Here is a 55,246-nt window from a genome sequence, read left to right as displayed (position 1 = left end):
CTTCAGGAGTACACGATGGCCACCTCTGCCGCCGTCCAGGAAGCGCCCGCGACACGATTCGCCAAAGACCAGCTCAAGGCCATCATCGAGCGCATCGAGCGGCTGGAAGAAGAGAAGAAGACGATTTCGGACGACATCCGCGACGTCTACGCCGAAGGCAAGGGTAACGGCTTCGACGTCAAGGCGCTGCGCCAGATCGTCCGCCTGCGCAAGCAGGATCCCAATGAGCGGGCCGAAGCCGAGACGATCCTCGAAACCTACATGCAGGCGCTGGGGATGATTTGAGGCGGTAGCCTCGCAGCGCGCGTCATACTCACTGTGGTCCCGATGAAGGCCGGGACCAATCACCACACAATGCTTGCGATGAAAGCGCGCTGGAGTTCCAGCCTGCTCGATTGCGCACACCTGTGAGGAGGGATTTGAGCTTTACCGCAACGCGGCGGTGCGCAGCACGAACGACATCGTCTCGAGGCGCGCGGTCGACGAGCCGGTGAAGCGCTCGGTGACGAGGCCGAGCGTCGGATCGTCCGAGAAGGTCATGGCGACGATCGCCTGCGGCTTGACGAAATGCTGCCGCATCGAGGTGAGGTCGGCATCACCGAACACGGTCACCGACATCGACGTGCTCGCGCTCGGCGCCAGCATCATCACACGCAGCCAGAGCTCGTTGTTGCCTTTCGAGGCGGCGAGGCGGGCCGAGGTGGCGACCACGCCGCCAATTCCTCCGCCTTGACCGCTCTTGGCGACCACGGTGGTGACGTCGTTGAGGGCCATCGAATTGCGTGAAGGTGCCGCCGGGCGGGCGTTGCGCGGGATCGGCGCGCTGGCGGCGACGATGTTGGAACGGTCGACCGGCGAGGCGGCGGCCGGCGCATAGGCCATGGCCTTGTTGAAGGTGTCGGAGACGCTGGCAGTCGGCTGCGGGTCGGCCGAGGTGACGGCCTTGCGGGCGCTGAGGGCGGCGACCTGCGCCGGCGTGGCTTGCTGCGGGGCGGGTACGTTATCCCAGAAGCCGCGGGCATTGATGATGTCGGCGGGCGTCTGCGGTTTCGGCTCGGCCTTTTCCGCCACCGGCGCCGGCTTCGGCGCGGCGACGATCTTGGCGTCGGCGGAAGCGAGCTGCAGGGTCGAGGCGGCGGGCTTTGCGGGTTTCTCGGCGGATTTCTCTGCCGGCTTGGCCGCGGCGACGACCGTGGTCTTGACCGGCTTCTCGATCTTGGCGGGGGCGGGGGCTGCGGCCTCGTCATCCTCGTCGGTTCCTGCCGACTTGCCCTTGAACAAGGCGGCCAGGAAATTCGAGGACTTGCCGGCGACCTGCGTCTCTTCGCCATTGCCGCGGCGCTCGATGTCGGCCCGGGCGAGCTCATAGCCCTTCATTGGACCGCTGGTGGATTGGTGCACGGTGCGGCCGTCCGGAAACACCTTGGACAGCTGGGCATAGGTCATGCGCGGCCAGTGCCGCACGCTGCCGGTGTCCAGATGAATGAAGGGCGAGCCGGAGGTCGGATAGAAGCCGACGCCGCCGCGCTGCTGGCGCAGGCCTGCATGGCGAATCTGCTCAAGTGCGATGCCCGGGATGTAGAAGTCGATCGCATGTCCCAGCATGTGCTGGCTGTGACGGGCCACGCCGGAGGACCGGCGGCGGAGCATGGCGTTGGTGGCAGGGGAGCGGTAGGAGGAGATGATGTTGATCGGCTGCTTGCCGTCGACGTCGCGGTAGACTTCCCAGAGGATGTCGAACAGCCGACGATCCATCTCGGTCTTTTCCTGGCTGCGCCAGTCGCGGAGGAAGTGGTTGAGCTGTTTCAGCGCCTCTTCGTCATAGCGCCCGTTGCGCTTGAAGGTGACGGTGAGGTCTTCGTCGGAATGGGTGTGGTGGAAGGAGAGCGTGCGGGTCTCGTTCAGCGCGGTGGCGTCGCGGACGGCTCCGGCCCCGGCGAGGAGCAGCACGGCCGCAAGTCCGGCGCGGTAGCCGGCGTTTTGCGAACGGAGCGGTTTGAATTGGCGCGCGAAGACAGCCAGCACTAGAAGCCCACCCAAGAGACGACCGGTCGAAAAACCCTTTCGCAACCCCGCGAAGCGAAAGAGCGTGAACGTAGTCTTAATGCGGGAGGGTTAACCAAGCGTTTACCATCCCGCCCCCAAGTCGGCTTTAACCTAACCCGCCAAGTGTGGCGAAAAAGTGCCTTCGGCCTACCGGACGGTGGAGAATGGTTAACGTAAACGGCCCCGCTCGGGGAGCGAGGCCGTTGATCTGTCTCAGCTTTTTGTCCAGCCCGGCGCGGGCTGTGATTAACGGGTAATCACCCGGCGCTGTTGCTGCTGTTGCTGGCGCCCGACCGGGGCTGGCGGGGTCGGCGGCCCGAACAGGCGCTCGAAAAAGGATGGTCCGGAGTAGCCGTCATTGAACGCGACGTTGGACGGCAGCGAGGAGCCGTTCGGCCGCCCATAGCTCGGCGACGCGCGGGCAACGACGTTCTCCAGATCCTTGCCGCGGCTGCCCTTCAGCAAAGCGAGCATGCCGGCGTCGCGGCCGTAGATGTCCTTGCGGATCTGCAGCTTGCCGGCGTCATCCACGAATGCGGTCTGGTAGGTGATGTTGACCGGGATCGGGGTCGGGAATTTCAGGTCGATCTCGGAATGGCCGTACATGCTGCGGATCTTTTCCGGCGTGTAGCTGGCATTCGGCATGGTGATGTTGAGCAGGGTCGCGGCGTATTGATCCGGGTTCTGCACGCGCATGCAGCCATGGCTGAAGGCGCGCTCTTCCTTGGCGAACAGGTGCTTGTCCGGCGTGTCGTGCTGATAGACCAGGAACTTGTTCGGGAAGTTGAAGCGGATACGGCCGAGCGCATTGGCCTCGCCCGGGGGCTGCGAGATGTGGATGGTTCCGTCGCGGTTACGTTCCAGCCGCAGGCCCATGCGCTGCAGCACCGTGGGGTCCTGCTGCAGGGCCGGCAAATATTCGTTGTAGATGATCGACGGCGGCACGTTCCAGGTCGGGTTGACCGTGATGAACTTCATCGTCTCGGTCAGCATCGGCGTGGCATGGTTGCCCGGCTTGCCGGTCACCACGCGGGTGGTCCAGACCTGCGAACCGCCCTGCATCACCTTCAGCGTGAAATCGGGGACGTTGAGGATCACATAGGCGTCCTTGAGCGAGGACGCACCGAGCTGCCGCGGCAGCCAGCGCCAGCGCTCCATGTTGACCAGCACGGTATCGATCAGCTTGTCGCGCTTCGGGCTGTTGATCGCCTTGACCGTCTTGTCGTCGAGCACGCCGGTCGGCTTGAGGTCGGCGCTTTCCTGGAACTTGCGCACCGCGGCGGCGACCTTGTCGTCGTATCTGGTGTCGTCGGGATTCTCGGCAATTCCGAGCTTGGCGCGCAGCTGCGGCACGCGCGGATCTTCCGGTGCCACGGCCGGCTGCTTCTTGGCGGCCGGCTTGTAGGCCAGCGCCGGGCCTTCCGCGATGGTGACGACGGGGCCGTCGCCCTGGCCGCGCAGCTCGGCAAGCTTCGCCTTCAGCTCCTTGTAGAGCTTGTGCGGCGGGTTGTAGCTCTCCAGCGCCGCGGAGGCGTCCTTGGCACCGGTCACATTCGCCAGCACTTCGGCCGGATCGGTCGGATGCTCGGGATAGAGGATGTCGTAGGAAACCTGCGAATAGTGCATGCGGCCGCTCTGCGCCTGGCGCGCATAGTCCAGCATGCTGGACGTGAGCTTGAGCTCGGCATCGGCCAGCGCCTCCGGCGAGGTCGCCGCAGTGAAATCCGGCACCGGATAGTCGGAAGCGTTGAGGCCTTCGGATGAAGCGTCCTTCAGCCGGGCGATCACACCCTTGGCGGTCGCGGTCAGGCCGCCGGCCGAGGTCCACACCGGCGCATAGTCGCGCGCGGAGTAGAACTTCTCGACCGCCAGGCGCTCGCCCTTGCGGTCGAAATAGCGCAGGTTTTTCGCCGCCAGCTGTTCGCGCAGCTTGTCAGCAACCGGCTGGTCTGCGGGCGGAACGGTGCTCACCTTGACGGGCTCAACAGCGGGCGCCGTTGCGGTTGCGGGCGCAGCGGGCGTCGGGGTGGCGGTATCGGTCTTCGGTGCCACAGCCGGAGCAGCAGGCGCGGTGGCCGTGGTCTGCGCGGGTGCTGCTTCCACGGGTTTGGGATCGGTGTTCGCGTTGACCCGCGGCAGCTCGATCTGCTTCGGCGCCACCGATGCGGTCGAATCGATCTTGAAGTCGTCGGCGGTCGGCGGCGGCACGTTGGCCGGCTGCGGGACGGGGATCGCTGCTTCGATCGCGAGTTCGGCGGCGGTCCGCGGCGTAGCGGACTGGGCCAGCGCCGATGTCGCCGACACCGTGAGGAAAGTCGCCGCGACGGCCATCAATGCGCGGTCAAACCCACCACGGCCCTTCGAACTATCACGCATCGTCACACCCCCTTGGGCGAAACTGTCCCGGCAGCGAGACAGATCGACTATCGTTTGCCTCTCTGGCCAGCGCGAAAGCGCGAGCCTCGATCCTTGCAGAAGTCGCCACGCCTGCACGCAACGAGTCAACGCAGACGATACATGCGCCGTTCTCAAGCATCTACCAGAGCCCGGAGCAACTCACGACAAACTGACCTCAAACGACCCCTTTTTGTTCAGGATTGCGCGCTTTTGCCACGCTATCAGCCGTTTGTCTGTCACCTGCAAGCCACGGTTCGAAGGTTCCGGGCGCCGGTGGCGGCCCGAAAAGTGCCGCCGCCGCAGCCCCATAATTCCGGATTGTCTCAGCTCGCCTCATCCGCATTGCCGGGCTCCTTCTCCGCGGCTTCGTCGAGCTTGCGATAGAGCGTGGAGCGGCCGATCTTCAGCCGCCGCGCCACTTCCGACATCTGTCCGCGATAATGCGAGATCGCAAAGCGGATGATCTCGTTCTCGAGCTCCTCGAGCGGCCGGACCTCGCCGGCGCTGGTCAATATGGCCAGCGTGCCTGCGGTCGGCAGCGGCGTCATCGGTATTTCATTACCTGAAATCATCGCGGGCGCGGTCGAGGGCGCAACCACCAGCGGCTCGGCATGCTGGCCCGGGACCGGCGTATGCGGGCCTTGCGGGAAATCGGTGAGACCCAGCTGGTCGCCCTCGCTCATGACGACGGCGCGGTACACAGCGTTCTCGAGCTGGCGGATATTGCCGGGCCAGTCGAGCTGCGAGAGATGGGCCATCGCCTCGCCGGTGATGGCGGATATCGGCCGGTTCTCCTCGGCGCAGAAGCGGGCGAGGAAATGCCGGAGCAGATGCGGAATGTCCTCGCGGCGCTGGCGCAGCGGCGGGATCGTCAGCGGCAGCACGTGCAGGCGATAGAACAGGTCTTCGCGGAATTGCCCTGACTTGACGAGGTCGAGCAGTTTCCGGTTGGTCGCCGAGATGATGCGCACGTCGACCTTCACGGGCTTGCGCCCGCCGACGGCTTCCACCGTGCCCTCCTGCAGCGCGCGCAACAGCTTGACTTGCGCAGCCAGCGGCAACTCGCCGACCTCGTCGAGGAACAGCGTGCCGCCATGCGCCTCGACAAACTTGCCCATGTGGCGCTCGGTGGCGCCGGTGAAGGCGCCCTTCTCATGACCGAACAGGATCGATTCCACGAGGTTGTCGGGGATCGCGCCGCAATTGACCGCGACGAACGGCTTTGCCTTGCGCTCGCCGCTGCCGTGAATGGCGCGGGCGAACAGCTCCTTGCCGACGCCGGATTCGCCCTCGATCAGCACGGGAATGGTGGAAGTCGCCGCCTTCTGCGCGGTGCGCAGCACGCCCGCCATCGCCTCGGAGCGGGTGACGATGTCGGAGAAGGTCAGCCGCCCCTCGCGGCTGTGGCGGATGCGCTGCAATTCGCCCTTCAGCGCCGAAGCGTTGAGCGCGTTGCGCAGCGACACCTGCAGCCGCTCGATGCCGACCGGCTTGACCACGAAATCCTGCGCGCCGGCGCGCATGGCAGAGACGACATTGTCGATGCCGCCATGGGCGGTCTGCACGATGACCGGCAGGTTCAACCCCGCATCGCGGATTTTCGCCAGCACGCCCATACCGTCGAGGCCGGGCATCACGAGGTCGAGCACCAGGCAGTCGATGCCCTGGCCGTCGGGACCGGTCAAAAATTCGACCGCGGCGTCGCCGGAGTCGACCACCGCGGCTTCATAGCCGCACTTCTGCACCATGTTTTCAACCAGGCGACGCTGTACGGCGTCATCGTCGGCAATCAAAATGGTGACAGCCATGGCACTCCCCGCACGTTACAACTATCTGTCCCGAATCGGGGCACTGTCGCCGATGCCGATTAATGCACTCTTAAGCCTTGCCATCCCGCCGCTTTCCAAGCCCGCGATTTCCGAACACAGGTTTCCCGCAAGATGACCTCGCGCTCTTCCGCCCTTCGCAAGTCCAGCGCCCGACGCAAATCGGCGCCGGCGAAATCGAAAGCCGCAACCAAGGCCGGCAAGCTCCCGGAATGGAATCTCGCCGACCTCTATTCCGGCATCGACGCGCCCGAAGTGACGCGGGACCTTGCGAAAATGGATGCCGATTGCGTCGCGTTTGAGACGGACTACAAGGGCAAGCTGGCAGAATTTACCGCAAGGGATGACGGCGGAAGCTGGCTGGCCGGGGCGGTCAAGCGCTATGAAGCCATTGACGATTTGGCCGGCCGGCTCGGTTCCTATGCAGGCCTCGTGCACGCCGGCGACAGCGTCGATCCCGCCATCTCGAAATTCTATGGCGACGTGTCCGAACGCCTGACCGCGGCTTCGACGCATCTGCTTTTCTTCGGGCTCGAGCTCAACCGCGTTGACGATGATGTGATCGAGCGGGCGATGCAGACCCCGGAGCTCGGGCACTACCGGCCGTGGATCGAGGATCTGCGCAAGGACAAGCCTTATCAGCTGGAGGATCGCGTCGAGCAGCTGTTCCACGAAAAGGCCCAGAGCGGCTATGCCGCCTGGAACCGGCTGTTCGACCAGACCATCTCGGCGCTGCGCTTCAAGGTCGGCGGCAAGGAGCTGGCGATCGAGCCGACGCTGAATTTCATGCAGGACCGCGCCGGCGAGAAGCGCAAGGCGGCGGCGAATGCGCTGGCAAAAACCTTCAAGGAGAACGAGCGCACCTTTGCGCTGATCACCAACACGCTCGCCAAGGACAAGGAAATCTCCGACCGCTGGCGCGGCTTCAAGGATGTCGCCGATTCCCGCCACCTGAACAATCGCGTCGAGCGCGAGGTGGTGGATGCGCTGGTCGCTTCCGTGCGCGCGGCCTATCCAAAGCTGTCGCACCGCTATTACAGGCTGAAGGCCGGCTGGTTCAAAAGGAAGAAGCTGCCTCATTGGGACCGCAACGCGCCGCTGCCGTTTGCCGCGACCGGCACCATCGACTGGCCGGAAGCGCAGAAGATGGTGCTGACGGCCTATCGCGGCTTCTCGCCCAGGATGGCCGACATCGCCGAGCGTTTCTTCACCGATCGCTGGATCGATGCGCCGGTACGGCCGGGCAAGGCGCCGGGCGCCTTCTCGCATCCCACCACGCCGTCGGCGCACCCCTACGTGCTGATGAACTACCAGGGCAAGCCGCGCGACGTGATGACGCTGGCGCATGAGCTCGGCCATGGCGTGCATCAGGTGCTGGCAGCAAGGAACGGCGCGCTGATGGCGCCGACGCCGCTGACGCTGGCGGAAACCGCAAGCGTGTTCGGGGAGATGCTGACCTTCAAGAAGCTGTTGTCGCAGACCAAGAGCCCGAAGCAGCGCCAGGCCCTGCTCGCCGGCAAGGTCGAGGACATGATCAACACCGTGGTGCGGCAGATCGCGTTCTACACCTTCGAGCGCGCGGTCCACACCGAGCGCAAGAACGGCGAGCTGACCGCGCAGCGCCTCGGCGAGATCTGGCTCAGCGTGCAGGGCGAGAGCCTTGGACCGGCGATCGAGATCAAGGCGGGCTACGAGAATTTCTGGATGTACATCCCGCACTTCATCCATTCGCCGTTCTACGTCTACGCCTATGCGTTCGGCGACTGCCTGGTGAACTCGCTCTATGCGGTCTACGAGCATGCGTCGGAAGGCTTTGCCGAGCGCTATCTCGATATGCTCGCCGCCGGCGGCACCAAGCACTATTCCGAGCTGCTGCGGCCGTTCGGGCTTGACGCAAAAGATCCCAGGTTCTGGGACGGCGGGCTTTCGGTGATTGCCGGAATGATCGACGAACTGGAAACCATGGGCTGACCGGGCACGTACCGGGTAAGCGGGGCGGGGGCGTCAAGCGTGGAGGAGTCCTCATGTCCGACTCGCCGACACGACGCATCGTACTTGGAGCTGGAGCGTTTGCGGCCGGCTCGCTGCTCGGAATTGCCAGCGCCGTCGCTCAGAAGCCGCTGGCGCCGACGCCCGCATGCCACGACGGCGACGAGCCGACGCCGGCGCAGACCGAGGGACCGTTCTTCAAGCCGTCCTCGCCCGAGCGGATCGAGCTTATTGAAGCCGGCATGGCCGGGCAGCCGATCGAACTGGTCGGCTTCGTGCTCTCCCGCAACTGCCAGCCGATCGCGGGTGCGCTGCTGGATTTCTGGCAGGCCGACGCGAAGGGCGACTATGACAATTCCGGCTTCCGCCTGCGCGGCCACCAGTTCACCGACGCTGAAGGGCGCTTCCGTTTGCGAACCGTCGTGCCCGGCGCCTATGTCGGCCGGACGCGGCACATCCATGTAAAGGTGCAGCCGCGCGGCGGCCGCGTGTTGACCACCCAGCTCTATTTTCCGGGCGAGGCAAAAAACCGTTCCGACGGCCTGTTCCGCAAGGAGCTCCTGGTGCGTACCGCCAAGAACGAGGGCTGGCTCGCCGGCCGTTTCGATTTCGTGGTCGCCTGACCCCTCAGCCGGAGCGGCTGGTGTTCCGCCCGAGCGTGCCGGGCCCGGCCACCGGCTCGTTGACATCGACAAAGCCGAGCATCGCGCCCAGCCGGCCGCTCGCCGGCTGGTCGAAGCCGACATCGCCGGCAAAGCCTTTCGGGTTGCGGAAGGTGCCGAACAGCATGTCCCAGACCGGCAGGTCGCCGTAATTGAAGGCGTGCACGTCGCGCTGGTGATGGATGCAATGCGCTTCCGGGCGCTGGATCAGATAGCCGAGCCACTCAGGCGTGCGCACGTTCATGTGCTGGAAGTAGCCGTAGAAGGCCGCGATATAGCCGGTCAGTGCGGCCGCCACCGGATCGAGGCCGAGGATCAACGTCGTCGTGATGGTCGCAAGCCCGAAGAACATGATGGTCTCGAGCGGGTGGAACAGTGCCGCGCCCGACATGTCGACGCGCTGCGGGCTGTGATGGATCTGGTGGAATAGCCGCCACATCAGCGGAAAGGTGTGGGCGCTGCGATGCCAGGCGTAATTCACCAGCGAGAGAACGCCCCAGCCAAGCGCGGCGCCGCCGATCACGCCGAGGCCATCCAGGTCGATCAGGCGATGCGCATGCAGCCAGGGTTCCGGGATCAGGAGCGGCGTCAGCGTCGCGAGCAGCCCCTGCACGGTGAGGAAAAGGAAGCCTTTCAGCCGCCACCAGGGAATCGGCGGAAATTGCCGCGCCGGAAACAGCGCTTCGACGGCGAGCATCACGATGTAAGTCACCGGCACCAACAGGCCGAACAGGTCGACGGCGGTCATGCGAATCCCCTAACCTTACGGTGTAAGTTAAGCTATCAAATACAGCCTTTCGGTGTAAGGTTGCAAGCGAATCGTGAGGTCCGATGATCACAAGGACGAAATCGAGGCGGGCTGCCGGGCGGAAGGTGGCCGGAGGGCGCGCCCGAAGCCGGGCAGGGCGGCCGCTGCCGCTGTCACGGGAGCGGATCGCCGCTGCCGCAATGGCGCTGGTCGATCGCGAGGGGTTGGAGGCGCTCTCCACCCGCCGGCTCGGCGAGGAGCTCGGCTGCGAGGCGATGAGCATCTACCATCACTTCCCGAACAAGGCGCATCTGATGGACGCACTGGTCGATCTCATGCTGGCGGACGCTCGAGTCGAACTGTCGCCGGAATGGGACTGGCTGGAACGGCTGCGCCGCTGCGCCCATGGCTTCCGCGCCATGGCGCTGAAGCACCCGAAATTCTTTCCGTACTTCGCCGTGCACCGGCTCAATACGCCCTCGGGCGTCGCCTTCATCGACGGCATCATCGGCATTCTGCGCGAGGCCGGATTCTCCGACCGCGACGCCGCGACCTATTTTCGCGAGATCGGCTACTACCTTACCGGCGCCGCGCTGGACGAGTCCGCCGGTTACGCCCAGGGGCCATCTGCCGCCGAGCCGGTGTCCAACGAAACCATCGTGGCCAGCTTCAAAAACCTCGCCGCGGCGGCCCCCTTCTTCCAGCCCGAACATTTCCAGGCGACGTTCGAGACCGGCCTCGAAATGCTGCTGGCGGGGATCCAGCGGGCGCATCGGGGGAGAGGGGTGGTTGCAGGTAAAACAACTGTTGAACGATAGTTGGGCGCCATGTTATACGTCCGTATAACGCAGCTGCCTTGATGGGATTCGGCCATGAAGATCGAGATCAAGAAAATCGGTAATTCGGACGGCCTACTGCTGCCTCGCGAGTTGATGCAGCGGCTCGACCTCAAGCGCGGTCAGCAACTGCATATCACTGAACTTCCCGGCGGCGGGTTTCAGGCGCTTCCCTACGATCCCGACTTCGAGCGGACGATGGAGATCGCCGACGAACTCATGGACAAATACCGCGACACGCTCGCGGCGCTCGCCAAATGACGGTTCGTTAGATGAGCGAGGCCGACGAGCCGCTTTGGATCACCTACGAGCAAGCCATCGCAATCCACAGCCGCCAGCTTCGCCGCTTCGGTGGGGCACCAGGCCTGCGCGATGAGGGTATGTTGCGCTCGGCGCTGGAGCGCCCGATCAACAAGTGGCAATACGAGCAAGCGTCGTTGCCGGAACTGGCTGCGGCCTATGCGTTCGGGCTGGCGAAAAACCATGCTTTCGTTGACGGAAACAAGCGCATTGCCTTCATGGCGATGATGACGTTTCTGCACAAGAACGGCGTGGCTTTCGGCCCGGACCCGGCGCATGCGACCCAGATAATTCTGTCGCTCGCCGCCGGTGAAGTCAGCGAAGAAAGCCTCACCCGCTGGATCAGGGACAATTGGCCGTCCCAATGAGCCGATAAGCCCCCGGCATATTGGCTGCGTGCCGTTGCCCTGCTGGCGGGTTTGCGGTAATGGCTCGCGAGATAAGACTTTTGACTGACTGGGGACCGAGATGGCAGACCATAGCGAAGTGGCCTACACCACCGCCGACGGCAACGACTACGAAGCGCATGAGCAGACCTACGAGGGTTTCATCATGCTGGTGAAGTACGGCACGGCCTCCGTCATCGCGATCGTCGCGCTGATGGCGATCTTCCTGACCTGATCCGTCAGCTCTGCGCCGCCTCCCTCGCGGCGCGGTAATTTTGCCCGCGTGCCGGCCACGAAACCGGTATCCATCCCACTGGAAATAGCGCTAGCCTGCGCGTTCGCGCCAGCGGAGGCCTCATGAAGATTGCCGTTGCCAGGGAAATCGATCCGTCGGAGCCGCGGGTTGCGGCATCCCCCGACACCGTCAAGAAGTTCAAGGCGCTCGGCGCGGAAGTCGCGGTCGAGCCCGGCGCAGGCGTCAAGTCGGGCCTGCCGGATTCCGAATTCACCGCGGTTGGCGCCACCGTCAGTGCAGACGCACTGAAGGATGCCGACATCATCATCAAGGTGAAGCGGCCGGAGGCTTCCGAACTGTCGCAGTACAAGCGCGGCGCGCTCGTCGTCGCCATCATGGATCCCTACGGCAACGACGCCGCGCTGAAGGCGATGGCGGATGCCGGTGTCGCAGCCTTTGCGATGGAATTGATGCCGCGCATCACCCGCGCGCAGGTGATGGACGTCTTGTCTTCGCAGGCCAACCTCGCCGGCTATCGCGCCGTCATCGAGGGCGCCGAAGCCTTTGGCCGCGCCTTCCCGATGATGATGACGGCGGCGGGCACCGTTCCCGCCGCCAAGGTGTTCGTGATGGGCGTCGGCGTCGCGGGGCTGCAGGCGATTGCGACCGCACGCCGTCTCGGCGCCATCGTCACCGCGACCGACGTGCGGCCCGCCACGAAAGAGCAGGTGGAATCGCTCGGCGCAAAATTCCTCGCCGTCGAGGACGAGGAGTTCAAGAACGCGCAGACCGCCGGCGGCTACGCCAAGGAGATGTCCAAGGAATATCAGGCCAAGCAGGCCGCGCTCACCGCCGAGCACATCAAGAAGCAGGACATCGTCATCACCACCGCGCTGATCCCGGGCCGGCCCGCCCCAAAGCTCGTTTCTGCCGACATGGTGAAGTCGATGAAGCCGGGCTCCGTGCTGGTCGATCTCGCGGTCGAGCGCGGGGGCAATGTCGAGGGCGCCAGGCCCGGCGAGGTCGTCGACATCGATGGCATCAAGATCGTCGGCTACACCAATGTCGCCGGTCGCGTCGCGGCCTCTGCCTCGGGCCTCTATGCCCGCAACCTGTTCTCGTTCATCGAGACCATGATCGACAAGGCCAACAAGGCGCTTGCCGTGAACTGGGATGATGAACTGGTGAAGGCGACCGCGCTGACCAAGGACGGCGCCGTCATCCACCCGAACTTCCAGCCGAAATAAGGAGAGCGCCATGGATCATATCGCGCAGGCCGTCGATCCCTTCGTGTTCCGGCTGTCGATTTTCGTGCTTGCCGTGTTCGTCGGCTATTTCGTGGTGTGGTCGGTGACCCCCGCGCTGCATACGCCGCTGATGAGCGTGACCAACGCGATCTCCTCGGTGATCGTGGTCGGCGCGCTGCTGGCGGTCGGTGTTCCCATGATCTCGAGCGGCAGCGGCTGGGCACGCGGTTTCGGCTTCGTCGCGCTGATCTTCGCCTGCATCAATATCTTCGGCGGCTTCCTTGTCACCCAGCGCATGCTGGCGATGTACAAGAAGAAAGTGAAGTGAGCGGCGTGCACCTCGGGGTGACGGAGACAAGGGGGGACCGGAGATGAACGCCAATCTGGCAGCAGTTCTGTATCTCGTGGCGGGTGTGCTGTTCATCCTGTCGTTGCGCGGGCTGTCGAGTCCCGCATCGTCGCGCCAGGGCAATCTGTTCGGCATGATCGGCATGGCGATCGCGGTCGCCACGACGCTGGCGAGCCACCCGCCGGCAGACTCCCTCGCCTGGATCCTGGTGGTGCTCGGCATCGCCATCGGCGCTGCGATCGGCGCGGTCATCGCGCGCCGCGTTCCGATGACCTCGATGCCGGAACTGGTCGCGGCCTTTCACTCCCTCGTCGGTATGGCCGCTGTGCTTGTCGCCGCCGGCGCGTTCTATGCGCCGGAGGCGTTTGATATCGGCAAGCCTGGCGCCATCCACGCCTCGAGCCTGATCGAGATGTCGCTTGGCGTCGCCATCGGCGCGCTGACCTTCACGGGTTCGGTGATTGCGTTCCTGAAGCTTTCGGCCCGCATGAGCGGCGCGCCGATCATCCTGCCGGGCCGCCACATCATCAACATCGCGCTGGCGCTGGCGCTGGTATTCTTCATTTTCGGTCTGGTCCGCTCCGGCAGCGCGCTCGACTTCTGGCTGATCACCATCATCGCTCTGGTGCTCGGCGTGCTCATGATCATCCCGATCGGCGGCGCCGACATGCCGGTCGTGATCTCGATGCTGAACTCCTATTCCGGCTGGGCGGCGGCCGGTATCGGCTTCACGCTGGGCAACTCGGCGCTGATCATCACCGGCGCGCTGGTCGGCTCCTCCGGCGCGATCCTGTCCTACATCATGTGCCACGCGATGAACCGTTCGTTCATCTCGGTCATCCTCGGCGGCTTTGGCGGCGAGACCGCGGCCGCAGCCGGCCCCGGCGGCGAGCAGAAGCCGGCAAAACTCGGTTCGGCCGACGACGCGGCCTTCATCATGAAGAATGCCTCCAAGGTCATCATCGTGCCCGGCTACGGCATGGCGGTGGCGCAGGCCCAGCACGCGCTGCGTGAAATGGCCGACATGCTGAAGAAGGAAGGCGTCGAGGTGAAGTACGCCATTCACCCGGTCGCCGGCCGCATGCCCGGCCACATGAACGTGCTGCTGGCGGAAGCCAACGTGCCCTATGACGAGGTGTTCGAGCTTGAGGACATCAACTCCGAATTCGCACAGGCCGACATCGCCTTCGTGATCGGCGCCAACGACGTCACCAACCCAGCGGCCGAAGAGGACAAGACCTCGCCGATCTACGGCATGCCGGTGCTGCAGGTCTGGAAGGCGGGCACGGTCATGTTCATCAAGCGCTCGCTGGCGTCGGGCTATGCCGGCATCGACAATCCGCTGTTCTACCGCGACAACACCATGATGCTGCTCGGCGACGCCAAGAAGGTCACCGAGAACGTGGTCAAGGCGATGTAGGGTGTGAGGCGACCGTGGCCCTGAACAAGGAGTGGCACCGGTCCCATCGCATGCCGCCGAAGGCGACACGGGAGCAACGCGTCAGGTGGCACGCTGCGCATGCCGCCGCGTGCGGTTGCCGTGCCATCCCTGAAAGCATCCGGGCGGACGTCGCGAGGCTCGTCAAACGCCCGAGCAAGCTCTAGCAGCGCCGCCATGACCCTCCTGAAATGGCTGCTGATCGTCGCCGCCCTCGGTTACGCCGGCGGCCTTGCCGCCATGTTCTTTCTGCAGCGCGCGATCCTGTTTCCTGTTCCCTCCACGGAGCGTATCGCGCCGGCCGCGGCAGGTTTCCCGCAGGTCGAGGAACATGTCCTGGCGACCGCTGACGGTGAAAAGATCATCGTCTGGCACATGCCGGCAAGACCCGGCCGTCCCGTCATCCTCTACTTCCATGGCAATGGCGATTATCTCGCCGGCTTCTTCGCCCGGTTCCGCGATTTCATCGCCGACGGCACCGGTATCGTTGCGCCGGCCTATCGCGGCTATTCGGGTTCGACCGGCAGGCCGAGCGAGGAGGGGCTGCTAGGGGATGCCGAGGCCGCCTACGCCTTTGCGGCCGCGCGGTATGCGGCGGACCGCATCGTGGTCTGGGGCTTTTCGCTCGGCAGCGGCCCTGCAGTGGCGCTGGCGGCAGGGCATCCGGTCGGCAGATTGATCCTGGAAGCCTCGTACAGCTCGATTACGGATGTCGCGGCCTCGGCCTTTCCGATCTTCCCGGTGCGCTGGCTGATGAAAGATCCGTTCCGCTCCGACCTGCGGATTGCGCGGATCAAGGTGCCGCTGCTGGCCATGCATGGCGCACGCGATGCCACCATTCCGATCGTGTTCGGCGAGCGGCTGTTCGCGCTAGCCAACGAGCCGAAGCAATTCGTCCGCTTTCCCGACGGCGACCACAACGATCTCGACTATTTTGGCGCATCCGCCGTGGCGCGACGATTCATCGAGGCCTCCGGTGGCTAGGCAATGCTAGACTCGCCTGGCAGGATGAAACAGGCAGGATTGTCTTGATGAGCGTACATGGGCCGATGCCGCCATCGGCATGGATTTTCCCGGCATTGGGCATGGCGCTGTTCGGCGCCGTAACGGCTAGCGGCTATGAATTTGGGCCTTCGGCCGGCGGCTGGCTGTTTGCCGCCCTGCTGCTCGTGGTGCTGTTCGGCACGGTGTTCGCAGCGGTCCATCACGCCGAAATGATCGCCGAGCGAATCGGTGAGCCGTTCGGTACGCTGCTGCTCACGCTCGCCGTGACGATCATCGAGGTCGCGCTGATCGCTACCATCATGCTCGGCGACAAGCCGGCGCCTGCGCTGGCGCGCGACACGGTCTTTGCCGTCGTCATGATCGTCTGCAACGGTCTCGTCGGGCTCTGCATCTTCATCGGCGGCGTGCGCTACCGCGAGCAGGACTTTCAGGTCTCCGGCTCCAACCTTTACCTCAGCGTGCTATTCGTGCTGGCGACGATCACGCTGATCATGCCGAACTACACGCTGACTGCGCCGGGACCGGTCTATTCCGCAGCGCAGCTCATCGTCGTCAGCATTTTCACCGTGCTGCTCTATGCGGTGTTCCTCTATACCCAGACCATTCGCCACCGCGACTACTTCGTCGGGAGAGCCGACGAGGCCGCCACGCATGGCGATGCCTTGTCGGACCGCATGCTGGCGATCAGCATCGCGCTCCTGCTGCTCGCGTTGATCGCGGTGGTGCTGCTGGCGAAGAAATTCTCCGTCGTCGTCGACGTCGTCACGGCGAAGATCGGCGCGCCGCCGGCCTTTGCGGGCGTGCTGGTCGCAGTGCTGATCCTGCTGCCGGAGAGCGTTGCGGCGGTGTCGGCGGCACGGCGCAACGACTTGCAGAAGAGCATCAATCTGGCACTCGGCTCCTCCATCGCCACCATCGGATTGACGGTTCCTGCGGTTGCGGTTGCCGCCTACGCGCTCGACAAGCAGCTCGTGCTGGGTCTTGGCAACCAGGAGATGGTGATCCTGCTGCTGACATTCATGCTGAGCATGCTCACCTTCGGCACCGGCCGTACCAACATCCTGTTCGGCATGGTCCATATGGTGGTGTTTGCCGTGTTCGTGTTCATGGTATTCGTGCCCTGAGGCAGCGCCGGAAAAAAGAGGTAGCCAAATGCTCAGCGCCAAATCGGACGTCCAGGTCGACACCGCCGAGGTGCGCGTCACCGAATGGCGGCTGGCGCCGGGCAGCGCCACCGGCCATCACATCCACGCGATGGACTATGTGATCGTGCCGGTCACCGCGGGCGAGATGACGATCGTGGCGCCCAATGGCGAGCGCTCCAAGGCGCAGCTTTCGGCCGGGAAATCCTACTTCCGCAAGGCCGGCGTCGAGCATGACGTGCTCAACGAGACGGCTTCCGAGATCGTTTTCCTGGAGGTGGAGCTGAAGCCCTGAGGCGGAACTGAGGGCAATTGCCACCGATCCGTCGCAGTTGATCCCTCAATGTGCCTCAAAGTTCCCGCAAATTGACCCGCGTCGGGAGTTGGCCGGGTCATGTTGAATTATCTGAAGAAATTTGCCGTGGAGATCGTGCCCTCGGTGGCTGCGACGGTCATCGGGGCCTACATCGTCAATCACTACATCAACGCCAAGCCCGCCTCCGAGCCACCCAAGGCGGCCGTCATGTCCACCGCCCAGCCCAAAGCCGATGCCGGCAAGCCTGACGCCGGCAAGGCCGAGGCCAAGGCCAATCCGGCGGCCGAGACCGCCGGCATTCCCGCATCCGGCGTCAAGGCCAAGGGCATCTCCGAGAAGGCGCTGCTGGAAAAGAACGCCGCCGCCGAAAAGGCCGTCGTGGTCGAAAAGCCTCAAGAAAAGTCTCCAGAGAAATCTCAGGAGAGGGCCGCCGACAAGCCGGTCGAAACCACGGCCAGCCTCCCCACCGAATCCAGGCGCCCGGCCTCGCCGCGTGTGGCCAAGTCGGCGCCGCCGGTGCCCTCCGTCATCGCCGCCGCGCCGGCCGACGCTGCTTCTGCCGTCGAGGATCGTCGCGATGCCAATGATCTTGCCCGCGCCGCGATCGAACGGCTGCGCAGCGACGGCGAGGCGCCGCAGCGTGCGCAACCGGCGCTGCGCGCGCCCGAAGTGGCTCACGTTCCCGAGGAGCCGCGTGTGATTATGGCGGCGCCGCCGTCAACGATGCGTCCGTTGCCGCCGCCGATCGTGGTCGCCACGCCTTCCGAGGCAGCCGATCCGGCTGCGCTCCGGGCCGACCCGTCCCGCCCGACCCCTCCGGCCGAAATTCCGCTGTCGCGGCCGCCGCTCGACCTGCGCGCCGAGGCAGTGGCCGACCAGCCGAAGCAGAAGACCAACGTCGCCGAAGACGTGCTGTCGGCGGCGAAGTCGATGTTCCACGCCGTCCTGCCGAAATGACGTAGCGTTTTCGGGTGAAAGCTCGCCCCGGACTTGATCCGGGGTGGGTACCGGTTCGCGTAAGCAAAACGCGTCAAGAACAAACAAGCTCTTAGCCGCCGACCCGCGCCAGCCCGCTGCGCGCCGCGTCGTCGCGCGGCCGGATTGCGAGCGCGCGACTATAGGATGCGGCCGCCTTGCTCTTGTCGCCGAGCCGTTCATAGGCGAGCCCCCGCATCGACCATGCATTTCCGTTGTTCGGCTCGGACTGTACGGCCTCGTCGAGATCGCTAGCCGCCTCCTTGACCTTGTCGAGCGCAAGGTAGCTGGTCGCCCGCGCCACCAGCGGATCGGCGCGCTGCGGGACCAGGCCGTGGACCGCGGCGAAATCCTCGATCGCTTCCGCATGCCGCTTCTCGCCCTGGTGGATCAGGCCGCGCCCGCTGAGTGCCTGCACGTTGTAGGGATCGAGCACGAGCGCCTTTTCGAACTGGGCCAGGGCTTCGTCGGTCTTGCCGGATCGGGCCAGCACCTGGCCCTGCGCGGCGTAGCCCTGTGCATCCCTGACGTTTTCCGCGCTGATTTCGGCGGTCGGCGTGGCCGGCGCCTTCGGCGTCGCTTCCTTGTCCGGGCCGAGCGAGAACGAGCCGAGGTCGAACGAACAGCCGCCGAGCGTGAGGCCCAGGAGAACAACGGCCACACGCGAGACGTTCAGGCAGACATCAGAACTCGAAATGGCCATTACGGCAGATTGCTCCCGCGTCCTGTGCCGCAAGGGTAACCTGCTGCGCCGTAAAGTACATCGGTCAAAAGGAAACGCGGGCCGCAAGGCCCGCGTTCTCGGAACTCAGATTGTTCAGAACGGATCAGCGCGGACCGCGCGGACCACCTGCGCCGCCACGGCCACCGCCGCCCGGACCGCGATCGCCGCCGGGACCGGCGCCGAAAGCCGGCTTCGGCTTCATCGGCAGCAGGCCTTCGCGCTGCAGCTTCTTGCGCGCCAGCTTGCGGGCGCGGCGCACGGCTTCCGCCTTTTCGCGGGCCTTCTTCTCGGAGGGCTTCTCGTAATGACCGCGGAGCTTCATCTCGCGGAAAATCCCCTCGCGCTGCATCTTCTTCTTGAGCGCCTTGAGGGCTTGATCGACGTTGTTATCGCGGACGAGAACCTGCACGCGGCATCCTCTTTTCGGTGTGAGCGGTCTGGAATTCTGGGAAGCGAAAGGCCGGCGAAAACGCGGACCTTCAGCCTGAGCGCGCGCATGTATCAGACAAATCCTGAATTGTCCACCTGTGCAGCCCCTTCCGGTGCAGCAAAATCGATCAATTCGGTCTGAAATCAGCCGTTTTTGGGCCGCTCCGGCATCACCTGCGTCACATGACCCATCTTGCGGCCGGGCCGGGGCGCTCCCTTGCCGTAGAGGTGCACGGTAGCGCCCGGGACCGTCAGCCAGCGCTCATAGTCATGGATGTCGTCGCCGATCAGGTTGGTCATGGTGACCGGGCCATGGCGGACCGGCTTGCCCAGCGGCCAGCCCGCAATCGCCCTTATGTGCTGCTCGAATTGCGAGATCGAGGCGCCATCCAGCGTCCAGTGGCCGGAATTATGCACCCGCGGCGCGATCTCGTTGACCAGCACCTGCGGTCCCTTTCCGTTGGCCACCACGAACATCTCGACGGCGAGCACGCCGACATAGTCGAGCGCGATGGCGATCTTTTCGGCAATGGCGCACGCCTGGCCTGCCAGCGCTTCCGGGATATCGGCCGGCGCGCGCGAGATCTTGAGAATGTGGTCGCGATGCTCGTTTTCGGTGACGTCGTAGCATTCGACGTTGCCGTCGGCGGAACGCGCCGCCACCACCGATATCTCGCGCTCGAACGGGATGAAGGCTTCCAGGATCGCGGACTTGGTGCCGAGTTCATGCCAGATGCGGTCGATGTCGTCGCCTTCGCGGATGATCGCCTGGCCCTTGCCGTCATAGCCAAAGCGGCGGGTCTTGATCACTGCGGGCAGGCCGATGCGCTCGATTGCGGAGCGCAGCGTTTCCGGCGAGGACACATCGGCATAATCGGCGGTGCCGATGCCGAGCCTGGCCACGAAGTCCTTCTCGATCAGGCGGTCTTGCGTGGTCTCGAGGATCTTGTAGGCGGGCAATACCGGCTTGTGCGCGGCAAGCACCATGGCGGTCGCGGCCGGCACGTTCTCGAACTCGTAGGTCACGACGTCTACGTCGGCGGCGAACATCTCCAGCCGCTCGACGTCGGCATATTCGGCGCACACGGCGTTGAGCACGACGTCGAAGGCGGGCGAATCCGGCTCCGGCGAGAACACCTGGCATTTCAGCCCGAGTCTGGCCGCCGCCATCGCCAGCATCCGGCCCAACTGGCCGCCGCCGAGAATTCCGATGGTATCGCCCGGCTTCAGCTTCGTCAGATTCGAAGCCGTCACGCCGATCCCTCCGGGCGTTCGGCGACGGAGTCCGTCTGCTGCTTGCGCCAGGCGGCAAGCCGGGCGGCGAGCGGAGGATCGTTCAGCGCCAGCACGCTGGCGGCAAGCAGGGCGGCGTTAATTGCGCCGGCCTTGCCGATGGCCAGCGTGCCTACGGGAATTCCGGCAGGCATCTGGACGATGGAGTAAAGCGAATCCTGACCCGACAGCGCCTTGGACTCCACGGGGACGCCGAACACCGGCAGTTCCGTCAGCGAGGCCGCCATGCCCGGCAAATGCGCTGCGCCGCCGGCGCCGGCGATGATGACCTTGAAGCCGGCGGCCTTGGCGCCCTTGGCGAAGGCGAACAGCCGTTCCGGGGTACGGTGGGCCGAGACGATGCGCTTGTCGGAGGGAACCCCGAGCGCGGCAAGCGTCTCGGCGGCATGGCGCATAGTCTCCCAGTCCGACTGGCTGCCCATGATGATGGCGACGGGGACGGTCATTGAGCCAATTCTTTTCAGGAATCCAAAAGCATAGGCCGATTATAGGGTCGGCCCGGGGTTGATCCAAGGCGGTGGCAAGAGGTTGGGAATGGACTATCCTGTCTTGGTGAATCCGAGCAAGCCTTCTTGAGAAGTTGCCCATGAAGAAGAAAGCCGGGGGCCGGGCCTCGAAGGCTGTAAAAGGCCGGAAATCCGGCGCGCCCGGGCGGAAGGCGGCCCTGTTGCGGGCCCGGGCCGCCCCCCGGCGGTCGGCAGCGCCCAGGGCGAGCGGGCTTGCGGATGCGAAATCGGCGGTACGGCGGCTGCGCCAGGAACTGGCGAAAGCGCGCGCCGAAATCGAACAGTTGAAGGCCACCGCCGAGACCGACTTCCTGCTCGACATCCTCAACCGGCGCGGTTTCGAACGCGAGCTTTCGCGCTCGATCGCCTTCATCAAGCGCTACTCCGCGAGCGGCGCGCTGCTCGTGCTCGACGTCGATCGGCTCAAGCCGATCAACGACGCGTTCGGCCATGCCGCGGGCGACCATGTGCTGAAGGCGATCGCGCAGACGCTGGCAAGCCAGGTGCGCGCCTCCGACGTCATCGGCCGGCTCGGCGGCGACGAGTTCGCCGTGCTGCTGTGGAATCTCAGCGAGACCGATGCGCGGGCAAAGGCGGCTCAACTGGAGCAGGCGATCGACGGCCTGCGTTTTTCATTCGGCGGCAGAAAGGTGCACGCCGGCGCATCGGCCGGTGTTGCAATTCTCGACACCCATTCGGAAATGCGCACCGCGCTCGAGCAGGCCGACAGCGCCATGTATGTACGCAAGGCGCAGCGGCGCCACGAGGCCGGCTGAGACTGCGCTACAGCCCGCCGAGGTCGTCCGGCACATTGCCGAACTTGCGCAGCAGATGCGCATCGCCGAATTCACCGATCATGGGATCGCCGGTGCGGCTGAAGGCGATCGCGCCGATGCTGCCGGGAATCCGCGACATCGTCTCGGCGCGGCGCAGCGCCGTCGTGGCGCTCTGGCATTCCTCGGCATTGCCCGCGATCATTTCGCCGCTCTCGTCGCGCATGAACGGCAATGCGACGTAGTAGGTGACACTGGCCATCGCTTCGCTCCTGGTTACCAATCAGGCGGCGCTGCTCCTCGCATGCGAGGAAAGGGTGGGGACGCATCCGGCAGCGACCGCCGCCTGCAGTTCGGCAAGTTCGCCTTCGAGATATTCGTTCGCCATGATCAGCGCCTTGATGGTCGAACGCAGGTTGCCGTCGCACATGGCAATGGCCTGGTCACAGGCCTGTTCGTAGCGGCGGTTCTCTGACAACGCGGTGGCGGACATGGCGGAACTCCGGGCTGGGGGTTGTTCCGAATGTTCTCTTTTTGTTCTATCGGAGTCAAGATCGAATTTTCGGGAACGATCCGACCGCGGCGGCGTTAGGTTGGTGCTTGTACAGACTTCCACCAACCCCCTTGGGCCCCGGTCCGCTCGCCAAGCTCGCCGGGGCCATTTGTTGGGCCGGCGCAGCTTCCCTGTGGAGAACGGGGACAAGCCGTCGCGCTACTGCGAAGCAGTCCCGGCTTCGGGCGTTGCCGGATACCGCGCTCAGGCGATGATGTCGGGGGTAATCTGGTCTTCGATGAAGGCGATGCGGTCGCGCAACAGCAGCTTGCGCTTCTTCAGCCGCTGCAGCCGCAACAGGTCGGGTGCAGGCGACTGATGCAGCGCATCGATCGCCGCGTCGAGGTCGCGGTGCTCCTGCTGCAGCCGGGCAAGTTCGGCCTGGAGTTCGCGCTCATCTTCGTCGGTCATGGTGTGTGTTAACTAGTGGGCACGATGAGGTTGTGAACGGTCCCGCGGCAGGCTTTGGCAAATATCGTCCTTGCCGCCGTGCGGCGCAAGCTGACGCAGTTCCATAGTCACGATTGGTTACAGATAATCCCGAAAATATGACGACCGCGCATTCCCGATTCCCATCGACAGATTCGCAGTCTGGTGTACACTTCTGTGTCCGGATCGAATCTGAGGTTTCCACCGAGGAGGAATGCGAATGGCAATACAGGCCCATCTCGTTGAACTGGAACGCAAACACAAGATTCTCGAAAGTGAACTGCACGAAGCGTTGCTCCATCTCTCCACAGATGACCTGGAAATCGTCGAGTTGAAGCGTCGAAAGTTGATGGTGAAGGACCAGATCGAGCGGTTGAGGCATACCGCGGAAGAGACAGTCCACTAACCGACGTCCTCGCGAATATTTCGGAAGACAAGCCCTCGCCTTCGGATGAGCTTCAGCTCATCCGCGCGGGGGTTTTTCATGCCGCTAGCTCTGCACGCCTGCCATTTCCGCCACATGGTCGGCGATGGCCAGCGATGACGTCAGGCCCGGCGATTCGATTCCGAACAGGTTGACCAGCCCGGCGACGCCATGCTCGGCCGGGCCCTGCATCAGAAAATCCTGCCGCGCCACGGCGGGCGGCACGATCTTCGGCCGGATCCCGGAATAGCTCGGCATCAGCGCGCCATCGGGCAGCGCAGGCCAGTATTTGCGGATCGCCGGATAGAAGCGCGCTGCACGCGCCGGGTCCACGGCGTAGTCGATGGTCTCGATCCATTCGACGTCGGGGCCGAACCGGGCCTGGCCGGCCATGTCGAGCGTGAGGTGCACGCCGAGGCCGCCCGGCTCCGGCACCGGATAGATCAGCCGCGAGAACGGCGCCCGCGCGTTGCAGCTGAAATAATTGCCCTTGGCGAGATAGGAGGAAGGGATCATTTCGATGGGCATGCCCGCGATGGCGCGCGCCACCGCCGGTGCGTTGAGCCCGGCGGCGTTGATCAGGAGATCGCAGGCAAGCGTCATCGGCGAGGCGCCGCCGGCTTCGAGTTCGATCCGTCCCGCGCTCGCCTTCGCGCGAAGCACCGGGGTGTGGAAGGCGAACGCTGCGCCGGCGTCCTCCGCCTCGCCGCGCAGCGAGAGCATGTAGGCGTGGCTGTCGATGATCCCCGTGGAAGGCGAGAGCAGGGCGGCCTCGCATTGCAACGCCGGCTCGAGCGCGCAAGCGGCTTCGCCGGCAAGCGTCTGCATGTCGGCGACGCCATTGGCGGCGGCGTGGTCGCGGATCGCCGCCAGCCTTGCCGTCTCTTCCGGCGTGGTCGCGACGATCAGCTTGCCGCAATTCTTGTAGGGGATGCCGTGCTCGTCGCAATAGCGGTAGAGCGCGTGCTTGCCGGCGACGCACATGCGCGCCATCCAGCTGCCGGCCGGATAGTAGATCCCGGCATGGATGACCTCGCTGTTGCGTGAGGAGGTCACCGTGCCGATGCCCTCGGCCTCTTCCAGCACCACCACTTCGCGGCCGGCCTTGGCCAGCCGCCTTGCCACCGCAAGGCCGATCACCCCGGCCCCGACAATGACGCACTCGACCCTGTCCATGTGAAGTTGAAATCCGGGAGAAATTGCCGTGTCGTTGGGCACTATCAGCAGCAGGTTTTTGTCGCTTTGTTAAGCATCTGTTGCCGCCAAGCCCTTGGTTTGTCTCGCAGCCGCACTGCGGGCGCTCCGGCATTAGTGGCGCATTAATCATGTCAGGGCAATTGCCGTAATTTGAGTCACATTTTGGAGTTGCAAGGGTACGCGTTTACCCGATCCAAACCCGCAAACACAGACACTCCGGCGCTGAAATGCGCGGGTGACTGATGGCTGGCAAGAATTGGCAGGCAGGCAGCAAGAACTCTCTTGCCACGGCCCTGGTGTGCCTTGCCGCCAGCGCCTGGCCGTGCGCGCACGCGCTGGCCGCGTCCGGCGGATTCCAGCCTTCGAGCTATGTCGGCTCGCTCGATCCCAACGTGATCTGGGAAGTCCTGATCGGCGGCATCGTGATCGCCTCCTTCGTCGGTGCGGTGGCGATCTGGGTGGTGTCGGCGCTGCGCCGCGTCCAGCGCTCGCAGCTACGGCGCAACTTCTTCATCAGTTCCGCGCTGAACCATCTCAACCAGGGCGTGGTGATGATCGACCCGCGCGGCCGGGTGATCTTCTGCAACGACCAGTACCTGAACCTGTACGGCCTGACCCGCGCCGACGTGCCGCGCGACATGACCGGTGCGCAACTCCTGGAGATGCGGCGTAGTCGCGGCGTGCTGCACAACTCCGATGAGGAATTCTACGGCCGTGCGGCCACGCCGGAAGGATTGATCACCGAGCTGCCCGACGGCCGCTCTGTGCTGGTGAAATACTTCACGCTGCCGAACGGCGGTTCGGTCGCGACCCATCTGGACTGCACCGAGCAGCGCAAGCTGTCGCGAAAGCTGTCCTCCACCACCCAGTTCCTGGAATCGGTGCTGGACAACGTGCCGGTCTGCGTCGCCGCCAAGAACATCGAAGACGGCCGCTACATCTTCGCCAACCGCGCCTTCGAGCGCTTCTCGCGCTTCTCGCGCGATCACATCGTCGGCAAGCGCGCCGAGGAGATTTTCAGCCCGGCCACTGCTGCGGCCATCGTCAAGGCCGACACGGCGGCGATTTCGGCGCCGGAGGGCTATCACCGCAACGAATTCCAGGTCGAGCGCGGCGCTCAGCGGCGCATTCTCGCTTCCAACCGCGTGATCGCGCGCAACGAAAAAGGCCAGCCGGAATTCCTGATCGCGCTGTTCGACGACGTCACCGACCGCCGTTCGCTGTCGCGCGAACTGGAGAACGCCAAGAAGTTCCTCGAGCTCGTGGTCGACAACATTCCGGTCGCGCTGATCGTCGAGCGCGTCAAGGACGGCAAATATCTGCTCGCCAACCGCAGCGCCGAGACCATTCTCAACCGCAGTCGCGAGGAGGCCACCGGCCTGACGGCCGCCGACATCTTCAATCCACGCGAGGCAAAGCTGATCGTCGCGCGCGACGAGGCGGCGATCAGGAAGCGCGGCCTGCTCGCCGAGGAGCACCCGATCTCGACCAAGGACGGCCTGCGGCTGTTCCTGACCCGGCGCATGACCGTGCTCGACGATGCCGGCGAGCCGCAATACCTGATCAAGACCCACGAGGACGTCACCGACCGCCGCCAGACCGAATCGCGGATGGCCCATATGGCCTATCACGACGGCCTCACCGACCTGCCGAACCGCGCCGCCTTCCTGCAGGCGCTGGCTCAGATGATCGAGGCCTGCGCCGGCACCGACGAGGAGTTCGCCGTGCTTTGCGTTGACCTCGACGGCCTGAAGGAAGTCAACGACGTGTTCGGCCATGCGACGGGCGACAAGGTCCTGATCGAGGTGGCGCGCCGTCTGCAGGAAACCGCGCGCGGCGGCGTGGTAGCGCGGCTCTCGGGCGACGAGTTCGGCCTGATCATCGACGGCAAGCAGCCGGAGGCGGGCCAGGCGCTGGCCGCCCGGCTCGGCGAAGCGCTGGCAAACGAATTCCAGATCGACGGCAAGGCTGTTCGCACCGGCGTCACCACCGGCATCTCGGTGTTCCCGCACAACGGTCCGGACGCCGCCGCGCTGCTCGCCAATGCAGGCGCTGCGCTGTTCCGCGCCAAGCAGAAGTCGCGCGGCACCGTGAACCTGTTCGAGCCCGAGATGGACCAGCAGATCCGCGACCGCCGCGTGCTGCACCAGGATCTCTCGGTCGCCATCAAGAACGGCGAATTATCGCTCCACTACCAGCCGCAGGCCGCGTCCGGCGACACGGTCGCCACCAGCAGGATCATCGGCTTCGAGGCGCTGGCGCGCTGGATGCATCCGCTGCGCGGCTTCGTCTCGCCCGCCGACTTCATCCCGATCGCGGAAGAGAGCGGCCTGATCGTCGAGATGGGCGAGTGGATCCTGCGCGAGGCCTGCCGGGAGGCTGCGTCCTGGCCGGTGCCGCTGCAGGTCGCCGTTAACCTGTCGCCGGCGCAGTTCATGCACGGCGATGTCGTCAATCTCGTGCATTCGATCCTGCTCGAAACCGGGCTGTCGCCGGGACGGCTGGAACTGGAAATCACCGAAGGCGTGCTGATCGAGGATTTCGACCGGGGCCTGGCGCTGCTGCGGCGTCTGAAGGCGCTGGGCGTGCGCATCTCCATGGACGATTTCGGCAGCGGATACTCGTCGCTGAGCTATCTGCAGGCTTTCCCGTTCGACAAGATCAAGATCGACCGCGCCTTCGTCATCAATCTCGGCAAGACCCCGCAATCGGCGAACATCGTGCGGGCGGTCATCGACCTCGGCCACGGCCTGGAGATGTCCATCGTCGCCGAGGGCGTGGAGACCGCCGAACAGCTCTCCTTCCTGGCCAAGGAGGGCTGCGACGCGGTCCAGGGCTATCTGCTGGGCAAGCCTGCGCCGATCGCCCAATACGCACCCCTCGTCGGCCGCGACAACACCATGGAGCCTGCGCGCAAGACCGGCTAGAGAAGAGGGACGGGCGTTCCATTTCTCAGCGTTGCGTATGGCGGACTTCGATCTTGCAATCCTCGGCGGCGGCCTCAACGGCGTCAGCGTGGCGCGCGACGCCGCCGGGCGGGGCCTTCGCGTACTCCTGCTGGAGCAGGGCGATCTCGGCGGCGGCGCATCCTCGGCCTCGCCGCGGCTGATCCATGGCGATCTTTCGGTGCTGGAACGGCGGGATTTCCGCCGGGTGCGCGCGGCGCTGGCCGAGCGCGACGTCTGGCTGCGCATCGCGCCGCATCTGGTGCGCCCGATGCGCTTTGCCATTCCCGCGCATGCCGACGAGCGGCCGCCCTGGGTGCTGCGGGCCTGGCTCTGGCTCTACGACCGGCTGGGGGCGCGGCGGCCGCTGCCGCCCTCGGAAACCATCGACGTCACCCATCACCCCGTCGGCGATGCCCTGAAGCGGCCGTTCGGCACCGCCTTTGAATATTCCGACTGCATCGTCGACGATTCCCGCCTCGTGGTGCTCTCGGCGGTCGATGCCGCCGAGCACGGCGCCGAGATCTGCACCGGCGCGCGCTGCGTCCGCGCCGACCGCACCGATGTCTGGCGGCTGGCGATCATCGACCGCGGTCACCGTCGTATCGCCACGGCAAGGGCGCTGGTCAACGCCACCGGCGCCTGGACCGCCTCGGTCGCCGACACCGTGCTGCGCGTGCCGGCCCCTCCGCTCGGCACCACCCAGATCAGCCAGATCGTGGTGAAGCGGCTGTTCGACAGCGAGAACGTCTATGTGTTCCAGAACCACGACCGCCGGCTGATCTTTGCCAGCCCCTATGAGCGCGACTTCACGCTGATCGGCACGGTCGGCCACGCCTTCAAGGGCGATCCGGCCGTGGTCTCGATGGCAGCCAGCGACGTCGCCTATCTCTGCGACGCCGCCAACCGCTATTTCCGGGAGCGGGTCGAGGCGGCCGACGTGGTGCGCACGGTCGCCGGCGCCAATTCCGTGATTGGACGCGGCGGGAGCGGCCTGCGCCGCGACGGCGTGCTGAATGTCGATGCGCGGCGCGGCAAGGCGCCGCTGGTGACGATTTTCGGCGGCGATATCACCACGGCGCGATTGCGTGCCGAACGCGCGGTGTCGCAGCTGTCGAGATTCTATCCGATGTCGCCGCGCTGGACCGCGACGACGCCGCTGCCGGGCGGCGATTTCGGCTGGGCGAAGTTCGAGGACGAGGTCGAGTCCGCGCGCGAGCAATGGCGCTTTCTCGGGGAGGTCGAGGCGCGCCGCCTGGTCTCGGCCTATGGCTCACGGCTGGTCACGATTTTGGGCGATGCCAAATCGAAAGAGGATCTCGGCCCCGCCTTCGGTCCGGACCTGACCGGCGCCGAAGTGCGCTACCTCATGACAAAGGAATGGGCGCGCTTCCCCGACGATGTGTTGTGGCGGCGCACGAAACTCGGCCTCACCATGCCGGCCGCTGACCGCGAGCGGCTCGCCGCGTTCATGGCTGGGACGGCGTAGCGGCCGCTTCGTCCCCGGCGTGCCCCCTTACATCCGTCGGCGTGGCGCCGAAATGGCGGCGGAAGGCGCGGTTGAAATAGGAAATGTCGTTGAAGCCGCAGGCATGCGCGAGCTGCGCAATGGTCAGATGCGCGTAGCGGGAATCGCGCAGCATGCGGCGCACCCGCGTCAGCCGCTCGCCGAGCACGAAGGATGTGAACGAGATTCCTTCCTGCTCGAACAGCTTCCGCACATAGCGCGACGAGATGCCGTGGCGGCCGGCGATCAGTTCCGAGGACAGTTCGCCGTTGCCGAGCATCGACATCACGTCGGATTTGAGCGCCTTCAGCCGCGCCGCCTTGGCGCCGCCGAGCGCGGCTTCGGCCCGCTCGCCGCGCGCGCCCAGCGCCAGCGCCACAAGGTCGAGAATATGGGCGGAGACGGAGCGGGCGACTTCCGGATGGTCCAGTTCGTCGGCGGCCAGTACGGCGTCGAGATACTTGATGAGCAGGCGCAGCGCCGGATCGTCGGCGGGGATCGGCCGGCCGAAGGCGGCTTCGAAATCCGGGGCCAGTTCCGCGATGGCGGGGCGCGACAGCGCCAGCGTGATGAAGCTGCCGTCGGTGGTCAGCGTGCTGACGGAGGGATCGGCCCCCGACAGCACGCTGGCGCTGCCGACGCCGCCGATCAACTCCTGGCCGAATTGCGTGGCCGAAGCCTCGCCCGATCGCAATATGCTGACTGCGATGATGTCGCTGTTGTCCTTGAGCAGTTCGCGCGTCACGCGGTAATGCGCGGGCGAGCGTGCGCCGGATGCGATGGCGACATTGGGCAGCAGATTGAAGGTAACATCGGCGTGAAACGGCGCATCCCCAAGCTGCTCGATGTCGACGTGCGCGATGCCGCGCCCATACACCTCGCGCCACATGGCAAGGCGCTTCTGGTCCGGAAACATGTCCGTCGAGATATTCACACGTCGCGGCGCTTCATCCTGCATCGGTCCCCCCGATCGGCCATCAACTCCAGCCGATAGTCGCGCCCAGTCCGGAACGCGTTCACATCGCGGACACGAATTTTTTGGGGATTTGGGCCGGCTGAACCGGCCTGCGGCGCCCGGCAGCGGTTTCGGGCCTGTTGAGCCGCCGTCGATCCGTCGCTAGCTTGCAGCCACGACGGGGCCGGCGGGGAACATGGCTGAGGAACGACCTGACAATGAGGCGGCGGCAGGGCCTGCCAAACCGGAATCGCCGGTGATCGAGGCTGAAAAGCCGGAGGCATTGCCTGCAGAGCCGTCGCAACCGGAGCCGGCGGCCGCGCCCGCGAGGCCAGAGCCCGCTGCGGCCGTGCCGGCGCGGATCGAGCCGCAGCCCGAGCCCGAGATGCCGCTCCTGCGCATCGAAGGGGTGACCAGGAAATTCGGCAATTTCCGTGCGGTCGATCGCGTCACGCTCGATATCCGCGCCGGCGAGTTCTTTGCGCTGCTCGGTCCCTCCGGCTGCGGCAAGACGACGCTTCTGCGCATGCTTGCCGGCTTCGAGACGCCGGACGAGGGCCGCATCCTGCTCGATGGAAGGGACATCGCTCCGGTGCTGCCGCATGAGCGGCCCGTCAACATGATGTTCCAGAACTATGCGCTGTTTCCGCATCTGTCGGTCAAGGACAACATCGCCTTCGGGCTGAAGCGCGCCGGCATGGCGAAGGCCGACATCAGGACCCGCGTCGCCGAGATGGTGGCGCTGGTCAAGCTCGAGGGGCTCGAGAAGCGCAAGCCGGACCAGCTTTCCGGCGGGCAGCGGCAGCGCGTGGCGCTGGCGCGCTCGCTGGCGCGGCGGCCGCAGGTGCTGCTGCTCGACGAGCCGCTGGCGGCGCTCGACAAGAAGCTGCGCGAGAGCACGCAGCAAGAATTGATGGAGCTGCAGCGCCGGCTCGGCATGACCTTCATCGTCGTCACCCACGACCAGGAAGAGGCGATGACCATGGCGAGCCGCATCGGCGTGATGGACGCCGGCCGGCTCGACCAGGTGGCGACCCCGCGCGATCTCTACGAGACGCCGGCCTCGCGCTGGATCGCCGAGTTCGTCGGCGACATCAACCTGTTCGAGGGGCAGGTCGGCGCCGCCGAGGCCGGCCGCCTTGCCATCGCGACGCGCGATGCCGGCACGCTCTACGTGGCGGAGCCGCGCTCGCCGCTTGCGAAGTCCGTGGTCAGCGTCGCGATCCGGCCCGAAAAGGTCAAGCTGTCGCGCCGCGCGCCCGCGGCGGAGGGCACCAGCGCGCATGCCTTCAACCGGCTGGAGGGCGTCATCACCGACGTCAGCTACCTCGGCGGCCACACCACCTACAGGGTGAAGCTCGACTCCGGCGCCATCGTGCGCTCGTCGATGGCCAACACCACGCGGATCGTCGATGCCTATGCGGCAAGCCAGCGCGTGGTGGCGTGGTTCATGCCCGACGACTGCCTGGTGCTGGAACAATGAGCGCGCGCCGGATATTTGCGCGTCCCGCGAGCTTTGCGGCGATCGCGCCCTATTTGTGGATGGTGCTGTTCTTCCTCGTGCCGTTCGGCTTCGTGCTGAAGATCGCGCTGTCGCAGACCGCGATCGCGCAGCCGCCCTATGTGCCGCTGTTCGACCTGTGGGGCGGCCGCGAAGCGACCGTGGCGGCGTTCGATCAGCTCTCGATCGAGAACTTCAAACTGCTGATCTCGGACAATCTCTACATCCTGTCCTATCTGCGCAGCCTGACGGTCGCGCTGGTTTCGACCGCCATCCTGCTCCTGATCGGGTATCCCGTCGCCTATGGCATGGCGCGGCTGCCGCAGCGCTGGCAGGCGATCGCGATGATGCTGGTGATCGTGCCGTTCTGGACCTCGTTCCTGATCCGCATCTATGCCTGGATCAACATCCTGCAGCATGACGGGTTGCTCAACACCGTGCTGCTCAAGCTGCACCTGATCTCGGCGCCGCTGGTGTGGCTCTCCACCGACACCGCGATGTATATCGGCATCGTCTATTCCTATCTGCCGTTCATGATCCTGCCGCTGTTTGCGACGCTGGCGAAGCAGGATCCGGCGCTGCTGGAAGCCGCCGCCGATCTCGGCGCCTCGCCGTGGCAGGCGTTCTGGCAGGTCACGTTCCCGCTGTCGCTGCCCGGTGTGGGTGCAGGCGCGCTGCTGTGCTTCATCCCTGTTGTCGGCGAGTTCGTCATCCCCGATCTGCTCGCAGGCTCCAATGCCCTGATGATCGGCCAGACGCTGTGGCTGGAGTTCTTCACCAACAAGGACTGGCCCGTCGCCTCGGCTGTCGCGGTGGTGCTGCTGGTGCTGCTGGTCGCCCCGCTGCTGCTGTATGAGCGGTTGCAGCACCGCCAGCTGGAGGCGCGCTGATGGCCTCCCGCAGGATCAACCGCCTCACGCCGTTCAACGTCACCGCGCTCGCGCTGGGACTGGCGTTCCTCTACCTGCCGATCGTGATCCTCGTGATCTATTCCTTCAATGCCTCGCGGCTCGTCACCGTGTGGGGCGGCTGGTCGCTGCGATGGTACTACGAGTTCTTCAACGACCGCGCGATGATGGATGCGGCGTGGATGAGCCTGCGGGTGGCCGCGGTATCGGCAACGATTGCAACCATCCTCGGCACGCTCGCCGCCGTGGCGCTGACCCGCGGCGAACGCTTCAAGGGGCGCATGCTGTTCTCCGGCATGCTCTATGCGCCGCTGGTGATGCCGGAAGTGATCTCCGGCCTGTCGCTGCTGCTGCTGTTCGTCGCGCTGGATGCCGGTCGCGGCTTCTGGACCGTGACCATCGCCCACACCACGCTCACCATGTGCTTCGTCACCGTGGTGGTGCAGTCGAGATTGGGGGCGATCGACCGCAGCCTGGAGGAGGCGGCGATGGATCTCGGCTGCGATCCCGTGCGCGCCTTCCTGTCCGTCACCCTGCCGCTGATCATCCCCTCGATCGCCGCGGGCTGGATGCTCGCCTTCACACTTTCGCTCGACGACGTCGTGATCGCGAGCTTCACCACCGGTCCCGGCTCGGCGACGCTGCCGATCCGCATCTATTCCGAGGTGCGGCTCGGCGTGAAGCCGGAGATCAACGCCATCTGTACCATGGTGATCGCGCTGATCGCCGTCGTCATCACGGTGGCGTCGTTTGCCTCGAAACTGTCGCGCGCGCAGGGCGAAAACGCCGTGCCGCTGTGAGCGGAGCCGGCTAGTTCGGCTTGGTTGCCTCGGCTGCGGCCGGGGCGGGCGCGGCATCCGGCGCGGGGCGGCGCAGGCCGCCGCCGGTGAAGCGCTCGATCACCGACTTGACGGCGTCGCGCGTCTTCTTGTCCTTGACCGCGTCGAGCAGCGGCTCGGTCGCGGGCGAGCGGCGGATCAGGCTTTCCGGATCGGGGAAGATCAGGGGATCGTCCCACGGCCCCTGCACGACGAAGGGCAGCTCGAAGCCGGGGCTGCCGCTGGTCGAGGAGATCAGGCTGGCGACGCCCTTGAGATCGTATTCGCGCGCCGGCACCGACGCCGTTCCCGTCAGGGTCAGGCGCGAGGTCGGGCTCTCGACGCGGACGTCCTCGGCGGTCGCGATGCCGTCGGCGAATTTCACCGAGACGTTGATGTTGTCGTAGGGCGTCGAGCCCTGCCGGAAATTGCCGGCGCCGGACAGCGGCCGGCGCTCCAGCCGCTTCAGGAGCTGCTCGACATTGAAGCCCGAGATCGCGCCGTCATGGCCGGTGAGCGTCGCCGTGCCGTCGAGCGAGGAGGCGAGCCCGAACGGGCTCGAGCCGGAGGCGACCAGCGAGACGTTGAGGTTGCCGCGGCCGGAGAGCTTGTTGACGCCGAACAGTTCGGCGGCGGCGGCCTGCAGGTCGACATCGGTGAGCTGGAATTGGGCGCGAACGTCGGCGACCGTGTCGGAACGCGCGATGCCCAGCGAGCCCCTGGCGACGCCGCCATACATCTGCGCCTCGCCGACGCTGAGCGCCAGCGCGCCATTGCGCAAATTCGCGCCGAACGCCGTGCGGCCGAGCTTGGTCGGGCCTACCGTCACCCTGGCGGCCGACAGGCGCATATCGAGATCGGTCGCCGACAGCGCGTTGAGGTCGAACAATTGCCGGTTCCAGTCGCGCGCGCCGGAAGCGAGCAGGCGGACGGTGGAGATGTAGGGCGTGAAGTCGAGGTTGCCCGCGGCAAGCGTCGCCTGGATGGTCTGGCGGCCGTTAATGGCGAAGGTCATGACGCCCTCGGCGACATTGCCGTCGAGTTCGACATTGACATTGGTGAGCGCCACCGAACCGCCAACGACATTGGCGCGCGCCTTCAGCGCGAAGCGGCCGAAGCCGCCGCCGGCCGGCGGCTGCTGCCCGGTCCAGCGCAGCGCGTTGCGCAGCGACAGCGAGTCGACCGTCATCGTGCCTTCCATCATCAGGCTGGTGCGGTTGGCGACCGTGCCGTCGAAGGCGAGCTTCAGCGGCGCCGAGGCGAGGCGCGCCTTCAGCCCCGATCGCTCGCCCGACAGCAGGGCGACGAAATCGCTGGCGCTGACCGAGCCGTCGATGCGTTCGCCGCGCCAGTCGAACTGCCCGGTCGCGGCAAAGGAGCGCGAGATCGATGGCCAGGCCAGCGAGAGATCGATGTCGGCGAGCTTTTCGGCGACGTGGTTGGTCGCGTCCTCGTAGTTCAGCACGCCGTCCTGGATGCGGATCTCCGAGAAGGAGACCTGGTTCTCCGCGCCCGGTTTCATCGTCGTGACGATCCGGTCGACGAACGGCGTCCAGTTGCTCTCGCCATTGCCGTCGCGCACCACGCGGATGACGGGGCGCAGCAACATCAGGTCGGCGATTTCGAACCGCCGCAGCAACAGCGGCAGCAGCTGCAGATTGGCGGTCAGCACGTCGACATTCAGCGCGGGGTCGGCGGTCCGCCCGCCCTTCAGGCCGACGTCATGGAAGGACACGTAGCTTGCGGGAAACACCGAAATGTCGATCGTTCCCTTGACGACGAGATCGAGCCCCGTGACGGCGCGGATTTGCGCCTCGACCGCCTGCCGCAGCGCGTCGCGGTTGAGGAACCACGACATCGCCATCAGGCACAGCACGGCCACGCCGAAGAATGCCGCAACCGGCATCCCCAGGCGCTTCATTCCTTGGGCCATCGTCAATGCCATGATCCAGCTAGGTGTCTTGATGGTGTTTGAGGAAACAGGAGGCGGCATGCCACATGGAGCCGGGCCTCCCCGCCCGAGCCAACCCCCGCAACTTGATGGGTTTTCTTGTCTCTTTCAAGGCCGTACTGACGCGGAAACGGGCATATGCCCGTCATTGACGCGCTGCGAAGAATTCGCCTAATAAAAGCCCGAACAAGCAGGCCGAGCGCATGATCTGCAAAAGGGGCCCCGGTTTTCCCGGGTGATCATGCGCCACCTAGAAGACTCTGCGCCTCCCTCCATCAGGTAATTCGCATGAACAAGGTCTATCCCGACGCCAAATCGGCTCTCGACGGCATTCTCAAGGACGGCATGATGATCATGTCCGGCGGTTTCGGCCTGTGCGGCATCCCCGAAACCCTGTCGGACGCGATCCGCGATTCCGGGGTCAAGGGCCTCACCTTCATCTCGAACAATGCCGGCGTTGACGGTATCGGGTTGAGCCGGCTGCTCGAGACGCGTCAGATCAGGAAGATGATTTCGTCCTATGTCGGCGAGAACAAGCTGTTCGCGCAGCAATACCTCGCCGGCGAACTCGAGCTCGAATTCAATCCGCAGGGAACCCTGGCCGAGCGCATTCGCGCCGGCGGCGCCGGCATCCCGGCCTTCTACACCAAGACCGGCGTCGGCACGCTGATCGCCGAAGGCAAGGAAGTGAAGGAATTCGACGGTGAGAAATACGTGATGGAGCGCGGCCTGTTTGCCGACCTTGCCATCGTGCATGCCTGGAAGGGCGACACCGCCGGGAACCTGATCTACCGCAAGACTGCTCGCAACTTCAATCCGATGATGGCGACGGCCGCGAAGATCACCGTGGCCGAAGTCGAGCATCTCGTGCCGGCCGGCGAGCTCAACCCGGACCACATCCATACCCCCGGCATCTTCGTCAAACGCATCGTCGAAGTCGGCACCGCGAAGAAGCACATCGAATTCCGCAACACCCGTCCGCGCCCCGCCGCGTAATCAGGAGAACTGCAAATGGCCTGGACCCGTGAACAGATGGCTGCGCGCGCCGCAAAGGAATTGCGCGACGGCTATTACGTCAACCTCGGCATCGGCATTCCGACGCTGGTCTCGAACTACATCCCCAACGGCATCGACGTGAACCTGCAGAGCGAGAACGGCATGCTTGGCATGGGCCCGTTCCCCTATGAGGACGAGGTCGACGCCGATCTCATCAACGCCGGCAAGCAGACGGTGAGCGAGCTGCCTTCCACCAGCTATTTCTCCTCGGCGGATTCTTTTGCCATGGTGCGCGGCGGCCATATCGACCTGTCGATCCTTGGCGCGATGCAGGTGGCGCAGAACGGCGACCTCGCCAACTGGATGATCCCCGGCAAGATGGTCAAGGGCATGGGCGGCGCCATGGACCTCGTCGCCGGCGTCAAGCGCGTCGTCGTCGTGATGGAGCACTCCGCCAAGGACGGCCCGAAACTCCTGAAGAAATGCAATTTGCCGCTCACCGGCGAGCGGGTGGTTGACATGGTCGTCACCGATCTCGCGGTGTTCACCATCGACAAGCACGGCAAGGACGGCATGGCGCTGATCGAGCTTGCCGACGGCGTCACCCTCGACGAGGTCAAGGCCAACACCGAGGCCGAATTCCGCGTCGCGTTGAAGAACGCGTAAGGTTCGCGATGGGGCGGTCGTTGCCGACGATCCGCCCCGCGCTGCCCGGCGACGCCGCTTTCATCGCCCGCAACATCCTGTCCTCGCAGCGCGGCCCGCTGCCGCGCGGCTGGTTCGACATCGCGCTCGGCTGGGACGAGCCGCGATGCCTGGCCTTCGTCGAACGGATCGCCACCGCGCAAACGCAGTCGTGGTGGCACGTCTCTCGGTTCATCATTGCCGAAGTCGAAGGCGAGGCGGCTGCCTCGTTGTGCGCCTTGCCGGCAGCTGGGACGGGACCTGGCGCGCGGGCGGCGATCGAGGAGATTGCCGGCGTAGCGGAGGCGCCCGCCATCTTCCGCCGCGGCGCCTACACGCGAAACTGCTGGGTACAGGGCGGCGAGGGCGAGTGGCTGATCGAGCATGTCGCCACGCTGCCGCAATATCGCGGGCGCGGGCTGGTGCAGGCATTGATCGCTCACGCACTGGCGGCCGGCAAGGCCGCCGAAATCCGGCAGGCCTCGATTTCGTTCTTGATCGGCAATGAGGCAGCCGAACGATCTTACGCCAGGGCCGGCTTTGCCTTCGCCGAAGAGAAGTGCGATCCGGCCTTCGAGGCCATCGCGGGCGCGCCGGGCTTCCGCCGCTTCACGCGCGCGATCTAGCCGCCGATCTCACGCCGGCCCGCTCGGCATGTCCGAGAAACGCGTCAGCCACGCCACCGGGCCGATGCTGGCGGCGACGATCAGAAGGGCGGCGAGTGCGCCATCCTCGAAACTGCCGCGGCTGGCGTACTGGTAGATCGAGGTGGCCAGCGTTTCCACGTTCAGCGGCCGCAGCAGCAGCGTCGCCGGCAATTCCTTCAGGCAATCCACGAACACCACGATGACGGCGCCGAGCATCGCGGGGCGCAGCAGCGGCAGATGGATCAGCCGCATCGTGGTGCCCTGGCTGGCGCCGGCAGCGCGCGCGCTGTCGTCATAGTCGCGCGGAATCCGCTCGAACCCCGCCTTGAGGAAGCCGGTCGGCACCGCGAGGAAGCGGATCACATAGGCGATGACCACGGCGGCACCCGAGCCGATGATGATCAGTCCCGGCAGCGAACGTCCGAACCATCCGGCGAGCGTATTCAGCGCGTTGTCGATGGTGAGCAGCGGCGCGAGCAGGCCGAGCGCCAGCACCAGCCCCGGCAGGGTGTAGCCGGTTTGCGCGATGTTCATCGCCGCAAAGCGCAGGGCGGTCGGCCGCCAGCGCCAGGCGAGAATGGTCGCAAAGCCGAGCAGCAGCGCGGCCAGCGTGGCAAGCGATGCGAACGCGACCGAGTTGAAGGCATCGCGCCACAAGGCCGTGTCGAAATTGGCGAGCAGCCCGCGCTTGAAGCTCTGATGCGCGAGATAGGACAGCGGCACGAGAAATCCGAGGACGACGGGCAGCAGGCATGCCGCCAGCGCGCAGATACCCTCGAACCCCGCGAGTTGGGTCCGCGGCGTCAGCCGCGGGCTCTCGGCGGAAAACTCCGTCGTCACGTTGCGCCGTCCGTAGCGCTCGATCGCGATGAGTCCGGCCACGATCGCCAGCATCAGGCACGAGATCTGGGCGGCGCCGGCGAGGCTCCCGCGGTTCAGCCAGGTGGTGAACACCGACACTGTGAGCGTGCGGATGCCGAGATACTCGCTGGCGCCGATGTCGTTGAGGGTCTCCAGCGACACCAGCGCGACGCCCACCGCCAGCGCCGGCCGCGCCATCGGCATCGAGACGCGCCAGAAAATGGTCCAGCGGCCGGCGCCGAGCGTCCTGGCGGCCTCGGCAAACTCCGCGCTCTGGAGCTGGAACATCGGGCGCGCCGAAAGGTAGACATAGGGGTAGAGCACCAGCGCGATCACGATGATTGCGCCGGGTAGCGAGCGCAGGTTCGGAAGCAGGCGCACCGTCTCCGCCAGCGGCAGCCAGGCCCCGAGCGCGTGGTGGACGAGGCCCAGCGGCTCGAACAAATCGACATAGACGTAAGCTGCGAGATAGGTGGGGATCGCGAGCGGCAGCGGCACCAGCCAGAGCAGCACCGCCCGGCCGCGGAAGTCATACAGCGAAACCAGCCATGCCGTCCCGGTGCCGATCGCGAGCGACAGCCCGGCGACGCCGCCGAGCAGCAGCCCGGTGTCGAGCAGGCTCCTCGGCAGCACGTATTCGATCAGCGGCTGCCAGACGTCGGGCGCGGGCTGCATCGCCAGCGCGATGATCGAGATCACGGGAGCCGCCACCAGCATGGCGGTCCCGACCGCGATGGCCGCCGCCAGCCGCCCGGTCTGCGCGGTTCGGATCACGCCGGCGCGCATCGGCAGTTCACCGAAAACCCATGCAGCATTATGCCCTCTCCCGGGGAGGAGAGGGCATAGTGGCCGGATTGCTCTTGCGACGCGTTGCGATCGATCAATTATCGAACCCGACCTTGTCCACCAGCGTGGCGGCCGCCTTGCGGCTCGCAACGATCTTTGCGACCGGCGTCGGATCGGCGACGAGCCTGCCATAGCCCGCAATCGTCGGATTGACGGGGACGCCGGCGCGGATCGGATATTCGTAGTTGGAATCGGCGTAGATCTGCTGCGCCCTTTCGCCGACCAGCCACTCGATCAGCTTCATGGCGTTGGCCTTGTTCGGCGCATGCCTGGCCAGCAGCACGCCGGAGAGATTGACGTGGGTGCCGCCGCCCTCGAAGGTCGGCAGGATCACGCGGGTCGCTTCCGCCCACGGCTTCTTCTCCGGGTCGTTGTTCATCATCAGCGCCCAGTAATAGGTATTGCCGATGCCGATGTCGCACTTGCCGGCCGCGACGTCGCGCGCCGCCTCGCGGTCGCCGCCGGAGGGCTTTTGCGCCAGATTGGCTTTCAGGCCCTTCAACCATTCCTCGGCCTTGGCCTCGCCGTACCTTGCCACATAGGCCGCAAACAGCCCGTTATTGTAGATGTGCTGGCCGGAGCGGATGCAGATCTTGCCCTTCCACTTGGGGTCGGCGAGTTCCTCGTAGGTGATCCTGTCCTGCTTGACGCGCTCCTTCGAGGCATAGACCACGCGTGCGCGCATGGAGATGCCGGCCCACTGGCCGTCCGGATCGCGGAACTGCGGCGGCACGATCTCGTCGATCGCCACTGACTTGATCGGTTGGGTGACGCCGGCCTGCACGGCGTCGTCGAGGCGGCCGAGATCGACGGTGAGCAGCACGTCGGCCGGGCTGTTGGCGCCTTCAGCCTTGATGCGCTGCTCGAGCCCGGAGCTCGCCGAGACGATGTTGACCTTGATGCCGGTATCCCTGCTGAAGGCATCGAACAGCGGCTGGATCAGCTTGGTTTCGCGATAGGTGTAGACGTTGACTTCGCCGCTCTGGGCGCTGGCAGTCGTCGCCGCCGCGGATACGGCCAGGCAAAGCGCGGCCGCGGTGGCGGAGAGGGCGCGAAATGTCGTCATGAACGGGCTCCGGCAGGAGATGATTTTGATGTCGCTGAGTACCGCGTCGAGCGCGTTGTCGTCAGCGACGCGATGTCGCGAAATCACTGATTTAGAGAGATTCAAAGCGATGAGTTTAGAGCGATTCCAGAACATGCGAGCGCACAGGCCGCACCACGGATGGCGCTTCGCGGTCGCCGTTCGGAAAACGGGGCAGGCTGGTCGATGCCGGTTATTTCAGCAGACCGGCCACAATATGCGTTCGACCGGTGCTATCCTCCCGCCTAGTCTGGTGCAGGGTGGTGAGGCATGCGCGATATCCTGGAATACTGCATAGGCGGGGCGAAGCGGAGCGTGGCCGTCGGCACCGAGGTTCTCCATGAGGGTGGCCGCACCGGTCATCTCTACGTCCTGATCGAGGGGCGGCTCGAGGTGATCAAGGGCGAGGCGGTGGTGGCTGTCATCATCGAGCCCGGCGCGGTGCTCGGCGAAATGAGCGTCCTGCTCGACACGCCGCACACCGCGACCGTGCGCGCGGCGCAGGATTCGACGATCTACGAGATCGACGATGCGGCGGCGTTCCTGCGCAAGCAGCCGGCGGCGGCCATCCTGATCGCGCGTATGCTGGCGCAGCGGCTCAACGTCGCCAACACCTATCTCGCCGACCTGAAGCGGCAATATGCCGGCCATGGCACGCACCTCGCCATGGTGGGCGACTTGCTGCAAAGCATGATCAACCTGCCGCCGTCGGAGGTTTCGCCAGGATCGGATCGGCAATCTGATCCAAGGATATGAGCCAGGGCGGCGGCTGCACGATCGGCAGCGCGGGACGCTTTAGCGGCGCCGTGAGGTCAATGTATCGCGCATCGCCCGCGGGCAGCCAGAACGCCTTGGCCTCGTCGATGTCGAGCACGATATAGACCGGCGGCCGGCCGGGCTGCAGGCCGCTATTGAACACCCAGGTATCGCCAAGCCTGTCGTACCACGAGCCGTCGGTGATGAAGGGCGATTGATGCACGTGGCCGGAGATCACCATTTCGGGCTGGTAGTGCGTGATCCATTGCACGAGGTCGACGTCGCCGAAGAAGCGTTTGCCGCCCCAACTGGTCGGCGAATTCGCAGGCGGCGCATGATGCACCCAGATCCAGCGCTGGCCGCGCCTCGCCGAGTCCGCCCGCAATTGCTCCTCCAGCCCCTGCTTGACCGAGGGCCCGTCCCACCACGGGCATACCGTGAAGAGCGTATCGCCGATTTCGATTCTGTCGCCGTCGCAGGCGATTCCGAGTTCTCGCACGTCGCCGATCCAGCGCGCGATCTTCTCGCCTTCCGCGCTGCGCTCGTCGAGATCGTGATTGCCGGAGCAGAGGATCACCTTGGTGATCCCTGACAGCAGCGAAAGATACTTCTTCACCACCACGATCTGGGCGCGGAAATCCACGAACGAGCCGACGTCGAGCGCGTCGCCGGCAAAGATCACGAGATCGAACTGAGGCGCAGCCGCAAGCAGCCAGTCAAACTGCGGCAGGGAATAGTGCAGGTCGGCAACAACCAGACAGCGCATCGAATGCTCAAAAAATAGCCGCGCAGGGGCGCATACACGCCACATGCATACAAGAAACGTACCGGAAATGGGGATTTCAGCGCGGCCTATTTTCGCAGGCCGCGTGGCAGGGGCACGGAAGTGGCTAGCCGCGGGCGATATGCAGCGCCTTGGCGACGGCCGAGACCCAGGACTGCGGCTCCCGCACCAGGCGGAAGCCGAGATTGTCCGGCGGCACGCCGGCCGCGCAGCCGCCGGCGCGGGCGTCGCGAATGAAATCGGTCACATAGGAGCGGTGCTGGCCCTGGACGACGCGGACGCCGCAATTCGACCTCGCCGATACCGTCTCCCCGGCATCGTCGAGCCGGTGACGGGTGAAGCAGGTCGAGGTCCATTCCCAGACATTGCCGGCGAGGTCGGCGAGCCCGTTCTCGTTGATGCCGAAGCTGCCGAAGGCGCGTACGTCGCCGCCGCCGGGCTTGCGCTCGGACTCGCGCTCGTAGCGCGCAATCCAGCGCTTTGACGGATCGTCATTGTCGACCGGCAGGCCGTCATCGCTGAACCTGCTGCCCGCCGCGAATGCCCACTCCTCGTCGGTCGGCAGGCGGTAATGCTCGCCGGTCTTGCGCGAGAGCCAGCCGGCATAGGCGTTGGCATCGTGCCAGCTCACCTGCACCGCGGGGCGATCGGGGGCGATGACGACGCCGCGATCGAGCGAGCGGCAGGCACCGGCATCGACGCAGGCCTGATAGTCGGCCGAGCTGACCTGATGTTTCATGATGGCAAGCGGCTCTTGGAACGTGATGTGCCGCAATGGCGCCGCCGCCTGCCTGCCATTGCGCGTGAAGTCGCCGGCAACGCGGTAGGACACGTTGCCGGCGCGCACCTCCACGATCGCCTGTCCGGTGCCGTCAGCGCCGCCGCGAATTCCGGCATCGGACAGGAGGGGTGCAACCGCAAGCGGGCCGGCAAGTCCGGCGACGCAGGCGAGAGCAAGCTTGAGTTTGAACGCGATCAGCATGGCGGTGCATTCGAGGATTGCGAGAGGGCGCCGGCGCGCGGCGCCCTCGTCAGGAGGTCTTCAGTTCGTCTCTAGTTGGTCTTGGCCGGCGGAATTTCCGACGGCGCCTTCACCTGGGTCATCAGATCGTCGTTCCACTTGCCTTCCACCTTGAAGTGGGCGGTGGCGCCGAGCTCGACGGCCTCGATCAGATTGTGCGTCACATAGGCGTAGATGCCGGGCTGCAGGAACTTGTAGGTTGCAGCACCCGCCGAGCCGCCTCGGATGAACCAGGTTTCCAGCCCCGTTTCCGGCGCATTGGAGAATTTTCCGGTCTCCCAGACATGGTCGCCATGGCCGCCGATCAGGTGCGGACGGCTGTCGCGGTTGGCCTGCGAGTGCACGATCAGCACGGTCTCGCCGACCTTGGAGGTCAACGCGCTCTTGCCGGTCAGCGCGCCCGCCTTGCCGTTGAACACGACGTGGGTCGGCGTCAGCTTCTTCATCACCTCGACGGTGTCGTTGTAGGATTCGCCGGGCGAGTCGTAGGCCTTGAAGTTGCCCTTCTCGTCGCGCGGCACATACAGGTCGAACTCGCCGATGTAATAAGCGCGGTCATACTTGACCGGCTTGCCCTTGCCGTCGGTCAGCCCTTCGCGCGGCAGCACCATCACGGCGCCGGCCATGCCGGACACCACGTGCCAGGGGATCATCGGGCCGCCCGGGGCGCAGTGATAGACGAAGGTGCCGGTGCGCGTCGCCTTCCAGCGCAGCGTCACCTGTTCGCCGGGATTGACCAGAGTGAGCTCGGCGCCGCCGAGCGCGCCGGTCGCGGAGTGGAAATCGACGTTGTGCGGCATCGAGTTGGAGGCCGGGTTGACCAGCGTCACTTCGACGTAGTCGCCCTCGTGCACGACCATCAGCGGACCCGGCATCGAGCCATTGAAAGTCATGGCCTGGAAGGTGGTGCCTTTCTCGTCGATGACGACCTTCTTCTCCTCGACCGTGAGCGTGAACTCGATGATCTTCGGACCTTGCTTCGTCGCCTGCTCGTGCGCGTGCACGAAGGGCGGCGCGACCAGTTCGACTTTCTGGCGCGGCAGCTTGAGGTCGTCGGCGGCTTTGGCGGGTGCGGACACAGCCAGCATCAGGGCTGCAGCGGCTGCGCTCAATAATGCGGCTCTGCGGGTCAACATTGCAATTGCTCCTTGCGTTCGATTGCAGGAGCACTTTGCTGATTTCGTCGTCGAATTATTTGCGCTGAAACAACTTGCGAGTGATCTGCAACTACTTAGGGAATCCTACTTAGGTCAGCGCAGTAGAATCGGTGACTCGATGTTAACCGTGTCGGTCGCCGAGATGGTGATGCCGAGCGCGAGTGACCAGCGTCCCGCCTTCGGCGCCGACATCCGCACCATCCAGCGGTCGTCGCCGATTCGCGTCGCGCTGACGGTGACGGGCGCGACGCCGTTCTCGGAGTTGCCCAGCGTGACCGAGACGGCATCGGCCGCGAGCGGCGCTTCGTTAGCATCCTCGAGCTGGATTTCGATTTCGACGGGACCGGCGCGGCCGGGCGACACCGTCACATTGGCCATCGCCTTCTCGGTATGAAGATGGGTGAAGAAGCTGTCGTCTTCCGAACGCGCAGGCAGCGTCGACAGCGCGAGCGCGAGGGCAGCCGCGGTCAATCCGCGCATCATGAGGTTCATGGCCGGTTGTTCCCAGTGTTCGGGGTTTTCGCGGCGGCGTTGCCGCGGGTCGGGTCTCAAGCGAGCCGGGCGGCAAGCCAGATCGCGCTTGCCAGCGACAGTGACAGCAGCACGACGCCGGCGGCGAAGCTCGCCCAGGCCCGGGTCGTGGGCCCGCTGCCGTCGACCGGTTTGGTCCGGATCGGATGAAAGTCGTGGCAGGGCGGAATTTGGCAGCACATTGCCGATTCTGACGGGTTATCGGGTGGCTCCTTATCGCCCGGAGCCCGTCCGGCCGCCTTGCGCTCGCGCAAGATTTTGCGGCCGGCCCCCGGGTTCCCGTGGCCGAGTTTGAGCGAGCGCAAGTCGGCCCTGCCGGTCCCTTGTATGAAATGGGGTCATCCGGGCGCCGGTCAGGTTCCCGTTTCAATCCAGCCGGGAATTCCGAGGCGATGAGGCCAGATCTTGCGGTTTGCTACGGGCAGGAGCGCCTGCCGCGCTACACCAGCTATCCCACAGCACCCCATTTCTCCCCGGCGATCGGGCCCGGCACCTATGCCGAATGGCTGAAGGCGATCCCGCGCCAGGCCAGCGCCTCGCTCTATCTCCATGTGCCGTTCTGCCGGTCGATGTGCTGGTATTGCGGTTGCCACACCACGGTGGCGCGGCGCGACCAGCCGATCGCGGTCTATGAAAGCGCACTGCGCTGCGAGATCGACCAGGTGGTTCGCCACATCGACCGCCGCATCAGGGTCGAGCACATCCATTTCGGCGGCGGCACGCCTACCATCATGGCGCCGGAATCCTTCACCGACCTGATGGGATTGATCCGGCATTGCTTCTTCGTGGCGCCTTCCGCCGAGGTCGCCATCGAGATCGACCCGCGCACGCTGACGGCGCCGATGATCGAGGCGCTGGCGCTCGGCGGCGTCAACCGCGCCAGCCTCGGCGTGCAGAGTTTCGACCCGAAAGTGCAGCGCGCCATCAATCGCATGCAGAGCTTCGAGCAAACGGAAGCCGCAACCACCGGCCTGCGCCGCGCCGGCATCGCCGGCATCAATTTCGACCTGATCTACGGCCTGCCGCACCAGACGGTGGCCTCGTGTCTGGACACCGTCGCGCGCTCCATCGAGCTGCGCCCGGACCGCTTCTCGGTGTTCGGCTACGCGCACGTGCCGTCCTTCAAGAAGCACCAGCAGAAGATCAGGGAAGAATGGCTGCCGGACAGCCTCGTACGGCATGAGCAGTCCAGCGCGATCGCGCAGGCCCTGCGCGACGCCGGCTATGTGCAGATCGGGCTCGATCATTTCGCGCTGCCTGAGGATTCGATGGCGCGCGCGCTCAAGGCCGGCACGTTGCGGCGGAATTTCCAGGGCTACACCACCGACCAGAGCGGCATCCTGCTCGGATTCGGCGCCAGCGCAATCGGCCGCCTGCCGCAGGGGTTTGTGCAGAACGAGGTCGCCATCCCTGCCTATGCGCAGGCCGTGGCGCAGGGCCGGCTTGCCACCGCGCGCGGCTATGCGCTGACCGACGACGACCGCCTGCGCGCCGAGATCATCGAACGCATCATGTGCGACTTTGCCGTCGACCTCGATCCGATCTGTGCGCGGCACGGTTCTGCGGCGGACGCCGTGCTGCAATCCGCGCCGCGGCTGCGCGATCTCGTCTCCGACGGCATTGTCGAGCTCGAAGGCTCGTCGCTGGCGGTGCCCGCCGATTCGCGCTTCCTGGTGCGCAGCGTGGCTGCCGCCTTCGACGCCCATCTCGACCAGTCGCAGCGGCTGCACAGCCGCGCCGTGTGAAACTCACGCCTCGTCGGGTTTCTGCTCGGCGAGCGCGTAGATTTTCTGGGGCTCGCACAGCACGATGCGCTGCCGACCGCTTTCGATCAGGCCGGCCTGTTCCCAGCCCGAGAGAATGCGGCTGACGGTGTGCAGCGTGGTTCCCGTCATCTGTGCGATGTCCTGGCGGCTGATCGGAAAGTCGATCTCGACGCCGCGCTCGACCTGGCGGCCGCTTTGCCTGGCCAGCCGCACCAGCGTGTGCGCGACGCGCTGCTCGACCTGCTCGGTCGACATCTCCACCACGCGGGTGAACGATTCCTGGAGTCGGCTGCCGACCGCCTGCAGCGTGTTGGTGGCCAGCGCCGGAAATTTCGCCACCAGCCGCGGCCACGCCGCCGACGGCCAGGCAAGCACCACGCTGTCGTCGGCTGCAGTTGCCGTGGCCGGGTATTGCCGCAGTCCCATGGCGGGGGCGACGCCGAAAACCTCGCCGGGCGAGACGTAGCGCATCACGACCTGCTCGCCGGTCGGCGTGGTCTTGCTGGCGCGCACATGGCCGTTCAGCAGCAGGAAGAAGGAATGCGCATCCTCGCCTTGCGAGAAGACCTCGCTGTTCCTTGTGAACCGCGCCGAGCGGGCTTCGCGCAGGATTTCGCCGAGTTCCTCGCTGGACAAGCCCGCAAACATGGGCAGATCGGCCACCAGCGAAGGGTCGACCGTGGCCATATATCCTCCTGCCAGAGCGCAAGTTTTTACGGAGTCTAGAGTGCGATGCCGCTCGATCAAGCGGAAGTTTGCGCTGGCTCAACCCATGGCACGTCGGCCGCGCCTAGACAATTGCCGAGAATGCCTCGCAGAGGCAGGAATCGCCGGAGATCGAACATGCGCAAGGAGATGTCGCTGGCCGCATTCGCGCTGCACAGGCTTTCGCAACAGGCTGCGTCCAGATGAGCGCGGCGACGGCAGCGGATCCGCATGCGCCTGGCGGCATGTCCCGCTCGCGCGCCTATCAGGGCCTGCCGCTGTTCGCCAACGGTTTCCGGGCGTTCTTCCTGCTGGGGTCGATCCAGGCGGGGCTTTCGATCCTTGTCTGGCTTCCTCTGTTCTACGGCGAGCTCACGCTTTCTTCCGCATTCGCGCCGCGCGACTGGCACGTGCACGAGATGCTCTACGGCTACCTGCCGGCCGTCATCACCGGTTTCCTGTTCACGGCTATCCCGAACTGGACCGGGCGGCTTCCGATACGCGGTGCGCCGCTGGCGGCACTCGTCGTGTTGTGGATCGCAGGACGCCTCGCGGTGACCTTCTCTGCCGCGACCGGCTGGTGGGTCGCGATGCTCATCGATGCGGGTTTCCTGCTGCTGATCGCCGCTGCGGCCGGGCGCGAAATCGCGGCCGGGCGCAACTGGCGCAACCTCAAGGTCGTGGCCCTGGTTGCGCTGCTGTTTGCGGGCAACGTCGCCTTTCACCTCGAGGCGCATTTTCACGGGGCCTCCCTCTACGGCATCCGCATCGGCATTGCCGTCGTCGTGATGCTGCTCTCCCTGATCGGCGGCCGCATCATTCCAAGCTTCACCCACAACTGGATGGTGCGGGAAAATCCCGGCCGGCTGCCGGTGTCGTTCAACCGCTTCGACATGATCGTGGTCGCCATCGGCGCACTGGCGCTGGCGATCTGGATCGCTTCGCCGGATGGTCGCATCGCGGGTACCGTGCTCGGCATTGCCGGGCTGATGCATCTGGTCCGGCTGTCGCGCTGGGCCGGCGATCGCACGCTGCGGGAGCGGCTCCTGACCATCCTGCATGTCGGCTATTTCTTCATCCCGCTCGGCTTCCTGCTCAATGCGGCAAGCGCCTTCGGCCTCATCGAGGACAGCGCGGGCATCCACGCCTGGATGGCGGGCGCCGCCGGTATCATGACGCTCGCGGTGATGACCCGCGCCACGCTCGGCCATACCGGCAATGCGCTGACGGCTACGGTGGCGACACAGGCAATCTATGCGGCCATCATCGTTGCGGCAGTGGCGCGGACTTGTGCCGTGATCCACTCCGCGCAAAGCGGCGTGCTGTTGCACGTTGCGGCAACGGCCTGGGTGATCGCATTCTTGGGCTTCGCGCTGGCCTATGGGCCGCTATTGCTCGGCCTCCGCGATCCGCTGCGGCGCGCCGGATAGCTGCTCAGGCGTTCGCCTGTTCTTCCCTGGCGGAAGCTTCATCGCTCACGAGCTCGTCGAGCAGACCCAGCGCCGCGTCACGCGCACGGCGGCAGCACCCGAGTGCCTGCGCAAAGGCGTCGTGCTCGAGTGGCGCAGCTTCCAGGGCGCGGCAGGCATCGGCAAGTTCGAGGAAGCCGAGCAGCCCGGCAGATCCTCCAAGCGTGTGGGCCTCGCGGCGGATGGCATCGCGCGCCGTCGGCGTATCGGGCGGGGCGTCGAAACGCTCACGCGCATCGGCCGCGAACAATCGCAGCAGCCTGGAGGCGTTTTCGTTGCCGATCGCCGTTCGCAGATGTGTCAGAACGGCTTCATCGAGAATCGCCGCTTCGGTACCAGCCTTTGGTTCGGCACCGGCTTCAACCGTTGTCTGCGGCGCGATCGCCTCGCCGCGCCTCTCCTCGAGGACAAGGCGTTCGATGGCCGCAAGAAGCGCGGGCCAGTCCACCGGCTTCGGCACATGGACATTCATCCCCGCCTCCCGGCATCGCCCGGCTTCGCCCGCTAGCGCGTTTGCCGTCAGGCCGATGATGGGCAATCGCGGCCGGTTCGCCGTCGCCGCGCGGATCGTCCGCGCCGCGGTGTAGCCGTCCATGTCGGGCATCTGCACGTCCATGAGGACGGCATCGAATTGGTTGCGGATCGCAACCCGCACAGCTTCGGCGCCGTCGTTGACGGTCACCACTTGATGCCCGGCCTGTTCGAGCATGGCCTTGATCAGCTCGCGGTTGAGCGGATTGTCCTCGGCGAGAAGCAACCGGCACGGAGTCCCGTAGCTGGAAACCGGCGCGGCGCCATCCCGGCGCGCCTCGCTCGCAGCCGGAAGCTCGATTGTGAACGAAAAGGCCGACCCGCGTCCCGGCGCGCTCTGCACCTCGATCGTGCCGCCCATCAGCGTGACCAGCTCCTTGGAGATGGCAAGGCCGAGGCCGCTGCCGCCAAAGCGCCGCGTCGTCGACCGGTCCGCCTGCACGAAGCGCTGGAAAAGGTTTGGCAAGTCGCGCGGACTTATCCCGATGCCGGTGTCGGTGACGGTGAAACGGACGGCGTCCGGCTTGTCGCCGCACTCCACGGTAAGCCGCACGGTGCCGGACGGCGTGAATTTCACCGCATTGCCGACCAGGTTCAGCAACACCTGTCTCAGGCGCACGGCATCGCCCAGCACGCTGTCGCGCACATCAGGCGCGATGCTCGCACCGAATTCGATTCCCTTACGCCGGGCCTGATCGCGAACCAGTTCGATGCAGCCGTCGGTCAGCTCCTTCAGCGACAGCGCGGCCTTCTCGATCCTGAGCTGCCCGGCCTCGATCTTGGAGAAGTCGAGGATGTCGCTGATGACGCCGAGCAATCCCTTGCCGGCGGTGCGCTGCATTTCCATGAACTGGCGCTGCCGCTCGGGCGACACCGGGCCCTTCAGCAGCATGTCGGACACGCCGATGATGGCCGTGAGCGGCGTCCTCAGTTCATGGCTCATATTGGCGAGAAACTCGGCCGTCGCGCGTGCCGCGGCCTCGGCGCGGTCCTTCTCCCGGCGCAATGCCACTTCAGCCGCCCGGCGAGCCGTCACGTCGCTATAAGTCCGGACAAATCCACCGTCCTCCGTCGGAACGGTGCGGATCTCGAGAACGGTGCCGTTGGGCCGCTCCCGCTCGTAGATGTCGTGCCGGCGCTCGTCGATGTCCTTGACGACCTGCGCATACATCTCGTCGGAGGCGAACTCGCCCATGCTGCGTTGATACTCCAGTATCACGCGCTTGTGCGGCCGGGTTTCGGCAAATTCCCTGGGCAGGCCGAGCAGGGCGGTCGCGCGCGCATTCATCAGCACCGTTCCGCCGTCGCGGTCGACGGCAATGAGGCCCTGGTCCATGGAGTCCAGCGTCGTGCGCAGCAGGGCTTCGGCACGCTTGTGCTCGGTGATGTCCTGATGGGTCGCGATCCATCCGCCGTCCGGCATCCGGTGCCTGCGCATGGAAATCGTCCGGCCGTCCGGCAGCAAGTGAGTTTGCTCCCCTTGCGTAACGACAATCCTGGCAAGCTGGTCGACGCCAAGTTCTCCGCCCACCCCGTTCGCAACCTGCGTTTCGAGAAGTTGCCGCAACGTAACTCCCGGGGCGGCTTGCTCGGGCGTCAGTCCGTATATCTCCCGGAAACGGCCGTTGACGATCACGATCCGCTGCTCGGCATCCCACATCACGAGGCCATTGGGCATCTCGCTGAGCGCCAGGTTGAACCGCGCATTGATCTGTTCGAGTTCGTGGGACTTGATTTCCAGGGCGCTGGATTGTCCGGCAAGGACTCCGGTCTGACTTACGAGCAGCCACGTGCCGAACAATATCGCCGCGACCGTGAACGCGACCAGCGGTCCGAATAACAGGAGGTGACGATACCAGGCTTGCAGAACGACGCTGCGCCCGTAGCTCACGAGCACTACCAGCGGCAGCCCCTGTACTGTCTTGTAGCCGGCGACGCGAGGAATCGCATCGACCGCGCTCAAGGATTCGTAGGAGCCCGATTCCGATCTCGGCAGATGCTGCGCCAGAAGAGGCGCCGAGGCAAAAGACCTGCCCATCGCGCTTTCGAGCATGGGCTCCCGCGCGAGCAGCAGGCCGTCCCGGTGAATCAACAGGATTGACCCCTCGTTGCCGAGATCGATGCTGCGGTAGATCTTGATGAAGTATGATGGATCGATCGGCGCCGTAAGGATGCCGGCAAATGTGCCGTCTGCGTTGTCAAGCCGCAATGAAACGGCAGTGAGCCACTTTTCCGATGCCGCTGAACGGAAGGGAGGCGCGAGATAAAGACGACGCTCGGCACTGTCGCGATGGAAGTCGAAGTGCGGCATGCCTGAAACATTGCTGCGGGGCGGCTGGCTGCCGTAGGAGTGAGCCACCACTTCACCGGAAGCGTCTGTCCACCCGGCTGCAACGACCACGGGCGACGTTTTCACCAGCAGCTGAAGCGCTGCGTTCCTGTCCTCGGATTTGGGATACCTTCCCTCGAGGCTCTCCTTCCGGATCTTCTCGGCTTCACGCAGGGTTCGCTCGACGCCTTCAAACGTAAGCGCCGTGTGCTCGGACAGAATCTCGGCGAAGTTCCGCGCGGTTTTCATTCCCTGTGCGATTGCGGCCTGATAGCGGAACCGCAAATCGATCGAGAACAGCAGCAGAATTGATGCAGCGAAGACTATTCCGGTTGCGGCTTGCAGGCGCGCGGTCCGTTTCAGCTTTTCTCGAACTTCGTGCATGGGACCGCCGGGTAAACGATGTTCAGATCAAGCCGACCGGCAGAGGTTCAATCTCTGCATGCGCCGTGTGGCCAAGTTCAGCAGGAGGTGAATTTTGGCTTGCCTTGAGGGAATCAAGACTTGGGTGATACTAACAGAGCAGGGCTGGCGGCTGAATCCGGCGTTCAACGGGGCCCGCATCGGTATGGTCCTCGGGAGCCGGAAAAAGGCACGCGGTCGCATGCAGGAAAGCGGGTCGCGGATTATCTGACCCATCAACAGCTAGGTCGAGTAACGTGGCTGTCAAAAGAGCGAGCATCGTCCTCGCCGACGATCATCCGTTCATTCTGCTCGCGCTCAAGCAATTGATCGCAGCGGAGGCGGATCTTGAGCTGGTTGGAGAGGCCGTCACCGGCATCGACGCGCTCAGCCTTGTCAGGTCGATCACGCCTGACATCGCGGTGATCGACGTCGCCATGCCGGGCATGAGCGGTATCCTGCTGACACGAAAGATCCGCGAGGAACGGCCGACGGTGAAGGTCCTGATCCTCACCGCTCATGAGGACGAGGGGCATGTGAAGCAGGCGCTTTCTGCGGGGGCTTGCGGCTTCCTCCTCAAGCGCTCGGCCACGACGACGCTGATACCGGCGGTCCGTGCGGCGCTCGCCGGCGGCACCTTCATCGACCCGCTGCTCGCTGGCCGCAGCGCACAGGGCGCGGCCGGAGCGGTCGAACTCAGCCCGCGCGAGCGCGAGGCGCTCAGACTGACGGCGCTGGGCTATGCCACCAAGGAGATCGCCAAGTCGATGGGAATCGGCGGCAAGTCGGTCGAGACTTACCGCGGCCGGGCGCTGGAAAAGCTCGGCCTGAAATCACGGGCCGAGATCGTGAAGTTTGCCGTCTCCGAGGGATGGCTGACCTGATCGTCCGGGTCCCGTAAAATTACGGGCATCATTCCTAAACAACCGGTTATCGCGTCAGGAACTTCCGGACAACGGGAGCGGCGCGCAGTGCTGTATTCTGGGCCAAGCCTGATCGGATGCACCGGCCTTGGGCGTCAGGCGAGAGTCGCGCGATGGGATCTATCGACAGCAATGTGCCCGGGTCGGATGAATGCGAGCGTTCGCTGGCGCTGGCAGAGACGGCGCGATCGCGTCTGCGCGCGAGCGGTCTGCCGCCGACGCCGCGCAACTACGAACTCTGGTACACCTACGCCCAGCAGAGCAACCGCGCCCTCAACCGGGATATCGACGCGCTTGTTGCGGCTGGCAGCGCCCTTGCCGAGTCCGATCTGGAAACCCTCTACGAGACGCATTTCGGCGCAGGCCGCATGCTCGGAAGAATGCAGGCCATCGGCTCCGGTCTGAACGGCAGGCTCGGAGACGTGGTCGGTATCATTTCAGCGGCGCTGGGATCCACATCGGCCTATGGCGACAGCCTGGACATCGCTGCGCGGAAGCTGGCGGCGTCCGACGACCGGGCGGCGGTGTTGGCCGCCGTGAAAGCCCTTGCTGCGGCCACGCTCGAGATGCGCGAGCAAGGTCTCGGCCTGAAGGCCCGCCTCGAAGGTGCGACCCGCGAGATCGCCGAGCTCCAGCAGGGCTTGCAGGCGATCCGGATCGAGAGCCGGCGGGATTCCCTGACGGAATTGGGCAATCGCAAGCACTTTGACGAGACGTTGATCGAAGCAGTGCAGGCGGCCAGGGATCTGGGCGAACCGCTCTCGCTGCTGATGATCGACATCGACCATTTCAAATCCTTCAACGACACCTACGGACACGCGACGGGAGACCAGGTGTTGCGGCTGGTCGCCATGTCGCTCAGGCAGAACCTGAAAGGGCAGGACGTGGCGGCCCGCTTTGGCGGCGAGGAATTCGCAATCCTCCTTCCGAACACCGCGCTCGATGCGGCCCTCACCGTCGCCGATCAGCTTCGCCGTACCGTCATGGCGCGGGAACTGAAGAAGAAGTCCACCGGCGAAATGATCGGCAGGATCACGATCTCGGTCGGCGTTGCCTCGCTGCTCGCCTACGACACCCGGGAAACTCTCCTCGAACGCGCCGACACCTATCTCTATGCGGCCAAGCGCAGCGGCCGCAACCGCGTGGTGGGCGCCGAACAATTTCGCGATTATGCCGCGAAAGTGGCTTGAAAACGCAATCTGGCAAGTAAAGGAAAATCAGGATGTCGCTCTACTTCTTCCGGGTCAGCCACGACAGGTTTTCCGGTGTCGCGGAATGTCCGTTCGATGCGCTCGATCGCGACGCGGCCTGGGACGAGATGGCGAAGGCCTCCAGCAATCTGGTCGCCGGTATTTGCCGCAAGCTGAAGCCGCAATCCGATTGGCGGATGGAACTGCTCGACGAGTCCGGCAAGCCCAGGTTCCGGATCAGCCTCGTCGCCGAGGCACTGGATCATTGAGGTCGAGCACGCCCGAAGCGTCCGCTGATTGAAATGAGCGGCGCATGGATACGACTGTAAATCGCCGCAAGATTCATCGGGTGGTCTTTTCGCACGGCATCGACGTCCAGATATTTTCCATCGACGGGACATGGCGCCGCCCCTGCGCGATGCTGGACGTCTCGGAATCCGGCGTCAGGCTCGCGTTCAAATCCTCGCTGGCCGGGCTGAACATCAAGGAATTCTTCCTGGTGTTGTCGTCCACGGGCGTGGCGTTCCGGCGCTGCGAGCTGTCGTGGATCAACGGCGAGCAGATCGGCGCCAGCTTCCTGAGGGGCGGGAGAACGGCGAGGCAAAGGCGGCCGGCAGGAGCAGCGGGGCTGGAACTGGGCGCTGAAGCCGCCGAAGCGTGATTGCGCAGGATCAAACCGGGAGCGGTATCCGGGATTAGGATACCGATGCCATGAACGAGGAAAAGCGCACCACACCCCGGCAGCGAGTCCTGAAGGCCGCGACGATCGAATTTGGCGGCGGCGCGATCGACTGCGCCATCCGGAACTGGTCGGCGACCGGCGCCGCGCTTGACGTCACCAGCCCGGTCGGCATCCCCGCACATTTCACGCTGTTCGTGCCGGCAGACGGGCGGCACTGGCCGTGCCGGGTGGTGTGGCGCAAGGAGAAGCGGATCGGCGTCGTCTTCGAATAGCGGTGTTACGGCAACTTCCCGCCGCCGGAATGAGAGCTCCGTCTCTACGATGTCATTCCGGGGCGCGCGAAGCGCGAACCCGGAATCTCGGGGTTCGGGGTTCGGCTCTGCGAGCCGCCCCGGAACGACGACGCCACTTCCTACACCCGCGCCACCGTGCGGGAAAACACCACCTCGACCAGCGTGCCGGTATGCGGGCCGGGCCTGATGTGGAATTGCGCGCGGTTGGCTTCCACCAGCGCTTTCGTCAGCGACAGGCTGACGGCCGAGGCATCGGCGGCCTGGTCCGACGGTCCGCGCGCGCGGAACGGCTCCAGCGCTGCTGCAACCTCGTTGTCGTTCATCGCCTGGCCGGTATCGCGCACCCGTAGCACCACGTCGCCGAAATCAGACAGCGCGGTCGAAACGATGACCTGGCCGCCGGCCTTGGCCAGATGAATCGACGTGCCGATCAGGTTCATCGCGATCTGGCGCAGTGCGCGCGCGTCGGCCACGACCGGCGGCAGCGTATGCGCCAGCGAGGTGCGGATGATGATGCGCTCGCGGTTGGCCTGCGGCTGCATCACGGCGACGCAGTTCTCCACCAGCTCGTTGAGGTTCTGGCTGGCGAAGGAGAGGTCGATCTTGCCGGTCTCGATCCGCGTCAGGTCGAGCAGATCGTCGATCACGGAGATCACCCGCTGGCCGGAGGCGCGGATGTCCTTCATGTATTCGAGGTAGCGCTCGTTGCCGAGCGAGCCGAAGCGCTCGCCGATCATCACCTCGGCAAAGCCGATGATGGCGTTGAGCGGCGCGCGCAG

56 protein-coding genes (1 of these 56 only partly in view) are annotated in these 55,246 nt (G+C 65.3%); 32 read left to right on the top strand and 24 right to left on the bottom strand.

Annotated features, from left to right (window positions below; genetic code table 11):
* Positions 1 to 15: 15 nt before the first annotated feature.
* The gene (locus tag HZB49_RS16060) at positions 16 to 285 is read left to right on the top strand and encodes a DUF2312 domain-containing protein (protein WP_291613016.1); all 270 of its coding nucleotides are present in this window, start codon (positions 16 to 18) and stop codon (positions 283 to 285) included.
* Between the two features lie 141 nt (positions 286 to 426).
* On the opposite strand, the gene HZB49_RS16055 is transcribed toward HZB49_RS16060, so the two are convergent.
* The 3 genes from HZB49_RS16055 to HZB49_RS16045 form a co-directional block, all read right to left on the bottom strand.
* The gene (locus tag HZB49_RS16055) at positions 427 to 2,025 is read right to left on the bottom strand and encodes a DUF882 domain-containing protein (RefSeq protein ID WP_291613014.1); all 1,599 of its coding nucleotides are present in this window, start codon (positions 2,023 to 2,025) and stop codon (positions 427 to 429) included.
* Positions 2,026 to 2,292: 267 nt separating this feature from the next.
* On the bottom strand, positions 2,293 to 4,422 hold the full coding sequence (locus HZB49_RS16050) for a L,D-transpeptidase family protein (RefSeq protein ID WP_291613012.1): 2,130 nt from the start codon (positions 4,420 to 4,422) through the stop codon (positions 2,293 to 2,295).
* Between the two features lie 344 nt (positions 4,423 to 4,766).
* Positions 4,767 to 6,251, bottom strand: a complete 1,485-nt coding sequence (locus HZB49_RS16045) for a sigma-54 dependent transcriptional regulator (protein WP_291613010.1) — start codon at positions 6,249 to 6,251, stop codon at positions 4,767 to 4,769.
* Positions 6,252 to 6,383: 132 nt separating this feature from the next.
* Between HZB49_RS16045 and HZB49_RS16040 the strand changes: the two genes are divergently transcribed.
* Complete coding sequence (locus tag HZB49_RS16040) at positions 6,384 to 8,240, top strand: M3 family oligoendopeptidase (RefSeq protein WP_291613008.1); 1,857 nt, start codon at positions 6,384 to 6,386, stop codon at positions 8,238 to 8,240.
* A 53-nt stretch (positions 8,241 to 8,293) separates the two neighbouring features.
* Entirely contained in the window at positions 8,294 to 8,881 is a 588-nt protein-coding gene (locus HZB49_RS16035; protein WP_291613006.1) for an intradiol ring-cleavage dioxygenase, read from the top strand.
* A 4-nt stretch (positions 8,882 to 8,885) separates the two neighbouring features.
* On the opposite strand, the gene HZB49_RS16030 is transcribed toward HZB49_RS16035, so the two are convergent.
* The gene (locus HZB49_RS16030; RefSeq protein WP_291613003.1) at positions 8,886 to 9,668 is read right to left on the bottom strand and encodes a sterol desaturase family protein; all 783 of its coding nucleotides are present in this window, start codon (positions 9,666 to 9,668) and stop codon (positions 8,886 to 8,888) included.
* An 83-nt stretch (positions 9,669 to 9,751) separates the two neighbouring features.
* On the opposite strand from HZB49_RS16030, the gene HZB49_RS16025 reads away from it, so the two are divergent.
* The 11 genes from HZB49_RS16025 (at position 9,752) to HZB49_RS15975 (ending at position 17,879) form a co-directional block, all read left to right on the top strand.
* Positions 9,752 to 10,486 carry a TetR/AcrR family transcriptional regulator gene (locus tag HZB49_RS16025; RefSeq protein WP_291613001.1) on the top strand — a complete coding sequence of 245 codons (735 nt, stop codon included), beginning with the start codon at positions 9,752 to 9,754 and terminating at the stop codon, positions 10,484 to 10,486.
* 54 nt (positions 10,487 to 10,540) lie between these two features.
* A complete protein-coding gene (locus HZB49_RS16020) occupies positions 10,541 to 10,765 on the top strand; it encodes an AbrB family transcriptional regulator (protein ID WP_291613000.1) in 225 nt (74 codons plus the stop codon).
* Positions 10,766 to 10,776: 11 nt separating this feature from the next.
* Entirely contained in the window at positions 10,777 to 11,172 is a 396-nt protein-coding gene (locus HZB49_RS16015) for a type II toxin-antitoxin system death-on-curing family toxin (RefSeq protein ID WP_291612998.1), read from the top strand.
* Positions 11,173 to 11,272: 100 nt separating this feature from the next.
* Positions 11,273 to 11,425, top strand: coding sequence for an aa3-type cytochrome c oxidase subunit IV (locus HZB49_RS16010; protein ID WP_291612996.1), 153 nt, complete (start codon positions 11,273 to 11,275; stop codon positions 11,423 to 11,425).
* A 122-nt stretch (positions 11,426 to 11,547) separates the two neighbouring features.
* Complete coding sequence (locus tag HZB49_RS16005) at positions 11,548 to 12,672, top strand: Re/Si-specific NAD(P)(+) transhydrogenase subunit alpha (protein ID WP_291612994.1); 1,125 nt, start codon at positions 11,548 to 11,550, stop codon at positions 12,670 to 12,672.
* Between the two features lie 10 nt (positions 12,673 to 12,682).
* Entirely contained in the window at positions 12,683 to 13,000 is a 318-nt protein-coding gene (locus tag HZB49_RS16000) for a proton-translocating transhydrogenase family protein (protein ID WP_291612992.1), read from the top strand.
* A gap of 43 nt (positions 13,001 to 13,043) precedes the next feature.
* Complete coding sequence (locus HZB49_RS15995; protein ID WP_291612990.1) at positions 13,044 to 14,441, top strand: NAD(P)(+) transhydrogenase (Re/Si-specific) subunit beta; 1,398 nt, start codon at positions 13,044 to 13,046, stop codon at positions 14,439 to 14,441.
* Positions 14,442 to 14,636: 195 nt separating this feature from the next.
* Positions 14,637 to 15,443, top strand: a complete 807-nt coding sequence (locus tag HZB49_RS15990) for an alpha/beta hydrolase (protein ID WP_291612988.1) — start codon at positions 14,637 to 14,639, stop codon at positions 15,441 to 15,443.
* Positions 15,444 to 15,490: 47 nt separating this feature from the next.
* Entirely contained in the window at positions 15,491 to 16,588 is a 1,098-nt protein-coding gene (locus HZB49_RS15985; protein WP_291612986.1) for an ionic transporter y4hA, read from the top strand.
* 28 nt (positions 16,589 to 16,616) lie between these two features.
* The gene (locus tag HZB49_RS15980; protein WP_291612985.1) at positions 16,617 to 16,901 is read left to right on the top strand and encodes a cupin domain-containing protein; all 285 of its coding nucleotides are present in this window, start codon (positions 16,617 to 16,619) and stop codon (positions 16,899 to 16,901) included.
* Positions 16,902 to 17,000: 99 nt separating this feature from the next.
* Positions 17,001 to 17,879 (top strand): hypothetical protein, encoded by an 879-nt coding sequence (locus HZB49_RS15975; protein WP_291612983.1) that lies wholly within the window; start codon positions 17,001 to 17,003, stop codon positions 17,877 to 17,879.
* 91 nt (positions 17,880 to 17,970) lie between these two features.
* On the opposite strand, the gene HZB49_RS15970 is transcribed toward HZB49_RS15975, so the two are convergent.
* The 4 genes from HZB49_RS15970 to purE all read right to left on the bottom strand — a co-directional run bounded on the left by HZB49_RS15970 (position 17,971) and on the right by purE (position 20,789).
* Positions 17,971 to 18,600, bottom strand: coding sequence for a tetratricopeptide repeat protein (locus tag HZB49_RS15970; protein ID WP_291612981.1), 630 nt, complete (start codon positions 18,598 to 18,600; stop codon positions 17,971 to 17,973).
* A gap of 124 nt (positions 18,601 to 18,724) precedes the next feature.
* Positions 18,725 to 19,030 (bottom strand): 30S ribosomal protein S21, encoded by a 306-nt coding sequence (gene rpsU, locus HZB49_RS15965; protein WP_291612979.1) that lies wholly within the window; start codon positions 19,028 to 19,030, stop codon positions 18,725 to 18,727.
* A 164-nt stretch (positions 19,031 to 19,194) separates the two neighbouring features.
* The gene (locus HZB49_RS15960; RefSeq protein WP_291612977.1) at positions 19,195 to 20,304 is read right to left on the bottom strand and encodes a 5-(carboxyamino)imidazole ribonucleotide synthase; all 1,110 of its coding nucleotides are present in this window, start codon (positions 20,302 to 20,304) and stop codon (positions 19,195 to 19,197) included.
* Complete coding sequence (gene purE, locus HZB49_RS15955; RefSeq protein ID WP_291612975.1) at positions 20,301 to 20,789, bottom strand: 5-(carboxyamino)imidazole ribonucleotide mutase; 489 nt, start codon at positions 20,787 to 20,789, stop codon at positions 20,301 to 20,303. The genes HZB49_RS15960 and purE overlap by 4 nt, the downstream gene beginning before the upstream one ends.
* Before the next feature lie 140 nt (positions 20,790 to 20,929).
* Here purE and HZB49_RS15950 point away from each other — a divergent pair, with 140 nt between their 5' ends.
* Positions 20,930 to 21,625: a GGDEF domain-containing protein gene (locus tag HZB49_RS15950; RefSeq protein WP_291612973.1), complete on the top strand. Its 696-nt coding sequence runs from the start codon at positions 20,930 to 20,932 to the stop codon at positions 21,623 to 21,625.
* Positions 21,626 to 21,632: 7 nt separating this feature from the next.
* On the opposite strand, the gene HZB49_RS15945 is transcribed toward HZB49_RS15950, so the two are convergent.
* The 3 genes from HZB49_RS15945 to HZB49_RS15935 form a co-directional block, all read right to left on the bottom strand.
* On the bottom strand, positions 21,633 to 21,884 hold the full coding sequence (locus HZB49_RS15945) for a hypothetical protein (protein WP_291612971.1): 252 nt from the start codon (positions 21,882 to 21,884) through the stop codon (positions 21,633 to 21,635).
* Between the two features lie 21 nt (positions 21,885 to 21,905).
* Positions 21,906 to 22,115 carry a hypothetical protein gene (locus tag HZB49_RS15940; RefSeq protein WP_291612969.1) on the bottom strand — a complete coding sequence of 70 codons (210 nt, stop codon included), beginning with the start codon at positions 22,113 to 22,115 and terminating at the stop codon, positions 21,906 to 21,908.
* Between the two features lie 264 nt (positions 22,116 to 22,379).
* Positions 22,380 to 22,586 carry a DUF465 domain-containing protein gene (locus tag HZB49_RS15935; RefSeq protein WP_291612967.1) on the bottom strand — a complete coding sequence of 69 codons (207 nt, stop codon included), beginning with the start codon at positions 22,584 to 22,586 and terminating at the stop codon, positions 22,380 to 22,382.
* 238 nt (positions 22,587 to 22,824) lie between these two features.
* On the opposite strand from HZB49_RS15935, the gene HZB49_RS15930 reads away from it, so the two are divergent.
* Positions 22,825 to 23,010 (top strand): DUF465 domain-containing protein, encoded by a 186-nt coding sequence (locus tag HZB49_RS15930; protein ID WP_291612965.1) that lies wholly within the window; start codon positions 22,825 to 22,827, stop codon positions 23,008 to 23,010.
* 84 nt (positions 23,011 to 23,094) lie between these two features.
* On the opposite strand, the gene HZB49_RS15925 is transcribed toward HZB49_RS15930, so the two are convergent.
* Entirely contained in the window at positions 23,095 to 24,204 is a 1,110-nt protein-coding gene (locus HZB49_RS15925) for an NAD(P)/FAD-dependent oxidoreductase (RefSeq protein ID WP_291612963.1), read from the bottom strand.
* 263 nt (positions 24,205 to 24,467) lie between these two features.
* On the opposite strand from HZB49_RS15925, the gene HZB49_RS15920 reads away from it, so the two are divergent.
* Both HZB49_RS15920 and HZB49_RS15915 read left to right on the top strand, forming a co-directional pair.
* Positions 24,468 to 27,152, top strand: coding sequence for an EAL domain-containing protein (locus tag HZB49_RS15920; RefSeq protein WP_291612961.1), 2,685 nt, complete (start codon positions 24,468 to 24,470; stop codon positions 27,150 to 27,152).
* Between the two features lie 37 nt (positions 27,153 to 27,189).
* Positions 27,190 to 28,659: a glycerol-3-phosphate dehydrogenase gene (locus tag HZB49_RS15915; RefSeq protein WP_291612959.1), complete on the top strand. Its 1,470-nt coding sequence runs from the start codon at positions 27,190 to 27,192 to the stop codon at positions 28,657 to 28,659.
* Here HZB49_RS15915 and HZB49_RS15910 read toward each other — a convergent pair.
* Entirely contained in the window at positions 28,640 to 29,611 is a 972-nt protein-coding gene (locus HZB49_RS15910) for an AraC family transcriptional regulator (RefSeq protein ID WP_291612958.1), read from the bottom strand. The two genes, HZB49_RS15915 and HZB49_RS15910, sit on opposite strands and share 20 nt — an antisense overlap.
* A gap of 406 nt (positions 29,612 to 30,017) precedes the next feature.
* Between HZB49_RS15910 and HZB49_RS15905 the strand changes: the two genes are divergently transcribed.
* Genes HZB49_RS15905 through HZB49_RS15895 form a run of 3 tightly spaced genes read left to right on the top strand, consistent with a single transcriptional unit; the run spans position 30,018 to position 32,841 of the window.
* Positions 30,018 to 31,115 (top strand): ABC transporter ATP-binding protein, encoded by a 1,098-nt coding sequence (locus HZB49_RS15905; protein WP_291613053.1) that lies wholly within the window; start codon positions 30,018 to 30,020, stop codon positions 31,113 to 31,115.
* Entirely contained in the window at positions 31,112 to 32,023 is a 912-nt protein-coding gene (locus tag HZB49_RS15900; RefSeq protein ID WP_291612956.1) for an ABC transporter permease, read from the top strand. The genes HZB49_RS15905 and HZB49_RS15900 overlap by 4 nt, the downstream gene beginning before the upstream one ends.
* Complete coding sequence (locus HZB49_RS15895) at positions 32,023 to 32,841, top strand: ABC transporter permease (protein ID WP_291612954.1); 819 nt, start codon at positions 32,023 to 32,025, stop codon at positions 32,839 to 32,841. Before HZB49_RS15900 ends, HZB49_RS15895 begins: the two co-directional genes overlap by 1 nt.
* 10 nt (positions 32,842 to 32,851) lie before the next feature.
* On the opposite strand, the gene HZB49_RS15890 is transcribed toward HZB49_RS15895, so the two are convergent.
* Entirely contained in the window at positions 32,852 to 34,792 is a 1,941-nt protein-coding gene (locus HZB49_RS15890) for an AsmA family protein (protein WP_291612952.1), read from the bottom strand.
* 306 nt (positions 34,793 to 35,098) lie between these two features.
* Between HZB49_RS15890 and HZB49_RS15885 the strand changes: the two genes are divergently transcribed.
* Genes HZB49_RS15885 through HZB49_RS15875 form a run of 3 tightly spaced genes read left to right on the top strand, consistent with a single transcriptional unit; the run spans position 35,099 to position 37,116 of the window.
* A complete protein-coding gene (locus tag HZB49_RS15885) occupies positions 35,099 to 35,806 on the top strand; it encodes a CoA transferase subunit A (protein WP_291612951.1) in 708 nt (235 codons plus the stop codon).
* A 15-nt stretch (positions 35,807 to 35,821) separates the two neighbouring features.
* A complete protein-coding gene (locus tag HZB49_RS15880; protein ID WP_291612949.1) occupies positions 35,822 to 36,472 on the top strand; it encodes a 3-oxoacid CoA-transferase subunit B in 651 nt (216 codons plus the stop codon).
* Between the two features lie 20 nt (positions 36,473 to 36,492).
* Positions 36,493 to 37,116 carry a GNAT family N-acetyltransferase gene (locus HZB49_RS15875; RefSeq protein ID WP_291612947.1) on the top strand — a complete coding sequence of 208 codons (624 nt, stop codon included), beginning with the start codon at positions 36,493 to 36,495 and terminating at the stop codon, positions 37,114 to 37,116.
* Positions 37,117 to 37,125: 9 nt separating this feature from the next.
* Here the strand turns inward: HZB49_RS15875 and HZB49_RS15870 are convergent, their stop codons facing one another.
* Positions 37,126 to 38,784, bottom strand: coding sequence for an iron ABC transporter permease (locus HZB49_RS15870; RefSeq protein WP_291612945.1), 1,659 nt, complete (start codon positions 38,782 to 38,784; stop codon positions 37,126 to 37,128).
* A gap of 94 nt (positions 38,785 to 38,878) precedes the next feature.
* On the bottom strand, positions 38,879 to 39,910 hold the full coding sequence (locus tag HZB49_RS15865) for a Fe(3+) ABC transporter substrate-binding protein (RefSeq protein ID WP_291612944.1): 1,032 nt from the start codon (positions 39,908 to 39,910) through the stop codon (positions 38,879 to 38,881).
* A 288-nt stretch (positions 39,911 to 40,198) separates the two neighbouring features.
* Here HZB49_RS15865 and HZB49_RS15860 point away from each other — a divergent pair, with 288 nt between their 5' ends.
* Entirely contained in the window at positions 40,199 to 40,684 is a 486-nt protein-coding gene (locus HZB49_RS15860; RefSeq protein WP_291612943.1) for a cyclic nucleotide-binding domain-containing protein, read from the top strand.
* Here HZB49_RS15860 and HZB49_RS15855 read toward each other — a convergent pair.
* From HZB49_RS15855 to HZB49_RS15835, 5 genes are all read right to left on the bottom strand, one after another.
* Complete coding sequence (locus tag HZB49_RS15855; RefSeq protein WP_291612942.1) at positions 40,623 to 41,450, bottom strand: metallophosphoesterase; 828 nt, start codon at positions 41,448 to 41,450, stop codon at positions 40,623 to 40,625. The genes HZB49_RS15860 and HZB49_RS15855 overlap by 62 nt on opposite strands.
* Positions 41,451 to 41,574: 124 nt before the next feature.
* Positions 41,575 to 42,450, bottom strand: a complete 876-nt coding sequence (locus HZB49_RS15850; RefSeq protein ID WP_291612940.1) for an SUMF1/EgtB/PvdO family nonheme iron enzyme — start codon at positions 42,448 to 42,450, stop codon at positions 41,575 to 41,577.
* Positions 42,451 to 42,521: 71 nt separating this feature from the next.
* Entirely contained in the window at positions 42,522 to 43,625 is a 1,104-nt protein-coding gene (gene nirK / locus HZB49_RS15845; protein ID WP_291612938.1) for a copper-containing nitrite reductase, read from the bottom strand.
* A 114-nt stretch (positions 43,626 to 43,739) separates the two neighbouring features.
* On the bottom strand, positions 43,740 to 44,138 hold the full coding sequence (locus HZB49_RS15840) for a hypothetical protein (RefSeq protein ID WP_291612936.1): 399 nt from the start codon (positions 44,136 to 44,138) through the stop codon (positions 43,740 to 43,742).
* A 56-nt stretch (positions 44,139 to 44,194) separates the two neighbouring features.
* Positions 44,195 to 44,359 carry a hypothetical protein gene (locus HZB49_RS15835; RefSeq protein WP_291612935.1) on the bottom strand — a complete coding sequence of 55 codons (165 nt, stop codon included), beginning with the start codon at positions 44,357 to 44,359 and terminating at the stop codon, positions 44,195 to 44,197.
* A 210-nt stretch (positions 44,360 to 44,569) separates the two neighbouring features.
* Here HZB49_RS15835 and hemN point away from each other — a divergent pair, with 210 nt between their 5' ends.
* A complete protein-coding gene (gene hemN, locus HZB49_RS15830) occupies positions 44,570 to 45,922 on the top strand; it encodes an oxygen-independent coproporphyrinogen III oxidase (protein WP_291612933.1) in 1,353 nt (450 codons plus the stop codon).
* 3 nt (positions 45,923 to 45,925) lie between these two features.
* Here hemN and HZB49_RS15825 read toward each other — a convergent pair whose 3' ends face one another.
* Positions 45,926 to 46,630 (bottom strand): Crp/Fnr family transcriptional regulator, encoded by a 705-nt coding sequence (locus HZB49_RS15825; protein WP_291612930.1) that lies wholly within the window; start codon positions 46,628 to 46,630, stop codon positions 45,926 to 45,928.
* A 263-nt stretch (positions 46,631 to 46,893) separates the two neighbouring features.
* On the opposite strand from HZB49_RS15825, the gene HZB49_RS15820 reads away from it, so the two are divergent.
* Complete coding sequence (locus HZB49_RS15820) at positions 46,894 to 48,078, top strand: NnrS family protein (protein ID WP_291613051.1); 1,185 nt, start codon at positions 46,894 to 46,896, stop codon at positions 48,076 to 48,078.
* A gap of 4 nt (positions 48,079 to 48,082) precedes the next feature.
* Here HZB49_RS15820 and HZB49_RS15815 read toward each other — a convergent pair whose 3' ends face one another.
* A complete protein-coding gene (locus HZB49_RS15815; RefSeq protein ID WP_291612928.1) occupies positions 48,083 to 51,361 on the bottom strand; it encodes a PAS-domain containing protein in 3,279 nt (1,092 codons plus the stop codon).
* Between the two features lie 275 nt (positions 51,362 to 51,636).
* Here HZB49_RS15815 and HZB49_RS15810 point away from each other — a divergent pair, with 275 nt between their 5' ends.
* The 5 genes from HZB49_RS15810 (at position 51,637) to HZB49_RS15790 (ending at position 54,446) form a co-directional block, all read left to right on the top strand.
* A complete protein-coding gene (locus HZB49_RS15810; RefSeq protein WP_291612926.1) occupies positions 51,637 to 52,263 on the top strand; it encodes a response regulator transcription factor in 627 nt (208 codons plus the stop codon).
* A 152-nt stretch (positions 52,264 to 52,415) separates the two neighbouring features.
* The gene (locus tag HZB49_RS15805; RefSeq protein ID WP_291612924.1) at positions 52,416 to 53,492 is read left to right on the top strand and encodes a GGDEF domain-containing protein; all 1,077 of its coding nucleotides are present in this window, start codon (positions 52,416 to 52,418) and stop codon (positions 53,490 to 53,492) included.
* 32 nt (positions 53,493 to 53,524) lie between these two features.
* Entirely contained in the window at positions 53,525 to 53,761 is a 237-nt protein-coding gene (locus HZB49_RS15800) for a hypothetical protein (RefSeq protein WP_291612922.1), read from the top strand.
* 44 nt (positions 53,762 to 53,805) lie between these two features.
* On the top strand, positions 53,806 to 54,153 hold the full coding sequence (locus HZB49_RS15795; RefSeq protein ID WP_291612921.1) for a PilZ domain-containing protein: 348 nt from the start codon (positions 53,806 to 53,808) through the stop codon (positions 54,151 to 54,153).
* 50 nt (positions 54,154 to 54,203) lie between these two features.
* Complete coding sequence (locus tag HZB49_RS15790; RefSeq protein ID WP_291612919.1) at positions 54,204 to 54,446, top strand: PilZ domain-containing protein; 243 nt, start codon at positions 54,204 to 54,206, stop codon at positions 54,444 to 54,446.
* 140 nt (positions 54,447 to 54,586) lie between these two features.
* Here HZB49_RS15790 and HZB49_RS15785 read toward each other — a convergent pair whose 3' ends face one another.
* Positions 54,587 to 55,246 carry the 3' end of a PAS domain-containing protein gene (locus tag HZB49_RS15785; RefSeq protein WP_291612917.1) on the bottom strand. The gene runs 2,331 nt beyond the window's last position, so 660 of the gene's 2,991 nt are visible here — the last part of the coding sequence; the start codon falls outside the window, past its right edge; its stop codon occupies positions 54,587 to 54,589.

The sequence above is a fragment of the Bradyrhizobium sp. genome (assembly GCF_016219575.1).
Classification (GTDB): Bacteria; Pseudomonadota; Alphaproteobacteria; order Rhizobiales; family Xanthobacteraceae; genus Bradyrhizobium.
This window is presented reverse-complemented; position numbering and strand designations above follow the sequence as displayed.

Coding starts and splice junctions, on each gene's coding strand:
- HZB49_RS16015 (WP_291612998.1), top strand. CDS start 10,777: ATGAGCGAGGCCGACGAGCCGCTTTGGATCACCTACGAGCAAGCCATC.
- HZB49_RS15805 (WP_291612924.1), top strand. CDS start 52,416: ATGGGATCTATCGACAGCAATGTGCCCGGGTCGGATGAATGCGAGCGT.
- HZB49_RS15945 (WP_291612971.1), bottom strand. CDS start 21,884: ATGGCCAGTGTCACCTACTACGTCGCATTGCCGTTCATGCGCGACGAG.
- HZB49_RS15880 (WP_291612949.1), top strand. CDS start 35,822: ATGGCCTGGACCCGTGAACAGATGGCTGCGCGCGCCGCAAAGGAATTG.
- HZB49_RS15860 (WP_291612943.1), top strand. CDS start 40,199: ATGCGCGATATCCTGGAATACTGCATAGGCGGGGCGAAGCGGAGCGTG.
- HZB49_RS15800 (WP_291612922.1), top strand. CDS start 53,525: ATGTCGCTCTACTTCTTCCGGGTCAGCCACGACAGGTTTTCCGGTGTC.
- HZB49_RS15970 (WP_291612981.1), bottom strand. CDS start 18,600: ATGGCCATTTCGAGTTCTGATGTCTGCCTGAACGTCTCGCGTGTGGCC.
- HZB49_RS16000 (WP_291612992.1), top strand. CDS start 12,683: ATGGATCATATCGCGCAGGCCGTCGATCCCTTCGTGTTCCGGCTGTCG.
- HZB49_RS15865 (WP_291612944.1), bottom strand. CDS start 39,910: ATGACGACATTTCGCGCCCTCTCCGCCACCGCGGCCGCGCTTTGCCTG.
- HZB49_RS15790 (WP_291612919.1), top strand. CDS start 54,204: ATGAACGAGGAAAAGCGCACCACACCCCGGCAGCGAGTCCTGAAGGCC.
- HZB49_RS15985 (WP_291612986.1), top strand. CDS start 15,491: ATGAGCGTACATGGGCCGATGCCGCCATCGGCATGGATTTTCCCGGCA.
- hemN (WP_291612933.1), top strand. CDS start 44,570: ATGAGGCCAGATCTTGCGGTTTGCTACGGGCAGGAGCGCCTGCCGCGC.
- HZB49_RS16040 (WP_291613008.1), top strand. CDS start 6,384: ATGACCTCGCGCTCTTCCGCCCTTCGCAAGTCCAGCGCCCGACGCAAA.
- HZB49_RS16035 (WP_291613006.1), top strand. CDS start 8,294: ATGTCCGACTCGCCGACACGACGCATCGTACTTGGAGCTGGAGCGTTT.
- HZB49_RS15950 (WP_291612973.1), top strand. CDS start 20,930: ATGAAGAAGAAAGCCGGGGGCCGGGCCTCGAAGGCTGTAAAAGGCCGG.
- HZB49_RS15850 (WP_291612940.1), bottom strand. CDS start 42,450: ATGCTGATCGCGTTCAAACTCAAGCTTGCTCTCGCCTGCGTCGCCGGA.
- HZB49_RS15905 (WP_291613053.1), top strand. CDS start 30,018: ATGCCGCTCCTGCGCATCGAAGGGGTGACCAGGAAATTCGGCAATTTC.
- HZB49_RS15795 (WP_291612921.1), top strand. CDS start 53,806: ATGGATACGACTGTAAATCGCCGCAAGATTCATCGGGTGGTCTTTTCG.
- HZB49_RS15915 (WP_291612959.1), top strand. CDS start 27,190: ATGGCGGACTTCGATCTTGCAATCCTCGGCGGCGGCCTCAACGGCGTC.
- HZB49_RS15840 (WP_291612936.1), bottom strand. CDS start 44,138: ATGAACCTCATGATGCGCGGATTGACCGCGGCTGCCCTCGCGCTCGCG.
- HZB49_RS15890 (WP_291612952.1), bottom strand. CDS start 34,792: ATGGCCCAAGGAATGAAGCGCCTGGGGATGCCGGTTGCGGCATTCTTC.
- nirK (WP_291612938.1), bottom strand. CDS start 43,625: ATGTTGACCCGCAGAGCCGCATTATTGAGCGCAGCCGCTGCAGCCCTG.
- HZB49_RS15870 (WP_291612945.1), bottom strand. CDS start 38,784: ATGCGCGCCGGCGTGATCCGAACCGCGCAGACCGGGCGGCTGGCGGCG.
- HZB49_RS15940 (WP_291612969.1), bottom strand. CDS start 22,115: ATGTCCGCCACCGCGTTGTCAGAGAACCGCCGCTACGAACAGGCCTGT.
- HZB49_RS15980 (WP_291612985.1), top strand. CDS start 16,617: ATGCTCAGCGCCAAATCGGACGTCCAGGTCGACACCGCCGAGGTGCGC.
- HZB49_RS15885 (WP_291612951.1), top strand. CDS start 35,099: ATGAACAAGGTCTATCCCGACGCCAAATCGGCTCTCGACGGCATTCTC.
- HZB49_RS15900 (WP_291612956.1), top strand. CDS start 31,112: ATGAGCGCGCGCCGGATATTTGCGCGTCCCGCGAGCTTTGCGGCGATC.
- HZB49_RS16060 (WP_291613016.1), top strand. CDS start 16: ATGGCCACCTCTGCCGCCGTCCAGGAAGCGCCCGCGACACGATTCGCC.
- HZB49_RS16045 (WP_291613010.1), bottom strand. CDS start 6,251: ATGGCTGTCACCATTTTGATTGCCGACGATGACGCCGTACAGCGTCGC.
- HZB49_RS15920 (WP_291612961.1), top strand. CDS start 24,468: ATGGCTGGCAAGAATTGGCAGGCAGGCAGCAAGAACTCTCTTGCCACG.
- purE (WP_291612975.1), bottom strand. CDS start 20,789: ATGACCGTCCCCGTCGCCATCATCATGGGCAGCCAGTCGGACTGGGAG.
- HZB49_RS15930 (WP_291612965.1), top strand. CDS start 22,825: ATGGCAATACAGGCCCATCTCGTTGAACTGGAACGCAAACACAAGATT.
- HZB49_RS15895 (WP_291612954.1), top strand. CDS start 32,023: ATGGCCTCCCGCAGGATCAACCGCCTCACGCCGTTCAACGTCACCGCG.
- HZB49_RS15835 (WP_291612935.1), bottom strand. CDS start 44,359: ATGTGCTGCCAAATTCCGCCCTGCCACGACTTTCATCCGATCCGGACC.
- HZB49_RS15855 (WP_291612942.1), bottom strand. CDS start 41,450: ATGCGCTGTCTGGTTGTTGCCGACCTGCACTATTCCCTGCCGCAGTTT.
- HZB49_RS15925 (WP_291612963.1), bottom strand. CDS start 24,204: ATGGACAGGGTCGAGTGCGTCATTGTCGGGGCCGGGGTGATCGGCCTT.
- HZB49_RS15820 (WP_291613051.1), top strand. CDS start 46,894: ATGTCCCGCTCGCGCGCCTATCAGGGCCTGCCGCTGTTCGCCAACGGT.
- HZB49_RS15935 (WP_291612967.1), bottom strand. CDS start 22,586: ATGACCGACGAAGATGAGCGCGAACTCCAGGCCGAACTTGCCCGGCTG.
- HZB49_RS16030 (WP_291613003.1), bottom strand. CDS start 9,668: ATGACCGCCGTCGACCTGTTCGGCCTGTTGGTGCCGGTGACTTACATC.
- HZB49_RS16010 (WP_291612996.1), top strand. CDS start 11,273: ATGGCAGACCATAGCGAAGTGGCCTACACCACCGCCGACGGCAACGAC.
- HZB49_RS15990 (WP_291612988.1), top strand. CDS start 14,637: ATGACCCTCCTGAAATGGCTGCTGATCGTCGCCGCCCTCGGTTACGCC.
- HZB49_RS16005 (WP_291612994.1), top strand. CDS start 11,548: ATGAAGATTGCCGTTGCCAGGGAAATCGATCCGTCGGAGCCGCGGGTT.
- HZB49_RS15825 (WP_291612930.1), bottom strand. CDS start 46,630: ATGGCCACGGTCGACCCTTCGCTGGTGGCCGATCTGCCCATGTTTGCG.
- HZB49_RS15975 (WP_291612983.1), top strand. CDS start 17,001: ATGTTGAATTATCTGAAGAAATTTGCCGTGGAGATCGTGCCCTCGGTG.
- HZB49_RS16050 (WP_291613012.1), bottom strand. CDS start 4,422: ATGCGTGATAGTTCGAAGGGCCGTGGTGGGTTTGACCGCGCATTGATG.
- HZB49_RS16025 (WP_291613001.1), top strand. CDS start 9,752: ATGATCACAAGGACGAAATCGAGGCGGGCTGCCGGGCGGAAGGTGGCC.
- HZB49_RS15815 (WP_291612928.1), bottom strand. CDS start 51,361: ATGCACGAAGTTCGAGAAAAGCTGAAACGGACCGCGCGCCTGCAAGCC.
- HZB49_RS16020 (WP_291613000.1), top strand. CDS start 10,541: ATGAAGATCGAGATCAAGAAAATCGGTAATTCGGACGGCCTACTGCTG.
- HZB49_RS15995 (WP_291612990.1), top strand. CDS start 13,044: ATGAACGCCAATCTGGCAGCAGTTCTGTATCTCGTGGCGGGTGTGCTG.